We start from the raw sequence: 57671 nt of genomic DNA, 5'->3' as shown, positions 1-57671 counted from the left end.
GATTGTTACATTTAATCCTTCATCTTGCAGGATTGTGATTCCGTTCATAGTTTTATCAAAGGTTCCTTCTCCATTAGGGAAAAGGCGGTGAGTATCGTGCAGTTCCTTAGGCCCGTCAAGTGAAACGCTAGGAACTATCATAAGTCTTTTCATTTCCTGAGCAATTGCGGGAGTAATTAGAGAACCATTTGTCACAATATAGAATCTAATACGGTCTTGTCCAAAGTGTCGGTCCCAGAACCCTGATACAGCTTCAGATAACTCTTCCCAATTAAGTAGAGGTTCTCCACTTCCTACGAAATTAACCTTTATTGTTTTAGAAAAATTATATTTCTTATGATATTTAAAAGCACGTTCAATTATCAGTTCGATTTCTTTTGCATTAAGAGGGTTTTTCGATGAAACACGATTTTCACTATCGAAGAAGTAACAATATTCGCATGCGTAATTGCATTGTGTGTTAACAGAAATACATATTCGCTCAACCTGATCCATGACTGAGTCTATCCCGAGTCTCATTTACCTAAATAACCCTTAATCATTTTTAAGATTTCTGAATGCTGTTTCTCTTGCGCGTGTTCTTCTGCAGTTTTTCCATCTCTATCACGTATAAGTATATCTATGCCCTGTTGCTTTAGGATGTATGCTGCAATTTCGTTATGCCCTTTTATTGCAGCTTTCATCAAAGGTGTAAATCCGTTTCCATCGGCTTGATTAATGCTTATTTGGAGACTATTTTTCTCTATCAAGTATTTAACGATTTCGAATCTCCCATCCCATACTGCGATGAGCAATGCACTATTCCCTTTATTCTTTCCACGCGATAAAAGATGTGGGTTAGCTCCTTTCTCTAGGATATATTGCATTCCTTTCAGCCACCCCCTCTGAGCAGCATGCATGTATGGTGTCATAGGGAACTTTCCAGAATCATATCTATTAAGATCGCAGCCCGGTATGGATGTCCAGAAGCTCATTTTATCGAAGTTCCTCATTCTAATGAAATGTATGAGGGGGGTTAGATTATCCTCTCCGATGAAATTGGGATTAATTTGGTGCGTTTGAAGGAACACTTCAGCAGTTTTGAATTGTTCTTTCTTCACTAGAGTGAACAAGTGTTTATCGTCCTCAGTTGGAACATCCATTGAATGCATCATTTCTTTTTGAAATGACGCAAGATTAATGCACAGTATGCCGGAGGATCTGGCAAGCACTTGCAAACCCTCATCATCTGATACTATGATTAATTTACTTGCAAAAGATGACTCTTTTACTTCACTGATGATTTTCATGTCATTATTGGACTTATTTGAGCCTTTGACAATGTCAAGAACTAGGATGCGATGCTCGTTAATGTGCTTGATTGAAAGCTGGGCGTTTTCTTGATGCTCTGCAAATCTTTTTCGATAGTCTAATTCGTTAAGAACTGTCGGTGATATTACAACATTAGAATAGTAATCTCTCAATAACGCAGGGTTCTTTAGAAGAACATTGGTGTCAAACAGATATTTTTGTTCCATGTCACTTCTCTTTCAAAATACTCTATGTTATATAATAATATCTCTACAAATAGGAAAGCTTCCCTTTTTACAATTTCCTGTCTCATTTTCTTCTGCAGCTTTTAGGTCGCCGGGTGACAAGTACCTGCACCTATAACTCCGATCTGCATCTGCATCTGCATGTGCGCGCCCCTGTGTCCTTACATATATTCGCTTTGTATCCTTAATATCTCTGTACTGTCCTTTGCTGTGGAATATTCTTCGAGAGGCTCGTGGTTAAGTTCCAGGAAAGTATGTCCCCAGTTGAATTTATTCATTATCGTATGTGCCTGCTCTTTGTGGCCCAGTATGTAGAGGGCGGCAGCGAAGGCCTCTGCTGATGTGAGTTTGAATGGCCTGCCAAAGTTCACCGGATTGCCTGCGACCAGGTAAGGCAGCGCACGATGCTGAAGCTTGAGCCTGACAAGCTGTGGAAATACCTCTTCAACATGCTCCCAAGAACAATCAAGGACAGTGATGCCTTTCCTGTCGGTGTCTTCCGGTGAGAGTGCTCTCTCTGCCATTGGATCCAGAAGAATGGACTCACGAGGTATCATGTTAACCTTATCGAAAAGGCGGGCAAGCTCAAAGCGCGCCATTTTTTTCCCTGTACATTTTTTGGGGTCACATTGGCTTGCATGGTAAATGAATAGTTTTACGTTCTTCTCATTCTTTTCTTTCATAATCTTTCCTGTTGATATTATACTATTTAGTGCTTGGTTTGGGAAGTGATTTATTCATGTTATAGATATCTTTTTATATTTATAATGCAGTATTTTAATAAATATATTTTAATTATAATACGTGGCTGATCAGGCCAGGATATAGGATATAACTAAATTGTCTTTATAAGGGGTGCTCGATGACTGCAAAGATATATACAACTATTTCCGGAAAAGGTGGTACCGGTTCAACCACTGTTTCGATAAACATTGGAGCTGCAATTGCAGGTTTTGCTAAGAATACACTTCTCATTGATGCAGATATAGGGATGCCCACTATAGGATTGATGTTGGGTATCGAAACCACAAAAGCCACTCTGCATGACGTCCTCGCAGGTAATGCCGATATCAAAGAGGCGATCTATGACGGCCCGAACAACCTGAAAGTAATGCCCGGAAGCATTTCCTTGCAGAGTTTTCTAAACACGAACACTGATAATTTGTCTGAGATCATTGAAAGCCTCAGGGAGAGTTATGAATTTATTATTATAGATTCTTCCACAGGTATCACAAAAAACTCCATCTCTGCAATTTCTCTGGCTGATGAAGTGATACAGGTAGTGAATCCTGATATTGCCTCTCTTGCAGGTGCAATGAAAATAAAGGCCATCGCTGCATCCATGAACAAACAATTCCTTGGTTTGTTCTTGAACCGTACAGGAGTGACCTCCAATGAACTCAATGCCGACAGGATAGAGAATACCCTTGGTATTAAAGTGCTTGAGAACCTGCCGGAAGATGTCAATGTAAAGAATTCCATGTCTTTTAAATCTCCTGTTGTGGTCAAATATCCCGGCTCCCCGGTTTCGGTTGGGTTTAATCGTCTTTCTGCATATGTAGCAGGAATAAAGATCCCTGCTGTTGAAACTTTCGTAGAAGATAAGAAAGGGGCAAAGAAGGGCAAGAAACTCTCTTTCTCTAAAAACAAGAGCGAATGATCTATTTACAGGAGCTGGTAAAAATGGATCATCACTCAGATAAAAATAAAAGTGATAAAGAGACTGCTCTGGCATTTCTTGACAATGAGCCGGATGCCGGGAGCTTGCAATCCGTTCCGGATACTGAGGAGCGTACACCGCGATCTACAAAAACATCTATAAGTTCCAGATTATCAGCTTTAAGATCTGACACTAATGGAGCCCACTACAAGGATAGAATGGAAGGCCATAAAATATGTGAAGATCTGGCTGATGATAATACAAATGACTTCCTTCCTCGTATTAATGAAGACTCTTTTGTGGATGAGCTTGCAAACCTTATACTGCCCACTGATGAAAATGTAAGCATTGAAGAGTTGAAGGGCAAGATCAATGTGTCCTTTGAAGATGTATGCTATATAGAAGATATTTCCGAAGAAAGAGAAACTCATTGGAGTCTAATCCTAAAAGAAATATTTGAAATGCCTGTTATCGAAGAGGATCTTTTAGAAGAGGATGAAGTTCAGGAAAGCCTTAAAGATCGTGTGAACAAACTTTTCGCAAGGAAGAAAATCAATACTGACCCATATGACATGATCGCACACGGGCCCATAGTCGATTTCACGATTTCCCCAGAAAGCCCATTTAAGGAAGTGGAACTGTATGGTGTAAATGCACCTTATGCGTACATAAGAATAGCATATAACCCGGAATCACATGAATTCCAATATCAGGCTCTGGAACCAAAACTTTCCCAGAAGGAACAGGAGCTGCTGGATGCCATTAAAACGAAATTCATCGAGACCCTTGATATTAATTTAACGGAAGTGTCCCGGAAGAATGCCGAATTCTTTTTGCGGGATAAAGTAATGGCATATCTTCAGGAGTACCAGATAGACATATCTCCAAAGAAACGTGAAAAGATAATGTACTATATTGTCCGTAACTTCGTAGGTTACGGTGAAATTGATCCCTTTATGAGAGACCCGGATCTTGAGGACATATCATGCGATGGCCCTAATACTCCTATCTATGTTTACCATAAAGTTTATAATTCCATTCCTACCAGTGTAGAATTCGCAGGTGACGAAGAAGTCGATTCTTTCGCTATCAAGATTGCTCAGATATGCGGAAGGCATGTTTCCATAGCAAACCCACTGCTGGATGCAACAATGCCGGATGGTTCCCGTATTCAACTAACCCTTGGGCGCGAGATTACAACCCGTGGCAGCACATTCACTATCAGAAGGTTCAAGGATAATCCCATAACCCCGGCAAACCTGATAGATTACCATACATTTTCTACAGCCATGCTGGCTTATCTGTGGCTGGCAGTGGATTCCAACAAGAGCCTTGTTTTTGCAGGTGGTACTGCTTCAGGGAAAACTACAGCAATGAACGCTGTATCGCTTTTCATCCAGCCGGAAATGAAAATTGTATCCATAGAAGATACAAGGGAACTAAATCTTTCTCATCCTAACTGGATCCCTGGTGTCACAAGGCAATCTTTCGGGAGCGGAGACAAGGGTTCTATTGAAATGTATGAACTTCTCAGGGCATCCCTGAGGCAGAGGCCTGAATATATAATTGTGGGTGAAGTGCGTGGAGTAGAGGCACTGACACTCTTCCAGGCAATGTCCACGGGTCACACTACTTTCTCTACGATGCACGCAGATTCGGTTGCTTCTGCAATCCACAGGTTGGAAAATCCTCCTATAAATGTCCCTAGAATAATGATTCAGGCGTTAGATATTATAGCTATTCAAGTTCAGGTCAAGGTTAATGATAAGCGTGTCAGGAGATGTAAGACTCTTACAGAGGTAGTGGGTGTTGATCCAAGAACAGGTGAACTGCTGACAAATGATGTGTTCTCCTGGGATGCGGCAAGAGATATGTTCCAGTATTCAGGTAGGTCCTACGTAATTGAGAGTGTGATGGAGAACAGAGGGTGGACTGAGGAAAGGGTACGCGATGAGCTAAAACGCCGTCAGGAAATACTTGAGTGGACCAAAGAGAAGAAAGTATCTCATTTCAGGGACTTTGCCAAGATAGTGGTTGCATACAACCGTGAGCCGGAAACAGTAATGAAAATGGTGAGGCAGGATACGTATGTCTAACCTATATTTCACTTTTGCATTCAATATATTTGGTAAGTACTATGCAAAAAAAAGGACGGATTATTTTGGTCTTCGATACAGTCTGATGAAGAATAGAATGGATCTGGCCTATGATACATATCTTTCAGGTGCGCTGTTAAGTTCTATTATCTGCTCTGTTGTTGCCCTTATCGGTTTTAGTGTAATCGTTATGATCTTAGGAGTTCCTGAGATAAGGGCTACAAGGTTAATGCTACCAGCCTGGACAGCTCCTTATCTGGTATATAAGTCTATTGTAGTTGCTCTGTTTGCCAGTATATTTATAGTGGGCTTAGTTTTTCTTGCAGTTTACAAGACATTTCTGCTATACCCTGTAATAATGGCTGGTGACCGAAAGCGCAACATTGATACTCTGTTGCCATATGCTGTGAACTACATGTCCGCAATGTCAGGTGCAGGTGTTCTTCCTGTCGATCTTTTCAGATCTCTTGCTAATAATAGCATATATGGACAGGTGTCTGTAGAGTTCAGATATCTTGTGCGCGATCTTGAGATTCTTGGTAGTGATCTTGTCACGGCTATGAAAAATCTCTCCGCAACTACTCCTTCGTTAATGCTGCAGGACTTTCTGCAAGGGGCAATAACCGTTGTAACTTCCGGTGGCCAGGTTGAGACATATTTCCAGGTAAAAGCGGATCAGTATCTCCAGGAAAACAGGCAGAACCAGAAAGAGTTTCTGGAAACCCTGGGACTCCTGGGTGAAACTTATGTAACTGCTTTTGTGGCAGGTCCCCTTTTCCTGATAGTTGTGATGTCTATCATGTCTATCATGGGAAGTGCGCAGATGATATTCCTTTATCTTATTATCTATGCGCTGATTCCTATAGGAAGTATCATGTATGTGATTTTAATAAGCAGTTTGACCCCGGAGACATAATATGACTATTAAGGATTTAATCAGAAAAGGTATGATTACGAAAGATCTGCCCTCCGGCATGTCTCTGAGTGATGAGGAACTTTACAGACTTGAAGACAGCCTGATCAACTCCCGGATGGAAAATGCAAAAAAGAATGTAGCTATAAAAGATTTTTTCAAAAATCCGGGTGAGACATTTTATGCACATCCTGAATACACGCTCGCTATCAGTTTACCACTGGCCTTGCTTGTCTTTGCGCTGGGTATGAGAATAACATGGGGTACTCCACTAATAGATGATGTCCTGATTTTTACAGTCTTAGTGATTATTACTCCTCCAGCTATTGCATTTCATAAAAGGTTTACGAATATAGACAAAGTTGAGGAATATCTGCCAACTTTCCTCAGGGATCTATCAGAATTGAGCAGAGCAGGTCTCACTCTTTCAAAAGCTGTAAGCACAGTCGCAAAAGGTGAGTATGGTGCACTCACAAAAGAGGTTCAGCAGATGGATAAGTCTATGTCATGGGGAATATCTTTTGAGCAGACGCTTATTAACTTTTCAATAAGGGTGCCTACCCCTGTCATAGTAAGGTCTGTCTCGCTAATCAACCAGGCAAGCAGAGCAGGAGGGCGTGTGTCCTCTGTGCTGGAAGCAGCTGCTCGTGATGCCCGGGAAGTAAAGTTGCTTGAGCGCGAAAGGCGCGGAAATATGATGGTATATGTAGTAATCAGCTACATGTCTTTCTTTGTTTTCATTTTCGTTATTGCTATGCTTACCTCAACATTCGTTCCAACCATGGCAGAAGCAGGCAAAGCAGCCCAGGCCTCTGGAGCCGGTTCCGGTTTCATTGGTGCATTCGATCCGGCCCAGTATGCGAGAATAATGATGCATGCAGCAGTTATCCAGGGTTTTATGAGCGGGCTTGTTGCGGGGCAGATGGGCGAAGGAGCTGTTACTCAGGGACTGAAACATTCAGTTATCATGACCATGATCGCTTGGGTGATATTCACTTTCCTTATATAAGTCTGGAAAATATGTTCCTGGCTTTTTCATCTATTTTTGCAAAAAGATCATTGCCCTTCGCATCTATGCCTACAATGAGCGGTCCAAAGTTCTTTACCTTCAGCACCCACACAGCCTCGGGCATTCCCAGGTCCGACCAATATACGGTCTCTACTTTTTGAATATTCTCTGCAGCAAGGGCGGCGCATCCTCCGGTGAATGCAAGGTAGACGCATTTTCCTTTAAGCGGGCCGGCAACATTGTTCATGCCCCCTTTCCCTATAAGTGCGGTTACATTGTATCTTTCAAGAAGGCGGGGCGTCATTTTTGACATGCGTGCGCTTGTTGTCGGGCCAGCTGCAACGACCTCCCATTTATTATCTTTTTGTTCCATAAGGGGGCCACAATGATAGATGGCGGCTCCCTCAAGGTCAAACGGAAGCTCTTCTCCTCTTTCTGTAAATTCAAGTATGCGGGCATGAGCTTCATCACGGGCTGTCAGGACCGTGCCTGTGAGGTAAACAATGTCACCTGTTGAAAGCTGGTCGAGGTCTGATTTACTGAGAGGGGTGCTAAGGTGGAATTCCGTCATTTGACGCCTCCCAGTGTCACAGATGCATGCCTGTTGGCCCAGCATTGTATATTTACAGCTACAGGAAGGGATGCTGTGTGGCAGCAAGCCTTTTTCACATGCACTGCAAGAGCTGTGGTATCTCCCCCCAGTCCCATGGGGCCTATACCAAGGGAATTTATATCCTTCAGTATGCTTACTTCAAACCCATCCATCTTATTCGTATCTTCCAGTAATGCAAGCTTGGAAAGCCTTGCTGCTTTATCAAAAGAGCCTCCAATGCCAATTCCCACGATAATTGGCGGGCAGGGCTTGCCACCTGCCTTAAGCACCGTCTCAAGTACGAATTCGCGGATGCGGTCTGCTTCTGTTGGATTGAACATCTTAAGTGCGCTCATGTTCTCGGAACCTGCACCTTTCGGAGCTGCTGTGATTCTTATCTGGTCGCCTTCTACGAATTCGTATTTTATATCCGGTATTCCTTCGCCTGTATTTGTTCCGGTGTTATGGCGCGTGAGGGGGTCTACTGCATTCGGACGCAGGGGGATGCACTCAGTGGCAACCCTTGCTCCCTCAATAATAGCAGCCTCTATGTCAAAATCAAGCTTTACTGCTCTGCCGATCTCTACAAAAAAAATCAGGATACCTGTGTCCTGACACAACGGAATTTTTTTCCTGCCTGCAATATCGATATTCCTCAGAATAGCTTCAAGCTGCTCCCTTGCAATTGACGAGGATTCTTGTGCCTGTGCTTTTCGGAGCGCATCAATTACATCCTGCGGCAGTCCGGTCTGGGCCTTCTTTAGTATCTCAACAACGGAATTCACAATAATGCCGTAAGAAATATCTTCTGTCAAAAAAGATCACCTGTATGGTGCGGGAGAAGGGATTCGAACCCCCGAACGCCTTCGCGAGAAGATCTTGAGTCTCCCACCTTTGGCCGCTTGGTTACTCCCGCAATATGAGATTTACGACAATTCTACATCGGTATTAATTATAAATCTATCTGTTCCTTCCCTGCTGCTGGATATACCCGGATAGGTATGGATGTTTCTTTTATGCGAAACAGTTTTTTGTTCTGAATGGTATTTGCAAAGAATATTCCAAAACGATTAGGTTAAATATTTGCATCTCAATATTCTTTTATCAACCCGTGGAGTACTCAACCGGGACATTACTGTATAAAAGAAGCTGGGGGGCATTCTTATCAGAAGAAGTAGATTGGACATTACGCTTGCGATCTTGAAGATTGCTATGAATGGCGCCAAGAAAACGCAAATCGTATATGGGGCCAACCTTAATTCAACGATAGCGAACAAATATCTGGAACGACTTGAAGACAAACAGCTGATCGAGCAAAAGGGTAACCTGTTCGTTACAACGGACAAAGGTCGCGTGTATAAAGATCTTGCAAGTGAGCTTGATGTTCGCTAGTCTGGGCCATGACCTAATATTTTTCAAAACGTCCTATTCTTTATATTGGCAGGCAGTTGGGACCATCTTTCATTCCTCTGTTTATATGCTATTAGCTGATGCTTTTCTATGTAAGCGGCAATAAACGGTTCTTTCTGCAGGACAATACTTTTTATCCTCAAGTACATAGTACGGAGATAAAACAAATTGTCAGCAGAGGTTGTGAATGGGTGAGATAGTTGTAAGCGACTCCATGAAAGCTTATTTTGAAGGTCTGGAATCAAATCTAAAGCATGAGATCGAAATTGCTAACAGGGCACGCTCAAAAGGTAAGGATCCAAAACCCTGGGTGGAAATCCCTCTTGCAAAAGATATGGCTGACAGGGTCGAGAACCTCATAGGTGTTAAAGGCGTAGCTGAGCAGATACGCATATTTGAGGAGACCATGTCCCGTGAGGAAGGTGCTCTTGCAATCGGTAAAGCAGTCGCGGAAGGTATTGTAGGTGAATTCCCATCCAGGGCTGCAGCAATAGAGGCTGCTATTCGTGTTTCTGTTGCAATGCTTACAGAGGGTGTTGTTGCCGCTCCAATTGAAGGTATCGATCGTGTGGATATAGGCAAGAATGATGATGGTTCGGAGTACATCAGTATCTTTTATGCTGGCCCGATACGCAGCGCAGGAGGCACAGCCCAGGCATTGTCCGTGCTTGTGGGGGACTATGTAAGGCGTGCTGTGGGAATTGACAGGTACAAACCGCGCAAGGAAGAAGTTGAAAGGTATATTGAGGAGATCCTCCTGTACAGGCGCGTGGCTACATTGCAGTACACTCCCTCGGAAGATGAGATCAGGCTCATCGTTGAGAACTGTCCTATATGTATTGACGGGGAACCCACTGAAGCCGAAGAGGTGGAAGGTCACCGTAATCTGGAAAGGATCGAGACCAACAGGGTACGTGGGGGCATGGCCCTTGTACTTGCAGAAGGACTGGCACTGAAGGCTCCTAAGGTGCTAAAGCATGTCAACAAACTTGAACTGGATGGCTGGGACTGGCTCAACAAACTGATATCCGGTATAAAGAGTGATGAAAGTAAAGATGATTCAAAAGGTGTCAAGCCCAAAGAGAAATATCTAACCGACCTGATAGCAGGCAGGCCGGTATTCTCGCATCCCATGCGGCCTGGAGGTTTCAGGTTACGATACGGCAGGTCGAGGAACACATCGTTCGCAGCAGCAGGAATAAGCCCTGCAAGCATGGTCATACTGGATAGTTTTGTTGTCGCAGGCACGCAGCTCAAGGTTGAACGCCCCGGAAAAGCGGCAGGTATGGCTCCGGTTGATTCTCTGGAGGGACCCACTGTAAGATTAAAATCGGGGGATGTTCTCAGGATAGATGATGAAAAGATAGCTTATGAACTGCATCCTGAAGTGGAATGTATTATAGATATCGGCGAGATCCTCATAAATTATGGCGATTTCCTGGAGAATAATCATCCTTTAATTCCTGCTTCCTATTGTTTTGAATGGTGGATACAGGAATATGAGAAACTCACGGATGGCAGGGGGCCCGATATGCCTGACCTGAAAGACCCTTCTCAGGAGCTAGCACTTGAACTATGTAGTATTTATGATGTTCCGCTGCATCCCAAGTTCACCTATCTATGGCATGATGTAACTTTGGAGGAGTTTGTCACACTGTCTTCTTTTGTATCCTCCCACGGATCGTTCATTGGGGAGGATAATTGCCTCGAACTGCCTTTCGAACTATCCATTGAGGACGGTATCAAGATGATTCTTGAAAAGTTGCTGGTGCCTCATAGGATAAGGGACGAAAAGATAAGTATAGAAGCCCCAAAACCTTTCATCAGGTGCCTTGGTCTTGATGAGGGTCTAAGGAAGCAATGGGACTCTCTTCCCACCGGAGACACGCTCGATGCGATCAACAAGGTGAGTGGCCTCAAAGTGCGCGCACGTGCTCTTATGAGGATAGGAGCAAGAATGGGAAGGCCTGAGAAGTCCAACAAAAGGAAGATGACTCCTGCTCCTCATGTATTGTTCCCTATAGGTGATACCGGTGGCAATACCAGGAAACTGGAGACTGCTGCCAGTTATAAGGCGTCCATGAACGAGAAGGTGGGACTTATCCGTGTTGAGATAGGCAACAGGGTATGTCCCTCATGCGGTGCCCCTAGTTATGAATATCGTTGCGGTTGCGGAGATTTCACTGTTCCGAAGCTGTCCTGCCCAAGGTGTGGCATATCCGTGCAGAAGGCAGAATGTCCGAAATGCGGCACAAAGACAACTTGTGTGAAGATGCAAGCCATTGATTTCAAGAGTATTTACCAGGGTGCATTCGATAGGCTTGGAGAACGTGAAAGCAATATCGAGCAGCTCAAAGGTGTTAAGCGGATGATGTCAAAGGACATGACGCCCGAACCTCTGGAAAAGGGCATACTGAGAGCAAAGCATGATATATTCACTTTCAAAGACGGGACCGTAAGGTACGATATGTCGGATATCCCCCTGACACATATCCGGGCTGATGAACTGGGCATCACTGTTGACATGCTGCATGAGCTCGGATATACTGAGGATATTTATGGAAAAGATATTGAGAGCGAAGACCAGGTTGTATGCCTGAAGGTGCAGGATATCGTCGTTTCCTATGACTGTGCGGAGTACCTGATGCGCACGACCAAATATATCGATGATCTGCTTGTGAAATACTATAAAGAGGAGCCTTTCTACAATGCTGAGGTTATCGAGGACCTGGTTGGTGTGCTTGTTATGGGTCTTGCTCCCCACACATCCGCGGGTGTGCTTGGCAGGCTGGTAGGTTTCACAAAAGCTTCGGTAGGTTATGCCCATCCGTTCTTCCATGCGGCAAAGAGGCGCAACTGTGACGGTGATGAGGACTGTGTCATGTTGCTTATGGATGGGTTGCTGAACTTCTCGCGCGACTATCTTCCGGACAAGAGAGGCGGGAAGATGGATGCTCCTCTTGTGCTGACCACCAGGATAGATCCGAGCGAAGTTGATAAGGAAGCTCACAATATTGACGTATGTGACCACTACCCGCTTGAATTCTACGAGGCGACCCTTCTGTACCCCAACCCCAAGGATTTCGAGAAGATCATAGACCTTGTGAGCCGCAGACTCAATACGCCTCTGCAGTATGATAATTTCATGTTCACTCATGATACTGCCGATATTGCTGCAGGGCCTCTGCATTGCGCCTATAAGACACTTGGAAGTATGGTGGATAAAATGGACGCGCAACTCGCCCTGGCCGACAAGATACGCGCAGTTGACGCGGCAGATGTTGCTGAAAGGGTGCTCATGTCCCACTTCCTGCCTGATATGTTCGGTAACCTCAGGGCTTTTTCAAGGCAGGGTACAAGATGTGTGAAGTGCGCTGCTAAGTTCAGGCGCCCACCACTGACCGGAACCTGTCCCAAGTGTGGGGGGAACGTGATACTTACGGTCCACGAAGGTGCGGTCAAGAAGTACCTTGAAGTTTCCAAAAGGGTTGCGGAAAAGTACAATGTCTCAAGTTATACGAAACAGAGGATAGACCTTCTGGGACTGGACATGAAGTCCCTGTTCGAGAATGATAAGTCCAGGCAAGTGGGTCTCTCTGAGTTCATGTAGGCATCATTTCTTAAGCGGAAGTCCGATAGCGTTTATTTCCTGTATGAGCTCTGTGAATTGCTTAATCTCAAACTCCAGGACTTCTTTTTTTGTCATCCCGATCGACATTTCGCCATCATAGCTCAACATATCCGGTCCCCTGCGCACGAACCTGTCGGTACCGTCCCTTGAAAGCATTTTCTTTGCTTCCGGGTCATGTACGAAAGCCCTTCCGGGAATTATCACTGTCTCTTTGATACCATTAAGGTCAAGCGCTTCCAGATCTTCTATGGTAATAAGGCAGCCTATGTCCTTACCTACTGCAACTACATTTACGATGCTGCCCAGTTTTCTGAAAATCTCAGCAAGCCTTTCTACCGCGGCCCTGCTTGTAAGCAGTGTGGCCTCTTTTGTGATTCTTGGGAGCTGTGCAAGTGCATTTTCATCATTTCGCAGGGCAAAGGGTGAACCTATAAGGGGGTCTTCAAGCGGGGTGCCTGTGATCCGCAGATTATGTTTCTGGGCAGCCTGTCGTACAATACTGGTGAACTCTTCTATGCTGTGACTCTCTATCCCCTCCATTACAGGAGCGTTATTGAGTATGAGGCCTTCATCGAGCCTGTTGGCAAAGCGCATTAGTATGGCCCCTTTTGCTCCCATGGTCTCAAGATCGCCAAGCGTCTTCTCAAGCACTTCTCCGTCGTTTATTCCGGGTATGACCACAATGGCTGCATAAACATCACAGCTGCTGCAGAAGTCCCTGAGGACCTGCAATGATGCTTCCGGGTGCATGTCGTGCATATATTTCCCACGTATTTCGGGGTCTGTTGCAAAAACGGTAAATGAAACCTCGGTAACTCCGTAATTTATGAAGAACTCAGCTTCGTTCCCTTCACTAAACCCTTTGCCACTGGTGTATCCCAGGTGGATGGGCAGTCCAAATTGTGAGAGATTGGCTACCAGGGGCATCAGTTCGGGATAGCAGCTTACGTCTCCTCCCCCGCTGATAGTTATCTTCTCGATGTTCTCCTGATTGAAACGCATCTTCTGGTATGTTTCCTGGAACACGTACTGCGCAGGTTTGAATCCTGAGTATGATTCCCGTACCCCTCTGGTGCAATAGTCGCAACCTTTCAGGAACGGAAAACAATACTTGCATCCAAAGGGCTGTACTTCCTTCACTTTTTTGAAATAACAATATGTGCAAAATCCCTTGCAATCAGTTCCGGGATTACCTCCCACATCTGCGATGATTTCCATAGTGTTTTTTAGACACTATTTGTACTACTTAAAGTTTTGCGATACATTATTATCTATCTTTTTGAACCTTCATCTAAAGTCCGGTTAAATAAATATTGAATGGAAAATGGGTCATTTTAAGGATGAAAAAGAAATCAATCTCAAAAATATTTTATACCTCTGTCTGATGATTGCGGGATTGGGAGCGGTATGATGCAAAAGGTTTAAACACCATCATTACTTAATAGTTCCGAGAATTCCCGATGGAAATTTTTCGTACAGGAAGTATATGTGGTACAGAGTAATTGTTCGTCAGTGACTCGAACTGTACATTTCCGGTTGGGTGATTTCTGAATAAGAACATAGGAGGAAAATACACGTGTCTGATAAAATAGACATCTACGACGATAGAGGTAAATTGCTGGAAAGCGGTGTCGATCTTATGGATATTGCGCCAACAAGAAACGCAGCAATTCAAAATATCATTAAGGATACCAAGAGAACCGTTGCAGTCAACCTTGCCGGTATCGAGAAAGCTCTCGAGAGCGGAAAGATGGGCGGCCTCGGACGCAAGATCCTTGGAAGAGAACTCAACTACGATATTGTTGCCAACGCAGGCGCAATCCAGGATGCAGTCGCAGGCTTCATCAGGGCAAAAGAAGGCGATGACACTAACGTAAAGATGCTCGCAGGTGGAAAGCAGCTTATTGTACAGGTACCAAGCGTAAGGGCACTTGTAGGCGCTGACTATGTATCTGCAAGTACTGTTACCGGTGCAGCAGTCGTTCAGGCAATCATCGACATGTACAAGACTGATATGTTCGACGCACCAATCGTCAAGTCCGCTGTATGGGGAAGCTACCCGCAGACCATGGACATGATGGGTGGAAACATTGCATCGATCCTCAGTATCCCACAGAACAACGAAGGTCTTGGTTTCTCACTCAGGAACATCACTACAAACCACGTCGCAGCAATTGCCGGCAAGAAGGCAATGAATGCAGCAGCACTCTCATCAATATTTGAGCAGGTCGGTATGTACGAGATGGGTAACGCTGTAGGTCCTTTCGAGAGGCACCAGTTACTTGGTCTTGCATTCCAGGGTCTTAACGCAAACAACATCGTTTACGACCTCGTAAAGGAGAATGGTAAGGCCGGTACTATCGGTACTGTAGTCCAGTCCGTAGTTGACAAGGCTCTTGAAGCAGGTATCATATCTGTTGACAAGACAGCACCATCCGGATACAACTTCTACAAGGCGAATGACGTCTCTATGTGGAATGCATGTGCAGCAGCAGGCCAGCTTGCAGCTACCATGGTAAACTGTGGTGCAGGAAGAGCAGCTCAGAATGTTTCATCAACTCTTCTGTACTTCAACGACATTCTCGAGAAGGAAACAGGTCTTCCAGGCTGTGACATGGGCAGATCCCAGGGTACAGCGGTCGGTTTCTCCTTCTTCAGTCACTCCATTTACGGTGGCGGCGGACCAGGTATCTTCAACGGTAACCACGTTGTGACCAGGCACTCCAGAGGTTTCGCAATTCCATGTGTCTGTGCAGCAGTTTCACTCGATGCAGGTACACAGATGTTCACAGTCGAGAAGACATCAGCACTTGTGGGCAACGTGTTTGGATCAATACCAGAGTTCAAGGAGCCTATCAAGGCAGTAGCAGGAGCTCTCTAAGGCACAAAACCCAGTTAGAATACCGAAGGTTAAACAAATATGTCCGATGCTTCTACAAATGCAGATTACCTGCAACTTGAGATATTTCCCAGCAGGCTATTAAGTCCATCCAGAGCTGAGACTTTGCTCAATGAGATAGCCTTGTTGGAAGGCGTTGTCAGGTTCTTCGTTCACGGACCCAGGGTTCCGCAAACAGTACCTTATGGTCCTGCTACCGGTGAAACCGTCGATCACCCTGCAAACAAGGTGATAATGGTCGCCGGCCAGGAGGTAGACCTTGAAGTGAGCGTAGGTGGCATTCGCTTGGAAGTTACCGATGCCGATGTAAAAGAAGACATCAGGGAGATCTGTGACAGATTGCTCCCGTTCTCGTATGAGTTCAGGGAAGGTCTTTTCATACCAACCAAACAGACCGTTACCGATTACGCAAAACGCGGCTCGGATGCGGACCCGATGTTGATTGGAATGGCCGATCCAAAGGGCAAACTGAGAAATAAACCCATATGTATCCTGAATAAGAAAAGCGAGTGATACTATGTTCGACCGGGAAACACAGGTTGTTGACTGCAGGCATGGCATGGGCCTTGGCAGAGGAGGAGGGCTCGCACAGCGGGGAACCATCTCTGAAACCGGGAGGGCCGATGTAATTGCTGTTGCAATGAGTCCCGGGAGAAGACATATCACAAAGCCCGTATGTGAACTCACATATGGTATGCGCCGTGAAGAGATACAGGTAAGTGTAATGGTCCTGAACACAGGTTCAGGGGTTCCGGACACGAATCTGGGTTCCGGTTCTTTCGGGATAAGCCCGGAAGAGGTCGCACAGATAAACAGGCACAAGGTCGCTGTGATCCACACAGGTAACATAAGGGACCATGTGATACGGAAAGTAAAGGCAATTCTGGAAGAAGCAAGCGTTCCTGCAGTAGTTGTCTGTCAGACCCTCGTGGATTTCGAGGATTTTGCAGAGGCAGGAGTGAAGACAAGACTTGTGAAACCTAAAGATAACGATATTCTGACAAAAGGAAGGGTTATGGAAATTGTGACAGGAGTAACACGAGGAGAATCATGTTCAAGGGAAAAGCTGAACGAACTCGTGAAAGCTGTAAAGATCACAATGAGATCATTAGAGAATTAGGAGTGAATGATTATGGTATATAAACCACAGTTTTATCCAGGAGCAACATCCGTTGCAGAAAACAGAAGGAAGCACATGTCCGGTAATGTGGAGAAGCTCAGAGACATCTCCGACGATGACCTGACTCTTATACTGGGACACCGTGCACCAGGCAGTGACTACCCAAGCACCCACCCACCACTTGCAGAAATGGGTGAGCCAGACTGCTCCGTGAGGCAGCTCGTAGAAGCAACACCAGGCGCAAAGGCCGGTGACAGAGTAAGGTACGTACAGTTCGTTGACTCAATGTACAACGCACCTGCAACCCCATACTTCAGATCATACGCAGCAGCTATCAACTTCAGAGGTGTCGACCCAGGAACACTCTCCGGCCGTCAGGTCGTTGAGGCTCGTGAGAGAGACATGGAACAGCTTGCAAAGTTCCAGATAGAGACAGAGATGACCGACCCGGCACTTGCAAGCCTGAGGGGCGCAACAGTCCACGGTCACTCACTGAGACTTCCGGAAGATGGCTTGATGTTCGACATGCTCGACAGGTGCAGGAAAGAAGGCAACATCGTCATAATGCACAAGGACCAGGTAGGAAGGCCAATCGATAAGAAGGTCAACCTCGGAAAGCCAATGTCAGAGGAAGAAGCCGCAAAGAGGACAACCATTTACCGTGTTGACAATGTCGCATTCAGAGATGACAAGGAAGTCATTGAATGGGTCCACAGAGTATTCGACCAGAGAACCATCTACGGCTTCAAGCCTGAATAAATGAGGTGATGATAATGGCAAATGACAGAAAGAAGATGTTTGCAAAACACATGGAAATCAAGTTCACACAGGAACATGGAAACAACAAGATGCAGGGTGGTGAGATCACTGATATGGTCGGTAAGTATTACAGACTCGGTGTCGAACAGAATCCCCGCAAAGTGGAAATGAAAAAGGCAGGTCAGGAAATCTCAAAGAAGAGAGGACTTGTCGGTTACAATCCAATGATGCACTGCGGTGGTATCCCACTCGGTCAGAGAGCACTTACCCCCTCCTTCATCTCCGGTACGGACATGATGGTCGAGATCGATGATCTTCACTACGTCAACAACGCTGCAATGCAGCAGATGTGGGACGACATCAGAAGGACTGTGGTCGTTGGTATGGACATGGCACACGAGACACTCGAGAAAAGACTCGGTATCGAAGTCACACCAGAAACTATCAACCACTACCTTGAGACCCTCAACCACGCACTCCCAGGCGGAGCAGTAGTTCAGGAGCACATGGTCGAAACTCACCCTGCGCTTGTAGATGACTGTTACGTCAAGGTGTTCACAGGTGACGATGAACTTGCAGATGAGATTGACAAGCAGTTCCTTATCGACATCAACAAGCAGTTCCCTGCAGAACAGGCAGAGACAATCAAGGCAGCTATTGGAAAGACAAGCTGGCAGGCAGCCCACATTCCAACCATTGTCAGCAGAACAACAGATGGTGCACAGACAAGCAGATGGATGGCCATGCAAGTCGGTATGTCCTTCATCTCCGCATACAGCATGTGTGCCGGTGAAGCAGCAGTAGCTGACCTTTCATATGCAGCAAAGCACGCAGGTGTGCTCTCAATGGGTGAGATGCTCCCTGCAAGACGTGCACGTGGTCCAAACGAGCCTGGTGGAATATCCTTCGGTCACTTCGCAGATATCATCCAGACCAGCCGTGTAACACCTGAAGACCCTGCAAAGGTCGCTCTTGAGGTAGTAGGCGGAGGCTGTATGCTCTATGACCAGATCTGGCTTGGATCATACATGTCTGGTGGAGTAGGTTTCACACAATACGCAACAGCTGCATACACCAACAACATCCTTGATGACAACCTCTACTACGATGTAGACTACATCAATGACAAGTACGATGGTGCAGCAACCACCGGTAAGGACAACAAGGTCAAGGCAACCCTCGAAGTTGTTAAGGACATTGCAACAGAGTCCACCATCTACGGTATTGAGAACTACGAGAAGTACCCGACAACACTCGAAGACCACTTCGGTGGATCACAGAGAGCAACAAGCCTTTCCGCAGCAGCAGGTTGCGCAACATCAATTGCAACAGGCAATGGAAATGCTGGTCTTTCTGCATGGTACCTCTCTATGTACCTGCACAAGGAAGCACTCGGAAGACTCGGTTTCTTCGGTTACGACCTGCAGGACCAGTGTGGTGCAACCAATGTGTTGTCCTACCAGTCCGACGAAGGTCTGGCTCTTGAGCTCCGTGGACCAAACTACCCCAACTACGCAATGAACGTAGGACACCAGGGTGGATACGCAGGTATCACATCCGCTGCACACGCAGGCCGTGGAGACGCATTTGCAGTCAACCCACTGATCAAGGTCTGTTTCGCAGATGCACTCCTGCCCTTTGACTTCACTGCACCAAGGAAGGAATTCGGTAGGGGAGCTCTCAGAGAGTTCGAACCAGCTGGTGAGAGATCACTCATCATCCCTGCAAAGTAAACAACAGTAGAACAAGAGTAGGCTTTTTGCCTGCTCCTCTTTTCTTTTTTGTACTCATTTTCTGGCAGTCTTCGGATAACACTATCCATGAATATAGATTTCATCGGTGTGAATCTGCGTTAATCCGCGTCTGAAGTAAACAACTCATGAACACAGATTTCTGATACCTTCTTTCTTATTCATTGTTATTGGTAATGCTTAAATATTGCAAAACCCTTGTTTTTGATATACTTTCTGAATGTAACCTACTATGCCTATTTTTCAAGGAGTGCGTAACATGCAATACAGTCTGGGAATCGATGCAGGTGGAACGTTTACGGACGCTGTTATAGTTCGTGACTCGGATGGGATAATAGTGGAATCTGCCAAGGTACTTACTACATATCCTGATCCTATAAACGGTATTAAAAAAGTGATTGATGAACTGACGCCTGATTATGTGAAAAATGTTAAGCTGGTCTCTGTTTCAACGACCCTGTCCACAAATACCATACTTGAGGATACCGGCTTCCCTGTGGGTGTGATACTGGTAGGGGATTATGTGATCCCGAAGGAAGGTTTTCCCGCAAAGTACTACGTGCAGCTTAACGGAGGACATACCAGTAATGGAGAGGAAGCTACGCCACTGGATGAGGAAGGGGTTAAAAGGTTCGCAATGGAAATAAAAGATTATGTTGCAGCGTTTGCAGTATCTTCTTTTTTCAGCAACAGGAATTCGGATCATGAGCTCAGGGTGAAGAAGATCATCAGGGATCTTACAGGGTTGCCGGTAGTATGCGGGCACGAACTTTCACAGGAAGTGGGAGCATATGACCGTTCCATAACTGCTTACCTGAACGCTCAGCTACTCCCCATTACGCATAAGTTCATCCAGTCCATTATGCAGGATATCAGTTCAAGGGGCATTGATGCTAACCTTCTCATGCTCAAATGTGACGGCTCGGTCGTTGGTATGGAAGAGGCACTTGAGAGACCCATTGAATCTATTTTTTCAGGACCTGCTGCCAGTCTTGTAGGCGCAGCGTACCTCACAGGATATGACACATGTGCAATGGTGGATGTAGGAGGTACAAGCACCGATGTCGCACTTATCAGAAACGGTATCCCAGAGCTCAGCGACCAGGGAGCTGTTGTCGGGGGCTGGAAGACCATGGTGAAAGCCATAAAAATGGAAACCTCTGCAACAGGTGGTGACAGCCATGTATGGGTTCATGATGAGCGGATGTTCATAGGACCCCGGAGAGTTATCCCGCTCTGCCGTGCCGCAGTCGAGTATCCGGGCTTTATGACCAAACTCCAGGAGTGCAAGGCACCTTCCAGAAAGCTGTTCTGCGAGAACGTACAGCCTACTAAGTTCTTTGTGAGGACAGCTACAAAACCACTGGAACTGAACAGGTTCGAGGAAGAAGTATATGATGCCATACAGAGCGTGCCGATATCATATCATGAACTCTTCCTCCGGCTTAAGAAGCAGCCCGGGGTCAGATCACTGGACAGCCTTATCCAGAAACGTCTTGTTCAGGCAATCGCATTCACACCTACCGACGCATTGCATGTGCTTGGTGAATTCCGGCTATGGGATGCAGAAGCATCGATCATAGGCGCTGAGAGGCTTTCAAAGTTTGTAAAAATGACGAAAGAGGAGTTCTGCTCCGAGGTGAGGCGGAAGGTAGCAAAGAATATGGCTCACGACCTTATCTCGTATCTGGTGGAAGGCATCCCCGAATCTGTTGTTGACCGGATTCTCTCCGGTGAGAACTTCACTCGCTTTAAAATAGAAACTCCTGTCGTACTGCTGGGCGGTCCTGTAGGTGCCTTTAAGGAAGAGATGGAAAAGCTCATAGATGCTCAGATAGTGGTTCCCGAATATTCCAGTGTTGGTAATGCAGTAGGTGCCCTTGTAGGTAAAGGCATCAAGCGTGTGGAAATACTTGTTAAGAGGGATTTTGCCCCTATAACCGGTGAGGATGTAACTCTGGAAGAACTGAAGAATGCAAAGGAGGTTCTGAAATACTTTGTGTTCGCCCCTGATGGCAGGTACATATTCCCCGAACATCTGGAAGCCATTGAATACGCAATCATCACAGCAAAGAAACTTGTAATGGACTATATGCAGGCAGCTGGATATTCTCCCCGCGAGGTGGAAATAGAAGTCACAAGGAAAGAACTTTCCATCAGGGAAGGAGAAGAGCCTGTTGAGACCAAGGTCATTGTGGTGGGTATAGGCACATCACGGGCAGTGGTCGAAAAGGATGTGGTTCCTGATTACATGAGAAAGAAGGCCATCAGCTCCCGCAGAGCTTCAGAGTTCTCGTATTCCGGGAAGTGAATGGAGGGTAATTCCCTTCACTTTTTATTTTTCTAATTATCTTTCGGACCTCCGGATACTTTCAGGTCTGCTCCGATGGATCTCATATCTTCAAAGAACTCCGGGTAGGATATATCAATAGACTCGACCGTATCGACCGTAGTGTTCCCTGCCACCATGCCGGCAATTGTAAGTGACATCACTATCCTGTGATCATGCCAGCCGTGTACCTCGGCACCGTGCAGTTCCCCTCCGGTTATTGTGAGGCTGTCCTTTTCTTCTTTGATATTGATTCCCATTTTTGTGAGCTCCACTGCCATCGCATGTAGCCTGTCTGTCTCCTTGTAGCGGACATGCTCGGCATTTCCTATCACAGTGACACCCTCTGCGCATGCTGCCAGCACTGCAATAGTGGGCACCAGGTCAGGGGTGGCTCCGACATCGAATGTGGTGCCTTTGAGTTTCCTGTTCCCTGCCACGCTCACGATGCCTTCTTCCATGTTCCATGATATGTCAGCTCCCATGCGCCTAAGCACATCGATGATCTCAACGTCGCCCTGTTTTGAGGGGAAGAGGTTCTTGACCACGACAGAGGACCTTGTGATGGCCGCTGCCGCGAGCAGATAGGAAGCTGATGAGAAATCGCCTGGAACCGTATACTCTTTGAGATTATACTTCTGGCCTGCAGGGATGATGAAAGTAATATTACCATTCTCTTTTACGATTATTTTCACACCCGCCTGTCTTAGAAGTTCGATTGTGACATCCACGTATGGTCTGGACTTAAGATTGCCTTTTATGGAGATTACCGTATCGTTGGCTGTGAGAGGACAGGCTATGAGCAAAGCAGATATGAACTGGGAGCTGATGGACCCATCTATCATAGCAGTGCCACCATTAAGTCCACCTTTTACCACAATTGGCGCACATCCGTTGTCACGGGTGGAAAATGCCTCTACTTCCAGGTCATTCAGTACTTCAAGGAGGGGTTTGTTGGGGCGCGTCCTGATGGAGCTGTCACCTGTCAGTACCGTCGTGCCTTTTACTACAGCTGAAATGGCTGTCATGAATCTCAAAGTAGTACCGGAATTCGCAACATCGATAACATTATCAGGTAAATTTGGCTTTCCCCTGAATCCGTGGACTGCAAGTCTATCCCCCTGCATGTCAACACGCGCACCAAAGGCCTCACAGGCCCTTACAGTTGCCAGTGTATCGGCCGACAGGAGTGGCCTATGAATAACGCACTCTTCTGAGAGTGACGCGATAGCAATGGCTCTATGAGTATAGCTTTTTGAAGACGGTGCAAATACTTCACCATTAATCTTAGAGATGCCGGCAGATACTTTCATTTTATCCTCTTTTTCCTAAAACGACATCACTATTTGCATTGGAGTGCATTTTCACAAGCATCAATGCTTATATCATTGTTGCATTCTGGCATATAGCGATGGTGTGCACATACGTATATTTGCACTGGATTGCACCTAATCCTATAAAATAAGTACCTTTAAAGATTATGCATTAGAACCTCAGCTAGCAAAAATAGTTATTATAGCAGAGTAATTAATGATAGTAAGGTTTTCGTATGGTGGCGACTTATATATCCCAATCAATATATATGCATACTAATATACTATAATTTGATTATATGTTCATCTGAATATAAACTTATAGTGGATATAGACGAGGTAGTAAAATGGACGGGCAAGCCAGAGCCGAAAAAAATATAACGATGATTCAAAGAGTTACTGTTTTGTATCTTCTTCTGGCTAGTGCTTGGATCATATTGTCTGACACTTTTCTGGGATTGTTCGCCTTCGATATGGCCCTCTACTCCAAACTTCAGACCTATAAAGGGTGGACTTTTGTACTCATCACCGGGTCGCTATTGTATCTATACCTGAAACCGCGGACCGAATCACTCAGAAAGTCGCAGAACGCTCTTTTCGAAGTAAAGGAAGAACTTCGTGAAAGTGAGGAGAAATACAGGACAGTGGTCAATGGGATGATTGACACGGTATGGGTTATTGACTTTGATAGTCGCATCATAGATGTAAATGATGCTGTCACCGATGCTCTGGGTTATTCCAGAGATGAACTGCTTTCTATGGGACCCGAAGACATTGATGGCACATTAAGCCCGGAAGAGGTAAAAAGTCTGGTTGGTCGAATGAAGACAGACCAGAATCCGATATTTGAAACGACGCATGTTGCTAAAGATGGAAGGATTATCTATGTGGAGATAAAATCAAGTCTGGTGACCTATAAGGGGAAACAAGTTATCCTGAGCATTGCAAGAGACATTACTGAACGTAAGCTTGCAGAAGAAACAAATCAGTATCTACTGGATCTGCTTAAACGTACAGGGGAAATGGCCAAAGTTGGGGGGTGGAAATATGATGCACAAACTTTGGAGGGTACCTGGACTGCTGAAGTTGCCCGTATCCACGATATGGACCCTCTTGATCCAACTAACGTGGAGAGAGGTCTCAGTTTTTACACAGAGGTATCGAAGCAGAAAATCACCGATGCTACAAATGAGGCTATCATAAATGCAATTCCTTATGACCTTGAACTGGAAATGCTAACTGCAAAAGGTAACACTAAATGGGTCAGGACAATAGGAAAACCTGTTATTGAGAATGGTAAGGTCAAAATGATCATCGGTTCATTCCAGGATATCACAAAACACAAGCTGGCTGAGAAACGTGAATGCCATCTGAAAGAAGTGCTTCTGGGAATTAGAAATGTGAACCAGCTCATTACTAAGGAAAATGATCCCGAACAACTTATATTAAAAGCTTGCCAGAATCTGACCGAGACCCTGGGATATTATAATGCATGGATTGCGGCACTTGATGCGAAAGGGGCTGTAATATCAACAACCTCTTCGGGTTATGGTGATAGTTTCCAGGCATTCAGCAAACAACTGGACCAGGGTATATTCCCTGCATGTATGAGAACTGTTCTTGGAACCAGACAGATCACAATCATAAGCAAACCTGCTGAGACTTGTTCAGGTTGTCTTTTAGCGCATGAATGTCCCGAAAGTGCTGTTATGTGCTGTTCTCTGCAATACAATAATAGTTTATATGGCGTTCTGACAGTTTCTGTTTCACCTGAATATGCTTATCTTGAAGAAGAACAACATCTTTTCAATGAAGTGGCAGATGATCTGGGATTTGCATTCTATAAGTTCGAGATCGAGGATAAACGAAGGAAAGCTGAAGATGATCTTAAAAGAAGACTTAATTATGAGCTCGCAACCGTAGAATGTATGCGCTTCCTGCTTGAGCCGGAAGACCTGGATGTAATATTGCCGGGGGTACTGGGACGACTCCATCGTACTGCAGATGATAGTAGGTCTTATATATTCCAGAATGAGGAGGATTCCAAGCTTGGCCTTTGCATGTCCCAGATATACGAGATTGTTGGTGATGGCGTCACTGAACAAATAGATAATCCTGTTCTCAAGCATCTACCATACAGTGAGGGATCTACTACACTCCTTGCAACATTGCAGTCAGGACAGCACTATGCACATGTAGTAGAGGAACTTGATGAACCGGACAGGACCATCCTTGCAGAACAAGGCATACTTTCGGTCTTGATTCTGCCAATATTCTCGGGGCCGGACTTTTGGGGTTTCGTCGGGTTCGATGATTGTGTTAGTGTCCGGCAATGGCATGAGGACGATATCAAGCTTCTTCGGGTTGTGGCTGACGGTATCGGTGAAGCTGTCCATCGCAAGAATTCGGAAAAGGCACTTAAAGAAAGTGAAGAGCGATTCAAGGCACTCCACAATGCATCATTTGGGGGTATCGCCATCCATTATAAGGGACTTATACTGGATTGCAACCAGGGCCTTTCCGAACTATCGGGTTACACTCTTGAAGAACTCGTCGGGATGGATGGATTGCTTCTGATAGCTGAAGTTTCCCGCGAGAAAGTGATGAGTAACATACTCTCTGGTTTCGAGGAACCTTATGAAGCTGTAGGTCTTCGCAAGGACAGCACAGAGTATCCGATCAGGCTGGAAGCAAGAAATATTCCATACAAGGGAAAACAGGTTCGTGCCGTAGAGTTCAGGGACATTACCGAACAGAAACAATCAGAGGCAGCAGTACGGGAAAGCGAAGCCAAACTTAGTGCCATGATTTCAAATATCGCCGATGTTATCGCAATCATTGACAAGGATGGTATTAACAGGTTCAAAAGCCCCAATATTGAGAGATGGTTCGGCTGGAAACCAGAAGATGTTGTTGGGAGCTCTACATGGGAGAACATCCATCCGGATGATCTTTCTCATATACGGGAGGTCTTTGCAAGTCTACTCGATGACCCTGGCTCTACAGTATCTGCGGAATCCCGGTATCGCTGTAAGGATGGAAGTTACAAATGGATGGAATTCACTGCCACTAATCTCCTGCACGATCCTGCTATAAGAGGAGTTCTTCTGAACTATCATGACATCACCGGTCGCAAAGAGTCAGAAGACGCGCTGCGTGAAAGTGAACGGAAGTTCAGAAACTATATTGAAAGTGCACCATCCGGTATCTTCATACTTGATGAAAAGGGTCATTTTCTTGAGGTCAACAAAGCTGCCAGCGTACTTACAGGTTATTCGGAAAGTGAATTGATCGGAATTCTTTTTAGCGATATACTATCCACTGAGTTCCAGATGAAAAATTATCAAAAGTTCCTGGGCCTCGAAAGCAATGGATATGCTTCAGATGATCAATCCATTGTGCGTAAAGACGGAGCTGTAATCTGGATGAGGATTGACGCTATCAAGCTTTCAGAGACTCGCTATCTTGTTTTTGCAAGTGATATTACTGAAAAGAAGAAGGCTGAGTATTCCCTGGTCGAAGCCAAAATGATGGCTGAAGAGAACAGCCGCATCAAGTCCGAGTTTCTGGCGAACATGAGCCATGAACTACGCACACCTCTTACAGCTGTGATTGGTTTTTCAGATATTCTGAGTATGCAGAGTGTTGGTGAACTGAATGATAAGCAAATCGAATATGTTGACCATATTCTGAGAAGCGGCAAACACCTACTTGAAGTTATCAACGATGTCCTGGACCTATCAAAAATCGAAGCAGGTAAAATGGAACTCGATTGTGAGGACATCTCTGTTTCGGAGTTGCTTGCCGAGGTTCAAAGATCACTGTATCCGCTGTCAGTAAGGAAAGGTATCGATGTTGATATAATGGATGATATCCAGGACCCGTATATATTTGCTGACAAACTAAAATTCAAGCAGATCATATACAATCTGTTGAGCAATGCTATCAAGTTCACTCCGGATAATGGCAAGGTCAAAGTCATCGCCATAAGGTCCAATAACATCATCGAAATATCAGTTTCAGATACTGGCATAGGGATTCCTGCACATAGGTCTGAAGAGATATTCGATCCTTTCATGCAGGTCGACGCATCAAACAAAAGAAGATATGGGGGTACAGGTCTGGGACTTGCGCTTGTCAGGCGATTTATTGAGATGCATGGTGGCAAGATCCAGGTGGAAAGTGAGGAGGGGAAAGGAAGCACATTTACATTTTCTATTATGGATCAGAAACATGATATGTAAATGATGAAAAAGAATATATTGTATGCCTTTAATGCCAATAATATTTGTCATGGATGTTGCCTGGTGTCACCGTGGTGCCCTCCTTTCGATGTATTCAATTAGATTAAATACTATTATCTTACGATGGTGCGAAAAACTCAATGTTACAGCATAGGATATGGCAACAGGTCCTTTGATGATTTTGTGCAGATGCTTGCTCAGAACAGGATAACCAACCTTGTCGATATCCGGAGGTATCCTCAGTCAACATTTGATGATTATAATAGGGAATCGCTGGAAAGGTCTCTTCCCCTGAATGATATTATCTATACGCACTGTGAAGGAGTTGGAGGAATGCGTGACTCCACATATATAGAATACATGGGGACCGATGAGTTCAGGAACAGTTTTGCAAAACTTTTAGCCTACATAATTAATGTTCATAAAGAAGGTGGAAGGGTAGTGCTCATGTGCGCAGAAAAAAGCCCAAAAGGATGTCACAGACATTATCTTTCCATAAAACTGGAAGAAAATGAAGTAGAGGTAATTCACCTGATCGAGCCCGGTCAGGTGAGCCTCTTCAGTTTCTGATTGGATATTTACATCGCACGAAGGCGCTTAATGCGCTCTTCGGTGACCGGGTGTGTCCTGAACAGGTTCATGAGGGTGCTTCCCTTCAAGGGGTTCACTATGAACATGTGTGCAGTGCTTTGGGATGCCTGTACGTCCCCTTTTCTTTCTCTGTAGTGGGTAGACCCGTATTCAAGTTTCTCCAGTGCATTTGCAAGAGCCCATGGTTTCTGCGATATGCGTGCACCCTCTGCGTCGGCAGCAAATTCCCTGGACCTTGAGATGGCTAGCTGGATTATTGTTGCAGCAATGGGTGCTACTATTGCGAGCGCGATAAACCCTATGATATTTCCGCTTCCTTCACTATCCCTTCCTCCGATGCCGCCGAAAATGGCTGCCCACTGGGCCCATGTGGCTAGCATTGTGATAACACCAGCTATTGTTGCTGCAATGGCGCTGATCAGAGTGTCACGATTCCTGACGTGTGCAAGTTCGTGTGCAAGGACACCCTCAAGCTCTTCTGCATTCAGCAAGTCAAGTATGCCTGTAGTTGCAGCAACTGCAGCATGCTGTGGATCCCTTCCGGTTGCAAATGCATTGGGCATCGATGTGTGAACTATATACACTTTGGGCATGGGAAGGTTTGCACGAAGTACAAGTTTCTGCACAATTCCGTATAAGTCCGGATAGTCTGCAGCTGTCACTTCCTGTGCGCGGTACATTTTCAGGACTATCTTATCGCTGTACCAGTAAGTACCAAAGTTCATGATAACGGCAAATATGAAGGCAATTATCATTCCAGAAGTCCCGCCAACCATCTGGCCTACGATGACCAGAAGACCTGTCAGTGTGGCCAGCAGTAACGTTGTCTTAAGCATATTCCCCATTTTTTACCTCGTAGAGATGTTCTCATATGTTCTCATAATCGATATATAATTGTTTGCTCATCTATATAAAGGTTCCCAATGACAAGTTCTACAAGTAACTATATTTCTAAAACATGTACTAATTATGTGCAGCAGTGCTTATGAAAAAAGATATGAGCAGGTTGTGCTCATATTTCCTCTACTACGATATTCTCCGCATCCATCTCGCCTATAAGTGCTTCAAGCTCTGCCATCTCAGCTTCAAGCTGCACGATCTCTGGGTCAGTGACACCGATGCTCTCTTCGCTTAACAATGCGTCTACTTCGGATAAATCCGCATCACTTGTATTTTCAGCTATGATGTCATCTCCCTGTGTTTCATTGTCGGCGCAGCCTGATACGATCAGGCCGAGCACTACAATACCCATTATTAGAATATGCTTATTTTTTAGCATTAATTTTTCATCCCCCTTTTTGCCATCAGATAACGGTCAGGTTATCGGAAACGGAAGAATTCCCTTCTGAAGTATTATTTCCAAATTCGTTTCCTGAGTCGTCATCATCTTCATTTTCGCCTGACTCTTCGGAGCTCTCATCAGATTCATTCTCTTCATCATCTTGCTTTGCCCACTCTTTACTGACACCGTTGAGTTCATAGGAGCCCTCGCCCGAGAGAACTGCTGTTCCTTCCCCTTCAACAGAGAGTGAGATATCTTCTGCGCGGAGCATCACTGTAAGGCGGCTGCCTTCAATTGTAATTGTTCCAGTGAGATTGTCAAAGACAAATGCCCTGTTATTGCTCTCGCTGTTACCAGCGTTGATGTTAGATGACCCGTAAGATGCATCGCTGGTGTTAATGATGGCATCTCCTGCCAGATCCTTAACAATGAGCTTTGCATCATTTGTGCTGAATGTCATCTTGAGGTTCCCGGAGAGTACTGCCGTCCCATTTCCTTCGGCTGTGAGAGTTTCATTTCCGTTGAGTACTACAAGTCCCTCACGGTGTTGCTTGAGTTGCTGGAGCATATTTTTCAGGACTGCGTTTGCTTCTCTTAGGCTCTGTCCTGCTTCACTCATGTTTTGGGCGATTTGACTATATTCCTCACCGCGTGTATATGCATTTCTAGCCTGTTCCTGGTGTCCTTTTGCTTCAGCTATGAGTGCATTGTATTCATTAAGCATCTCTTCAAGCTCAGTCACATCTTCGCCTTCCTCTTCCAGACGTGCGATCTCATTCCCAAAGCGGAGGGCTATAGTCTCAGAAGCCTTTATAGTTGCAGTGAACTTGTTATCGATAGATGTTACAGATGAGGTTACCCTGTCCTTGCGTGCATCCTTCCAGATATCTCTTATGTCCTTTGCACTTTCAGCAAGTTCCTTCCTGGTAGATGCTGCAGCGACATTTTCTTTCTCCAGTTCCAGTTTTGTGATATGTTCTTCACTGTCAAGGGAGTCGATCATGTAGTCAATAGTGTTGTTCAGGTATTCTTTTGTAGCTTCAATGGCTTCTTCGGAAGCAAGGTTCCTGTCAGTGGCCTTAAGCTTCACGAAGTTATCCCTGGCATCAAGATAACCGGCTTTTACGTTCTTATTCTCTTTGGCCCTGTTCACAAGAGTTGTTTTATTCAGGCCTTCTGCCTGCTCGCGCAGGGCACTCTCATTGGCGTTGACCATGTCGCGATCCCTGTCCTTGACCTGGATGCCTGACTTCTGTGCGTTATCAGATGCAGCAAGGGCTCCTGTTGAAAGGATGCTTGCCACCATAAGTACCATTGCAAAATATGCAAAAAACTTAAGTGATGTTTTCATGACTCTACCTCTTTCTCATTTCCTCTTTTTATTATTAGATTGTGTTTTGTGCCCGGGCCTTGGTCCTGATCCGGGCCTTAATGCAATTTCCGTATTCTCTGGGGAACATATATGCTTACTTTACTTCAGGCCATCCTTTACAGGGAATTCTTACTGTTACAAGGATTATAATGGCTCTATTTGCTTGATAATACTTCATCTCTCTTCAGATTGTCTATTAGAAAGCATTAAATCCAAGTACTATGTAATTATATAATCTGTGATAATCAAAAACGTTCTTTCCACTTTGTTTTTATTACTTTTTATTAGTAGTATCCCTTTTGCCCATGCATCTGATATGGCGACTGTACATGGCGTTATTTATGAATGGGGCACATTCGAACCTCTTGAGAATGTCATCGTAGAGGTTAATTCCACTCCTCCCCAGTCCATGCTTGCAAGGTATGGACTGTATTCATTCAACCTGGCGCCGGGAAACTACGTTATATCTGCTAGTTATTATCGTAATAGCACACTTGTTTATGATGCTCAGGAAGAGATCACGATAATCGGTTCAGGGGATTATGTAATAGATATCATTTTTCTCCCTACTTACTATGAGTCTGATCTGATTGAGACAGAGTTTAATGAACTCGACGAACTTGCCGACCTTGCTGAAAGCAATTCCGAACAGGATAGTGGACCACTCTCGTCCAGGGTAATTGCCCTGTTGGTGATGGTGACAGTGGTATTGGCAGCCGGGGCGTATTTACTATCAAAGGATCGCAAAGGCGATGTTGATACGGGAACTATGGATACTTCATTTAATGGAGTATCCTTTGGTGCAAGTGATAAGTATGCTGAATTACCGGATGATCTCCGGGAAACGGTTGGCATTATCTCAAGACATGGTGGCCGTATTTCCCAGAAAGAACTGAGGGGCTCCCTGAAGCACTCGGAGGCCAAGGTCAGCCTTATGATATCTGATCTTGAGAATCGTGGCATAGTGAAGAAGTTCAAAAAGGGTCGCGGTAATGTTATAATACTTGCAGTTACCGGTGAAGGCGAACCTAAAGTGATCATGGATGAAGGGCCAAACCAAAATATATAACTGTATTTGATGCCTATGGATACAGAAATCATTTAGAGTATTTTATCGACTCTTACGAGGTATAAATGCGAGTTTCTATGGACCTTGAACTGAAAGACATCCCGGGGCAGTTAGTCCTTGCACTGAAGCCTGTTTCTGAATTTAAGGGCAATCTGATATCCGTTGTACATCACCATGAAAAGAAAACACCCCGCGGCAAGATCCCGGTGCATCTGGTATTTGAGATCAAGCCCGATCATCTCGATAATATCATATCCCTTCTTGAAGAAAGTGGGATCAGTGTGGTGAGCGTAGATGAGAAGAGATATCTTGAACATGGCGCTGTGATACTTATTGGCCATATAGTCCACACTGACATAAAAGATACCATTGATAAGGTCGACAACACGGGATATGCTGAAATTGTCGACCTTAACCTGTCAATGCCCCGGGTTAACAGGCCCTCGTCCGCTTCCCTAAAAATCGATGCTGTAAGTAAACAGCATATGAGTGCCGCGATAGAACTGCTTAAATCTATTGCTAAAGAGAAAGACCTGTTGGTCATAGAACCGATAGGTATTAACTGAGGATGATTTAATGAAAACGATACGCGCATCAATTATCGGGTTCGGAGCAGTGGGCCGGGGTGTGGCACAGGTTCTTCTTGACAAGAATGACTATTTGCAAAGCATCGGCATAGATATGAGAATAGTTGCCATAGCAGACTCAAAGACCGCACTGGTCGATCATCAAGGTGTGGACCTTGAATCTGCACTCTCCAGAAAGAAGGAAACAGGTACTGTTGGGAGCGAGATCATGTCAGGCACTGAGATAATCAGGACCCTGGACCATGAGCTGGTAATAGAGACAACTCCCACAGACATCGATACTGGAGGAGTAGGTCTTATCAACATGATGGCGGCCTTTGAGAGATGTATGGATGTGGTTACCTCCAATAAAGGCCCTCTTGCACTCAAATACGGTGAAGTGATCGCAGCCGCGAAAAAATCCGGCTCCCATTGCAGGTTCGAAGCTACTGTAGGTGGCGCGATGCCTGTTATTAACCTTGCATGTGATGTCCTCGCAGGTAACAGGATGATCAGCATGGAAGGGATCTTTAACGGAACCTGCAATTATATACTCAGCCGGATGATGGAAGAGCAGGCGCCTTATGAACAGATGCTTGCAGAGGCTCAGGAGCTTGGGATAGCGGAAAAAGATCCTACTTATGATGTAGAGGGAATCGACACAGCATCCAAGCTTGTGATAGTCGCCAATTCCATTTTCGGCATGAATGCTTCTTATAGGGATGTGACAGTGACAGGTATCACAAGGATAACGCCTGAAGCGCTCTCACTTGCAAATGCTGACGGTTTCGCCATCAAACTGATAGGTGAAGTGAATGACAGCAGGATCAACGTTGCACCCAAACTGGTGCCACTGAGCCATCCTCTTGCAGTAGGTGGCACACTGAATGTTTTCTCGGTACAGACCGATCTCGCAGGACCCATCACTATTACCGGAAAAGGTGCTGGCTCAATAGAAACAGCAAGTGCTATCCTGAGTGATATTATAAACATCTACAAGAACTAGCTTTCATAGATTATATTTTACGACAACAACATATTTTACGGTAGACATGACAAGTTTCAGGGAATTTTCACAGGCCTGCAAAATTATAGAGGCGACTCCGGGCTCTTTGGAGATGACCTCCCAGGTTGCAGAGCTGCTAAAAAGAGTAAGTCCTGAGGAACTCCCCATTGTCACTCATTTTGTCATGGGTGAAGTGTTCCCTGCATGGAGCTCCCGGGAAGTGGGCGTGGGCGCAGGTATCCTCTATGCCGCTCTTGCCAGGTCATCCGGGCTCTCTGTGAGTGACATTGAAGGCCTTATACGGGACACGGGCGATATAGGTGAGACCGCTGTAAAAGCACTTGCCAAAAAGTCAAAGGGCCAGGCTACATTCTCATCATTCCTTGAGGAAGCACCCGATATATCTGTACATGAAGTGTTTGAACGTTTCCAGGCTATATCAAGGTCATCGGGCAAGGGTTCCCAGACCTCCAAGATAAAGAACCTGCAATATCTTTTTAACTGCGCGACCCCGGAGGAGGTCGGTTATATGGCCAGACTCGCCGTGGAAGATCTGAGGATAGGTGTCGGTGAGGGAATAGTACGGGACGCCATCGCATTAGCATTCACTGTTCCTGTAGCTACTGTAGAGAGAGCCTTCATGCTGACCAACGACATGGGACTTGTGGCAAGCACGGCAAGGGAAGGTGGGCCTGAGGCGGTCGAAGGGCTTGGTCTGCAATTGAACCGCCCCATCAGGATGATGCTTGCACAGATAGCTCCCACTATCGAATCTGCAATTGCGGGCATAGGTGAGGCAGCGATCGAGTGGAAATTCGACGGTGCAAGGTTGCAGATACACAAGGATGGCGACAGGGTGACATTATATTCCCGCAAGCTTGAGGATATAAGCAGTTCCCTGCCTGAAATTGCTGCCTCTATTGGCAAATATGTTCATGCGGACTCGGCCATACTTGACGGAGAAGCTGTCGCAATGGATGAGAATGGCCGCCCGAGGGCATTTCAGGATCTCCTGAGACGTCTGAGGCGAAAATACGATGTCGATTCGACCGCAAAGGAAGTCCCACTGTCAATTAATATTTTTGACATAATGTATCTAAACGGAGAGGGACTCATAGACGTCCCCCTGGTAAAAAGAAGATCACTGCTTGAAAGCTGTGTGGAAAATGGCGACTCCATTCAAGTGGACAGGCAGGTAATTACCAGTGATGCCGAGGAAATCAACGGAATTTATACTGAAGCTCTCAGGGCAGGTCATGAGGGCATCATGATCAAGAATCCCCAGTCTCCTTATTCACCTGGAAAACGCGGGAAGAACTGGCTCAAAAAGAAACCTGTCATGGAAACACTCGATCTGGTTGTGATAGGTGCCGAATGGGGCTATGGCAGACGTACCAATTTCATGGGTTCGTATGCCCTTGCATGTCACGATCCCAAGACAGGGCGTTTCCTGCCTGTCGGAAAAGTGGCTACAGGTTTTTCCGACGAGCAGCTTTCTGAACTGACAGCAACTTTTACGGACCTGATAGTCGTGCAATCCGGTACAAAAATAGAGCTTAAACCCCAGGTTATCTTTGAGGTTGCATTCGAAGAAATACAGAGGAGCACCAATTATGAGTCCGGCTATGCTCTCAGGTTCCCCCGGCTTGTGAACGTAAGGGATGATAAATCGCTTGAGGATGTTGAGACCATTGACAGGCTTGAAGAAATGTATCGTCTGCAGAGGGAAAGGGGAATTAATCCAAGTACTTCATAAGTAGGTGTCAAATGAATACAAAATTGATCACATTTATCCTGCTATCGGGTTTTTTGATTCTCGCAGGCTGCCTGGAAAATGTAAATGACCGGAATACTTCCGTAAGCGATATTGAGTCTGGTGTAACAGTAGTTTACATTGATAATTTCTCTTTCGATCCTGATGCAGTCACAATAAAAGAGGGTGATACTGTAAGGTGGATAAGCAATGACACTGCAGCATTAGTTATAAGTGGTAGCTCATTCCAATCGCCTGCCCTGAGGAGGGGAGATACATATAGTTTCACTTTCAATGCCCGTGGAACCTACAACTATTACCTGCTCTCACATCCCTGGACCGGGAGTGGGATGGTCATTGTGGAATAATGTTCTTCCTCACTTAGTGCCTGCCTCAGGCACAACAACTATTTTAGTATGGTACTAGTAAATATTATATTTAGAGGACACCCATAAGGAGTAGATATAATGACAGCTATTGCCCTGATGACTGTAATGGCTCCTGTCGTAGTCCTGTTGAGTATCATAGCTTATTACACGCTAGTGCCAAAAGAATACAGGCTGCACAAAGGCAGGTTATATGCTTACGGGAACCATATAGGATTAACTTCTGAAGTACTCCCTTATGTTTTGGTGGTAACTATTGTTTATATACTTGCCAAGTCCCAGGAAACTATCACGGCTGCTCTGAACATAACTCCTACATCCCGGATCGCAGACATTATATTCCTGCTGGAAGGGAACACTGTCAGCGCATTCCAGACAATAGCAAGTCCTTCACTGACATATTTCAGTGCTTTCATCTACCTGTTCGGTTTTTCATTCCTGCTCATATTCACTTTTATAGCTCTCATATGTGCCGGCAGGATATCCGCACTTCAGGAATATTCCATTGCAATCACGGTGGCATATCTTGCTGCTTTCCCTTTCCAGGTGCTGGCTCCTGTGAAGATCACGGGTTATACGCTTCCCAACGTAGTTCCCTTACTCTACCAGCTAAGTCCCTTAATACTGGAAGGTCTGAGGAGCGTTGATCCTTATTTCGATAACTGCTTCCCGAGCCTTCATGCAGCGCTTTCCATTATTGCAATGTTGCTCGTTGTTTTCAGGACCGATCTGAAAAAGTATAAGGTAGTGGTCGTACTTCTTACGATTTCCATACAGTTCACTATATTTTATCTGGGTATACACTGGATAACAGACTTTTTCGGGGGATTAGTGCTTGCAATAATAAGTTATGCCATTGCCATCCGTTACAGGGACAGGATAGTAAAGTTGGTAAGAACGGTCAGGGAAACCACGCAGCCTGCTTCAGAGTAAGGTTAACTACAGGATATTTAGAATGGAAACTCTCTGAAGATGACTGGAAAAATGAACTCTCCATCTGCAGAGGGTCTTGATCCACAACTTTACATTCTTTCCCTTTCCAAATTATTCAAGGACATAGGTACGGGAATGCTTGCCTTCCTGATCCCGCTTTACATAGTTGGCCTGCAAAGCTCATTTTTTACATCCACTCCGATAGTAGTGAAGGCAGGCATTGTAGCAACAGCATTTGGCATTTCCAATACAATCTCTCAGCCTATTATGGGCAAACTGTCTGACAGGATGGATCGCAGAAAACCCTTCATCCTCGCAGGAATGGCGGGTTTCACTATTCTTTCTTTTATATATGCAAATACCAGGCAATTCGAATATGTGGTCCTTTTCCGTTTTGTCCAGGGAATAACCGTAGGTGTGGCAGTCCCTGCTATTGTGGCGATGGTGACACATTTTTCCACAAGCAGAACACGGGGGAAAGCCATCGGGATCTATTCATCACTGAGGGGGCTGGGTTTTGGCAGTGGTCCTATCGTCGGAGGTGCTGTTGTAAATTACTATGGATATGAGGCAGCTTTCTATGTATGTGCCCTTCTGGGCATTATGAGCACCTCGCTCGTATTTTTCTTTGTGAAAGAAAAGAGTGATAACATAAAGGAAAGAACATCAATTAGTGCCTCATATGCTAAAGACCCACAATTCATTGTGCTTGCTGTTGCAATGTTCATGATGATGGTTGGGATTATGATAATCTTTGCCTTCCTTCCGGAATACAGGATATTGCTCAATGCAAGCGAACTATCGCTCAGTATGGCGGTCTCTGCCTATGTGCTGGTAAGGGTGCTTTTCCAGACACCTATGGGTGTGATCTCGGACAGGATCGGGAGGAAAAATATGGTTGCATACGGCCTGTTGCTTAACGTTCCCATAGTCATAGGGCTTGGTTATGCAGGCAGTATCACAGAACTTATCATCCTGCGTGCCCTGCAGGGCATTTCCATGGCTGCGGTCGAGACTCCTGTCATGGCACTTGCAGTAGAACTAACAGGTGGTAATGCAGTAAGTTCAAAGGTCAGTATTATAACTGCTGCGCAGGCCGGAGGTATGGCGCTGGGCCCAATAATGGGAGGATTGCTTGCAGGTTATGTCTCATTCAGGACACCTTTCTATCTGTGCGGTGCACTTATCCTTATGTCCGTTTTCCTGGTACTTGCGAGGGTGAAAGAGCCCGGGATAATCAGTGATTGATCTTCTGGCTGAGCTCACTGTTCAGCATGTAGTTTAAAAAAGATTTCTCCAGATTCCTTCTTTCTGTTATATCACAAAAGACAATGATGGCTCCAATTGTTTCATTGTTGCTGTTCTTTATAGGTGAGCCGATAACATCGATAGGTATATGGTTGTTCTCTCTGGAAACAAGCACGGCACCTTCACAAAGACCGTAAAAGGTTCCTTCTTTGAGGACTTTCTCAGTGGGATTTAATACCGTTTTGCCTGTAGTCTCGCATATTACCCTGAAAATGCGATCTATTGTTTCCCCGAATGCCTCTTCATGTCTGTACCCTGTCAATGCCTGCGCCAGCAGGTTTATGTGTTTGACCCTTCCGGAAGCATCCGTGGAAATGATGGCATCTCCTACATTATCAAGCAACGATGTTATCCAACTGTCGTTCTGGAAATGTTTTTCCTTCTCCTGTTCTTTTTTATGCAAGGCGATCTCTATGTTAGTTCGAAGTTGTCTGTTGTCAAAAGGCTTCAGTATATGCCCGAAGGGCTCTGTCATCTTTGCTCTCTGTAGCGTCCTTTCATCGGAGTATGCAGTAAGGTAGACCACTGGGATCTTATGATTGGTGTGTATGACCGAAGCAGCTTCAATGCCGTCAATGTCCCCTCTGAGCACAATGTCCATCAACACAAGATCCGGGTTGTGTTTTCTGGCCATCTTTATTGCATCTTCTCCGGTCGATGCCATGCAGGGTACTATATAACCGAAACTTTCCAGGCTATGCTTAATGTCCAGGGCAACTATCTTCTCGTCCTCGACTACCAGTATTTTTTCATTCACCATCGACAGTCCCTTCTTACATAGGAGAGTTCCTTGAAAGTTATTCTGAATTCTGTGCCTTTACTCCTATCGAGCTCGATCTTTCCATCTATCTGCTCCACAAGTGAGTTCACCAGTTGCATGCCAAGCGAATCCGTGTTCCTGAAATCTACATTTTCAGGAAACCCCGTTCCATCATCGCTGATATTCATGATGAAATCATCTCCCTCCGGGTATATCTCTATGGATATTTTTCCGGGACCTTTATGGAAAGCGTGTTTCAGGGAATTTGATACTATTTCATTGATTATCAGGCCAAGGGGAATAGAGGTGTCTATTCCAAATATTACGTTTTTAATATTTAAATTGATTTGGACTTCATCCCGGGAAAAGCCATAAGAACTGACAAGATATTCTGCAAGGCTCATTATGTAATCCCCCATGTGGACTTTCTCTATATCTTGTGACCTGCATAGCTTTTCATGGGCCATAGCCATAGATCTTGCGCGATGCTGGCTTTCTTTGAATGCTTCAATGACTTCCTTATCCCTGAACTTTCCGGACTGGAGGCTAAGGAGACTTGAGATGACCTGTAGATTGTTCTTTACCCTGTGGTGTATCTCTCTTAGGAGTATATCTTTTTTGTACGCTTCTTCTGCCTTTTTTATATCTGTGATGTCTTTTACCACGGACATAACTTCGTCCTCTCCGCTCACAACTATGCGCGCCTCAAAATCCCTACTCTCTCCTTTTACAGGTACCTGGTACTGCATGGTCTGCATTTTTCCTGTCCTTATCACTTCTTCGATGATATTGATCTCTTTTATAGCGATATCTTTCGGCAATACATCCTCAATACTTATATCCGGGAGTCCGTCAGGGGATTCGTAAAGACACTCTCCGGTGGAGAGTTTATAACTGCATATTGTTCCATCTCTCCTGATCTGGAATACCATATCCGGCATGGCCTGGATTATTGCTTTTATGGTTGCATCTTTTTTCAGGACAAGCTGCCTGGACTCTTCAAGTGATTCAAGCAACAGGTTAATGGAGTTGCTGAGATTGGAGATCTCGTCATTTCCTTTTTCATAGATACGTCTGGAAAGGTCCCGGCTTTCTCCTATATTCTTTATGTCCGTGCTCAGATCGTTCAGGCGTGAAAAGAATGAATTATCAAGCAGGTACAGTGTGACAGATCCGAAAACGCCTGCTACAAACAGCAGAATCATTAAAAAGTATATCACGGTGGCTTTGCCCTGAAGGTGTATGGTGCGAGGGCTGCTTACATCCAGCGTGAGAGCAGGCTGTCCATATATATCATTTAGTAAGATGCTCCCGGTGATCATGCTTCTGTTCAGCAGACTTAAATATATTTCCTCTCCTGAACTAAGCTTGATTCCTGTATTCTCTCTTAACTCCCCCGTTTCCTGTGCGAATAGCACTTCAAGTGAAAGGTTTGTCTTGTCAGAAAGCAAATCCTGTTCTGCCTGGTCCAGGAACCGTCCCATCAGGATAACTCCACCGATGGGTGTTTCCTCATTGCTTAAGATTATAGGCTGGGAAGTGAGAATGACCGGCACATCTGCCAGATATAGTATTCCTGTTTTTCTACTGTATCTAGTATCATGTTCCAGTAAATATCTGCTATCTTCAAGGTGATCGATAAGGATTAGTGGTGGTGACGCCTGTGTCATATTCGATAGGTCCACGCCTTTTGAATATACCAGTGTACCTGACTCGTTATAGAATAATACAAAGCTTATTCTCTGGTTGATAAATGTCTCATCTACAAGATAAGTGTTGATGTAGTTGCTGTTATTATCACGAACGAAGTAGTAAGTCTCATCCCATACGGACCAGTCTGCCGTTTTCCTCTCGAGGTCCTCCATATCCCAGTACAAGGAGTTCCTTGCATTCTGCATATCTTCCTTCAGCTCTTCTTTCTCAAGATGATCGAAACTATTGATCAGGATCACCTGGGAACCCAGGAAGAGTAAAATGACCAACCCGGTAAGTGTGGCACCAAGCATTGCAATGGTTTTTCTGCGTAAGGTGGTCATATGGTTGCACGGTCCTTGTTCTTATTTGCAGGGAATGGCTACAAATAATAGAATCACATTAGTCCAATTCATAAAATTATAGAACAGTTGAATACATCTCTATATAAATCTATTGCTTTGTCCAGCTGCCAGTAGTCGGACTGTGAAGGATAGTATGATGATTTCCGAAAAATATGTATTGATTTCTAAGATTACGCCGGCAATATTGTAACTGTATGCGAGTGCACATTAAAAAAAATCAGATAACTCGGGAATTATTCCTGTAAAAATGCGGCATACTGAAAATGCAGATTGGAATACTGCAAAGCACCTTGCTTTAAGGGCTGTTATCAATCAGCTCATTGCGTTCTGCTCAGGTAACTGGAACTTGGAAGCGAAAGCCCACGGTTTAGGCCGTGGGTAATTGACTTAATCATCATCCCACAACGCTCATTCCGGGAATTCTTATCGAAGGAGTGACGATTCCTCCCACCTTGCGTATATCCGTACCAGCTCCATTGACTTTTGTGAGCATCTCGAATATATTTCCGGATATCATCAGGGATTTCACCGGTCTGTCGATCTGCCCGTCCTTTATAGTAAAGGCGTTCCTTGCCTCCACGGAAAAGTCTCCTGATATTGAATTGGCAGTGTGGGCGCCAATTACCGTATTTACGTAGATGCCTTTATCAGTGTCGGCTATTACATCGAGGGCCGGATGATCAATGATAAAATTCCTGGGACCAACAGAAGGTGTTGAGAAATATGAACCCCTTGAAGCATTTCCAGTACTTTTGACATTGTCCTTGCCTGCTGTATACGTATCATACAGGTAGGATCTGAAAATGCCATTTTCGACTACTTTTGTCCTTTGCGAGGGAACTCCCTCATCATCGGACCTGCCAGTCTCGATACCTCCTTCGAGTAGTCCATCATCGGTGATGGATAACTTTTCAGTGGCTATCTGTTCTCCTATCTTTCCCTTGAGGTTGGAGCGTTCTTTCTGGACATTGTCAGCATCTATGGAAGGTATGAATGCACTTCCCAGTAGGTCCGCAAATGCGAACGGGTGCATGATCACATCTGTCTTGTGGGGCTCGATGGATATTCCCTGTTGTGACCTGCGGGCAAGTTCTGCTGCATTCCTGCCAATCGCAGTAAAATCGAGATCGTTCTTCCGGGATATTGCAAAATCATAGGCTGTAGATACATCTCCTTCTGTTGTGATGACATCTGCAAAGCCAGAGATACCTGTGGATTTTTCCTCCACTTCGATGCCGTTGGTGTTCATGATCAGATGTTTTCCAAAACTGCGGGAGAAGCTGCCTGAGGTCACAATGATTCCGGAAACAGCCCCTGCACCCTCGATCATCTTTACTGCCTGTAGGATGCATGCATCGAGTTCCATTTGCTCAATGTTTGGGTCCATTGTGCCGGACACTTTGGGATATTCACTTGCATAAGGCAATGATATCCAGTCAGGGTCTCTATCGCGAACCCTGGCTGACCTGACAGCGCTCCTGGCCGCATCCTCTATGTGGCTCATGATGTTAGTGCTTGCAAAACCAACAGCACCGTTGACAATGGCACGGATGCCCAGTCCCTGGGAGATATTCTCCTTTGCGCCTTCGATTTCGCCCTTGCGAATATCCACGGAAGTCTTATGATCTTCAATAAGCAGTATCTCAGCTTCATCGGCTCCTGCATCAAGTGCAGCTTTGAGCCCTTTGCCTGCAAGCTCATACATCATCAGGCACCACCCACCAGGGCCTCGGAGACCATGAGGTGAGGTGAGCCGTCTGTCACAGGCACCAGCTGTCCGCCCTTACCACACCTGCCGGAGGTGAGGGTAAGGTCATTACCGACCATCCTTACATTATTCAGTATCTCAAGGGTTTTTCCTGAGAGTGAAACATCCCTTATCAGGGTTGTAAGTTGTCCGTTCTCAATAATGTAACCCTTTTCAGCGTTAAACTGGAACACACCTTCGCCAGTGTTAACCTGTCCGCCCCTGGAACCTATGAGATATACTCCGTTCTTGATCTCTTCAAGCATTTCATCAAAGTTGGATTTGCCATTGTCTATGTAGGTATTACTCATCCTGACAATGGGTTTTGCGTGGCCCTGAGCCCTGCAGTGACCGGGCTCTCCTCCAAGCTTTGCAGCTGTCTCCCTGGAGTGCAGGTAGGAATTGAATACTCCATCCTTGATGAGGACGGTCTTCCCGGACTGTGTTCCCTCATCGTCAAATGGGAAAAAACCATACTCATGCAATGTAGGATCGTCTATAATATTGATCAGGGGGGAAGCTATCTGCTGTCCCAGCCTGTTCTCAAGTATGGAGCTACCCTCAAGCACAAGATCGGCTTCGGAAGCATGACCAACAGCCTCATGCGCGAATACGCCTGCAAGCTCCGGGTCCAGTATGACGGGTAGATTTCCTCCTTTTGCAGGCTTTGCATCAAGCAGCTGCAGTGCTGTGTTTGCTGCTGCCTCTGCAAGTGCGAAAGCATCATGCTTTTCAAAAATCTCATATCCGGTAACACCGAACCTGCTCTCTCTCCCTGCCTGGTACATGCCCTCTCTGGATGCGACAGCACTGATGGCAAAGCCGGTTCTGATAAGTTCATATTCTCCCTCGATTCCTGTGGAATCAGTGTATAGTACTTTGTAAGATGATTCACTGTATACAGCACTAGTGCTGGAGATGCCCTCAATTTTTGCCCTTGCACCAATTTCCTTCAGAAGCCCGACCTTCTCTTCGAGGGAAACGTCTCTCGGGTCAAGACTTACCTTTGGCATATTCCTGGCAACAGGCTTTGAGATATCGAACATCTCTACCTTTTCCTGGTGTGACCTCTCATCCATTCCGACAGCGAGCTCTGAAGCCGCACCAATCGCTTTGCTAAGGTCAAAGTCCCCGTCTACTGAAGTATATCCCCATGAACCTCCACTCAGGGCACGCACACCGGCTCCCTTTGTATAATTCTCGGATACTTCTTTTATGGCACCGTTATCGAGGACTATCGACGTTGTTGTCCCCTCAATGATCTTTGCATCGAAAAAGTCGACTCTGTACATTGTATACTCCCAAAATAGTAAGGTCCCTGTTCATGCAGGGACCACATCTGGCATATCCAGATTCAATCTAAAGTTAGTTATGTTCTGAAGCTTTTCCATGATACGGTTCTTCTCAGGTCCTACCAGGCTGTGCTCAATTACTTCTATAATGTTCGTTACAGCCACTATCTGTATCTTATCCCTATATGCTTCCTCTATCAGCACATCATCTTCATTGGCTTTGGGGATAATAACCTTCTTTATTCCTGCCTGTGCAGCTGCTTCGATCTTATAGGTCACGCCACCTATCGGCAAGACATCCCCGCGCACGGAAAGCGAGCCAGTCATCGCAACAGACTGATCGATAGGTATACCTTCAATTGCAGATATGACGGCAGTTGCTATTGATATTGAAGCACTGTCACCTTCTACACCTTCATAGGTCCCTATAAATTGTATGTGGATGTCATGGTTGATGATGCTTTTCCCGGTGATGTTCTTGATGACCGCGGATACGTTCTGGACTGCTTCCTTTGCAATGTCCTTGAGCATCCCCGTTGCAATGACACGACCTTCGGAACTGGACTGGGAAGGCGTCACTTCAGCTATTATGGGTAATACTATACCTGAATCGCCTCCAAGGACAGCAAGCCCGTTAACCCGTCCGATAGCTCCTCCTTTCTTCTTGAAGAGCTGATAGTCCTTCTTGCGCTCAAGGTAACTGTCTGCAAGCTGCTGCTCTATGGACCTAGCCATCTTCTTAGCTGCAAGCACATGCTTTGAAGTAACAATGGCCACATTTTCGGAGTGTGCAATATCCCCGGCAACCCTTACAAGTCCTCCGAGATCACGCAACTTAAGTGTGAGGTGACCTTTTCTTCCTGCCCTCCTCTGGGCTTCGCGTATCACTTCGTCAACCGCGCTTTTATCAAAGGGTGGTATATGGCCGTCTCTCATGACTTCCTGTGCAACGAATCTCACAAGGTTCTTGCGGTTTTCCGGATTATCCTCCATGGATTCGCGCATGAACAATTCGTAGCCGTAGCCTTTAATACGGGAACGCAGAGCAGGATGCATCTTTTCCATAGCATCCAGGTTACCTGCTGCGACCATAATGAAGTCACAGGGAACCGGTTCTGTCTTAACGAGTGCTCCTGAACTCCTCTCTGACTGACCGGTAATGGGGTACTCTTTTTCCTGAAGTGCTGTCAGCAGGCTCTGCTGGGATTCAATGCTCAGAGTGTTGATCTCATCAATGAAGAGCACACCCTTATGGGCTTTGTGGATATCTCCGCTCTCTACCCTGTCATGGGCTGGGGTCTCAAGACCTCCCGACTGGAAAGGATCATGCCTGACATCGCCAAGCAGAGCGCCTGCGTGGGTTCCTGTCGCATCCATGAAAGAAGCATGCTCTTTTTGATAATTTGATACTATCATTTTTGGTATCATCATATCGTCTTTTGGGAGGAGTTGACGCGTAAGCAACAATATCAGTATGGCAGCAATGATGCCCCATAGTAACTGGCCGACATAGAATGAGTATATGACGATACCAAAGACCAGTATCATCATTAACATGTTCCTGGACTGCACTTTCTTCTGCGCTTCCATTTTGTGGGCCATGACAATTTCCCTGCCTTTTCCGGCGGGAACTAGTCTTATCTTGGGGTTATTATTGTCCTCAGGGTTCGGATATGCAAGTATATCCTGAAGCTCCTCTTTTGGCAAAAGCTCTGCCATGGCCTTGGCCAGCAGGGACTTACCAGTACCAGGGCTTCCGATCATCATTACATGTCTTCTCTGGCTGGCTGCTTTTTTAACAACCTCTACTGCGTGTTCCTGCCCTATGATCTGGTCGATCAGGAGCTTGGGGACATCAATGGAGTCTGTAGTATCAAAAGTATCACCATAGAGCCCTCTCTCATCGCCAGAAATAGTTATTTCATTCTCCATAGTTTACTCACAAGTTTCTAGTTTGTTCACTGAAGTACGTACAAAATATATACTTGACGGTTTTTAAGTAATTTGTAAATCACATTATATCAAAGTACCTCAAACTAAAACCAACATTTATTAATGCTGACTCCGTATAAGAATCTGCTTATTGAAAAAGATATGTCAGGTAGATTATGAAACAAGCGCTGTTGTTCTTACTTATATTGATAGTTGCAATTCTTTCTTTATCCGTGACCGGATATGCCCTTAATGACGAAGGACAGTATATACATCTCACGCAGATGGACATAAGGTTTGAAGGCGCTGATGCACAAGTAACCTTTTTTTATGAACTTGACATGTTCTCGAGGGTTTATGTATTCCTTCTTGGCAGTTATACTCTCCAGCCAACGATCGAGAATGTCCTTTTCGATTTTGAGAATATAGAGGTTCGGGAGATCGGCAGGAATCATGCAGTTGTTCACGTCAGCAATATCTCCCGTCAGAACTCTGAGTATTATCTACACGATTCACGTGCACTTGGAGCAAAAGTGGACATGCTGACAATGATATATCCTGACGGTTCTTCAAGGAGTGTGCCGGGTGCCACAGCAACTCCTTATACATTCTATGGCGGATGAGCCGCCCGCCGTACTTCTCTGGTGTATGCCATTTCGGTTGAATTATGTCATCTATCGGGAAATCAAACAATTCGAACCTCTGGGAATCACATCCAACAGGTGAGTTATTAATCTTTGTTTGTACTTTAAAGCCCATATTATGCATGAAAACAGTTTTAAGTCCATTTAAGGGTTAAATTTGCAAATATATCTGTTTATATCGTCTTTAGCATAGTGCACCATTAATGTATAGGTTAATATCAGGCATATCAACCCAAAACCTTTATCAACAATAATGCATTATGAGGGATGCTGTTAGGCGCCTGATGCTTGCGGTAATATGCAATGCATCAACCGAAATCATAAGGAATGCTTGTACGGCAAAACAAAAACAGCATGGGCTCGTGGTCTAGCCGGTCATGACGTCGCCTTGACATGGCGGAGGTCCTGAGTTCGAATCTCAGCGGGCCCACCAGAATTCTCTAGCAGGATTCGAAAAATATAAATGCAAAAACATCTATTAGGTGCAAGAACACTCAAGCCCAGGTAGCTCAGTTCGGGAGAGCGCTGCCCTGAAGAGGCAGTTGTCCCCGGTTCAAATCCGGGTCTGGGCACCTATAAGTAAGTAGTCACTGAACATCAGTAGTGTAGCGGTCATCACCTGGCGTTGCCAACGCTAGAACCCGGGTTCGAATCCCGGCTGATGTACTTCCTTTTTTTACTTTGAATCAAAATATCTTTTTGTTTCTTTATTCTTTTTGTTAACTGATAGTTTATTCGGTTCCAATTTATCATTCCCGGTTTCATTGTCAGGTATATGATGTGGCCCACGCATGCACCTGATAAAGTATAAGTAAAATAAAATCCCCTTTTTAAGAAGGAACGCTTTTATGGTATAATTTATGCCAGGATTCGTTCTTAGTGAGGGAGGGGATAGAAGTGAAGCAATCTTTTATTGAAAAGTATTACATGCAGAAGGAAGTTGAGATCGATATCCTGGGAGAGGACAACTACCGGGGCATAGTTGCGGAATGTAATGATGGAGTCCTTAGTCTGAAGTGGGATATAAATAAGGAAGGTTATACTCATATAGAGATAGATGCTATCAAAGCAATCTGGCTGCAGCTATAATAAGCGATTTTGCTTTCGGCATTTCCCTGTCATTGGGCTACTTTAATGACTCTAACAGTGGTTTTTCCGAGTTACCGATCGCATATAGTAAGGTAAAGAGGCACCGGAAATCCAAAATCATTTTTAGTTTTTCATCCTGTTTTTCCAAGAGAATTACAGATATTCAGGATATGTGTTATCTAATTATAGTGCAATATTGTCGATAGGAATCGTCTATATATTTTTCAACTCTATATGTTGTTTATATCGGTTTTATTTATATCAGAGGGGACCATAGAAGACACGGGGTTGGTACAAAAGAACAGTACTGGTAGTCTTTTACAGACTGCCTGTTAAAGTTGCATCTTGTAGGGAGTGTGATGCAGCTATTCATTAAAAGCCAACTCGATCAACAGGAGTGGAGGTGCGAACAAGTGGAAGTTTTGATAAACTGTCCCAGATGTGGCATGCGATTATTTGCTGCGGAAAGAGGCGTTCAGCACTGCAAAGAATGCGGATATTGGACTAAGAAAGTATGGCTTTACGCTTAATTGAGGCTGTAAGGTGTTTCTCCTTCTTCTTTTTCTAGAAGAAGTAGCAGCCCTTCTTAAGACCTGGTGTGATGTCGTCTCCTACAACCCGAAAAAACACAACGTATACCCTTATATTTTTTCACTTTGTCCATCAGGTGAATGTATCATAAGCGTGAGAAGTGTCGTGAAACTACTGAACCGGTTAAGTTCATATTACTTAAATGTAAAAATGATACATATGAAGTATGAACGGGAGCTCATAGTTTCCTTTTTGGTGGTAGTGGCAGGAATAATACTTTTTTTCTTGTTCCAGGAAAGAGATACAGCGATCAGGATGACAGTAAGGGCAGCAGGCCTTCTGGGGTATTTCTTCATCTTCCTTGCAATACTGTCATCTGAATACATGATCCAGATGAAAAAGGTCTTTGGCAGACCATTTATGAATATCCATCATCATTTTGCAAGGATAGGAGTTATTCTGATACTGGCCCATCCGATATTTATTGCCTATCAGTTCGGCTTAAGTGTGTTTTTACCTGTCTTCTATCCAGTCATGGAGTTCCTGATGCTTGCAGGAAGACTGGCTCTCTATCTTTTCATAATCGCAGTTCTGGCAGGTGTCTACAGAAAAAGGATACCTAAAAAATGGAAGGACATCCACGCATTGAATTACCTGGGATTCGTGCTCGTTTTCTTCCATGCATGGCTTATCGGTACAGATCTTCAATATGGATTGATGCAGATCATCTGGCTAGCTATGGCCCTAATTGTTGTTGCTGTCTTTGTTCACAAACATATCATGCCAACCCCTGTCAGGAAGAAGAATGCAGGAAAGGGCAAACAGGAAAAAAAGCAGGAATGAAAGCAATACACTAGTACCTGCTAATTATCTAATAGCAATACTCATGTAGTATTGTTCCTATTTACCTTTTAGGCTTCGCTCTGCCGCTGCCCTGTTCCACGGGGGGATATTCTACATGATACAGGATTTCAAAGAAACATTCAGGGAAGTAGTCCAGGCTGTATTGCCCTTGACAGCAGCTGTGCTCCTGATCATGCTGGTCATTGGCCTCAATTCCGCTATGTTCCTCTCCTTCTTTACAGGAGCTATAATGGTTATAGCAGGCATGGTCTTTTTCCTCATGGGTGTCAAGCTGGGAATGTTGCCTATCGGAGAATCCATCGGCTCCGAACTTCCAAAGCACAATTCTTTGATCTTCATTGTAGGGGTCGCCTTTCTACTCTCTTTCATGGCGACACTTGCAGAACCTGATGTAAGGGTGCTGAGCACAATGATAGATTCGGTTTCCGAGAATGGTATTTCCCGTAATGTATTGATTCTGTCCATTGCTCTGGGGGTAGGTTTCTTTGTATCAGTTTCCATGCTCAGGATAGTCTATGGCGTCCCGATAAAGTACTTGATGACAGCGGGTTATCTGATAGTTATTATGCTATCCTTTTTCACGAAACCCGAATATCTTGCAATAGCTTTTGATGCCGGAGGTGTGACCACAGGTCCTATGACCGTGCCTGTGATCCTGGCACTGGGTATAGGTGTAGTGTCAGTGCTGGGAGAAAAATCCGAGCTGTCTGAAGGCTTCGGCCTGATAGGCCTTGCTTCAATCGGTCCAATACTAAGCGTAATGCTGATGGGGGTGCTCGCTTGAGTCATAGCCAAAGCTTGCTATCTATATCTGTTGAGGTTCTGCAGGCTTTGCTGCCCCTGATTGTATTTTTCATAATATTCCAGTTACTCTACCTTAAGTTTCCCTCTTCCCAGCTTGCAAAGCTCTTTTTGGGCATATCGATGACAGCTCTTGGAATGATATTGTTCCTTTATGGTGTTTACAATGGTTTCTTTCCGGTAGGAACAGAGATAGGCAGCTTTTTCGGGAAAATGGAGCATCAATGGCTCATGATACCTGTTGGCTTCTTCCTTGGCTTCCTTGCCACCTTTGCAGAGCCGGCTGTAAGGGTACTATGCTATCAGATAGAGAAATCATCCAGTGGTTACATAAGGTCAAAACTGATGCTTTACACACTGTCAATAAGTGTAGCGGTTTTTGTTTCCATAGGAATGGCCAAACTGGTTTATGGAATTCCTTTCCTTTACATTATTGTACCTGGCTATCTTCTTGCTATAGCGCTGATGTGGCTTTCGGATAAGGATTTCATAGCAATTGCTTTTGACGCTGGAGGAGTGGCTACAGGTCCAATGGCCGTCACTTTCCTCATGTCGATGGCCGTTGGTGTGGCATCAGCCCAGGAGGGCAGAGATCCCATAATTGATGGTTTCGGCATGATAGCACTAATAGCGCTTGCACCCATCATCTTTGTAATGCTTTTAGGCGTATATATACGATATATAGGAGGTAAGGATAATGTCTAATGAAAATGATCTGGTCCTGATAGTGACAATAGTAAAAAAAGGGTGGGGTGACAAGGTTGTAAAAGCATCCCGTAAAGCAGGAGCCAGAGGAGGAACAATTATCTTTGGACGTGGCACGGGTGTGCATGAGAACAAAAGTCTTCTTGGTATGCTGATAGAACCGGAAAAAGAGATTGTTCTCACTTTAACGGAATCTGCAAATGCTGACAGCATAATTGAATTCATCAGTAAGGATGTAGGTCTAGACAAACCCGGGTACGGTCTGGGATTCGTAGTCCCCCTTGAAAGAGTGTTCGGAACTGCTCATATCTTATGTGATTTGCATCAGCAGTGTGATCTCCATCCACCTTTAGCAGAAGAGGGGTTCGGTAAAGATCAGGATAAAATGTAAAAAGCGATTCTCTTTTGATTTCTGGTTGAGGTAGGAGGTGCATGTACTTATTAAACTATTTTAGTAAATACTGTCCGAGTAGATAAGTGTTTTTAAAACAACAAAAATAAAAAAAGAGAAATCCACATAACTAAGATACTATCGGTGAGGCGTTTGTATCGAAGGGGTTTGTCCTCATTGCAAGGGAGAACAAATATGGATAGTTGTTCTTTAGATATCGCATGTAATATAACCATTCAAGTGTTATCTTCACATACACTCGCTTTATATCACCCTCAAGGTGCCTCATATCTGTATTCGGAAGACATGAGAGTTCATTTCTGCAAGTGAACTCTTCGGTCATGTGGAAAACTGCTCTTAGAAGTTCTGTGAATGTTTCATGCTCAAGCAGGTTCGGGTTTTCCAGAAGGCGAAGGAGAAAATCTCTTTTACTCACCATGAATCCGGCCAGCTCCTGCAGATCTATCTTTTCGATATCGATCATGTAGTCGTAATTTTTCATAGACTTAACAACAGATCTGAACTCGGCCTCATTCCAGTTGTTATCCACGATGAACTCCTTTCTGATGGTATCAAGCTTGGGATCTGCATCGGATATGACTGTGAGTAATTTTGTTCCCACCTCGCTGAAAAAGGTCCCGATGACCATATTCATTTTTTCCATCTTTTTCTTCTTTTCCATTTCGGTCAGCAGGTGATGGATAACCAGTGATACCATCAGTACTTCAATGGGAACAAATGCTATGTCTCCTATAAGGAATATGAGGAGATGGTGCAAATCCTGAAATATCATATAATGGATATAGTAGAATATAATTGACAGAACCAGCAGGATTATCCCCAGGATCGCATAATTGTAGCGCTGTTTCATGTTTCATCCTCAATCTATTTTTTGTAGCTTAGTATTCGTTTTCTATTTCTGTCACTAACAGTTCTACTTTCCGGTATTCTATCAATATTATTCTTATCATCTGTTGAGAACGCTCTTCTTGGATTTTGTTTATCAAAGAGAGCACGTTCCATTACCGGATTTCAAAGATACTTTCAATAAGGCACGCAATAATTTCCGTTTTTCATTTCCACCCAAAATAGAATACTCCCATTACCCCCCAAAACAGTGTCAGGATAGCTGCCAGAATAAGCACAGGGACCGGGCCAAGGTAGAATATAAGGGGTACAGAAGCTGCTGTAAATACTCCGCCGCCGACAATTGGCTCAAATAAGAGTTGCTTATAGCCAAATCCTTCAACGGCAGAGGATTTGTTTTCCAGATCTGCTATTCTCATTGGCAGGAGACCACTGGCAGTCATTCCCATGGACTGTCCGAAATTACCTATGCTCCTCTCAAACTTGCATGTGCGACTTAAACACTCATGCCCTTTTATATTTTTACCGCCCTCTGATATGGAAAAGTCAGAGGGTCACAACAGCAAGTTATTTATCTTTGGGGCCATCTCTTTGTTATATGGCAGAAGAGCAGTGGTGCAGTATCCCTTCGGAAGATGCTTTTACGGTGTTCAACAGTCATCCTGAAGGCTTAAGTCAGGAAGAGGCTGAGATCAGACTTGCACGGGATGGATATAATGAAGTATCATCGAAACAGGAGCATGGTCCTGTTTATCGTTTCTCCAAACAGTTTGCAAGCCCCCTGATATATCTGCTCATCATAGCTGCTGTCATCACTTTTTTTCTGGAACTTTATATTGACGCTATTGTCATCCTGCTTGTTGTCCTGGCAAATGCAATAATTGGCTTTGTACAGGAAGGCAAAGCTCAGAATGCTCTTGAGGCCCTTTCAAAGTTACTAATCCCTGAAGCAAGGGTCCTTAGAGGTGGTATGAGCACTGTGCTTCCAAGCCGGGAACTTGTAGTCGGAGACGTGGTATTGCTGGAAGCAGGGGACAGAGTGCCTGCTGATATGCGCCTCTTTTATGTCAAGAACCTGAGGGCAGATGAGTCCATATTGACCGGAGAATCTGTTCCGGTGGAAAAAAGCACTGATGCTATTGATACTGGATGTGCCTCCTTTGGGGATCAGAAAAATATTTCCTTTGCAGGCACCCTGATCAACCAGGGCCAGGGCCGGGGTATCGTGGTAGCCACAGGCAATACGACCCAGATAGGTAAGATATCGGAGTTCATCAGGGAGAGCAAGGAGATATCCACTCCACTACTGCGAAAAATATCGCGCATGAGTGTGGTCCTATCTGTCGTGATCGTGTCCATAGCGGCGCTCACTTTTGCAATAGGCTTGTTGAGAGGTATTGAAAATATCGAGACGTTATTCATGGCTTCTGTAAGCCTTGCCGTTGCGGCAATTCCTGAAGGTTTGCCTGCGGTCATTACTATATCCATGGCTATAGGCGTAAACCGGATGGCTGCAAAGAATACTATCATCCGGACAGTTCCAGCGGTCGAGACACTTGGCAGCGCCACTGTCATCTGTACCGATAAGACTGGTACTCTCACAAGGAATCAGATGACTGTGACCCAGGTGTATTCGGCAGGTAAACTGTATGAGGTTACAGGCACTGGATACATACCTGAAGGTGAGTTCCTGCTGAACGGTTCCAGAACTGACCCGGAAACTGATAAAGCTCTCATGGAAACGCTCAAAGCGGGTGCTCTGTGTAATGACGCCTCTTTTCGGGGTGTGGATAATATCGATGGCGATCCCACCGAAGGTGCGCTGCTCATATCCGGCCTGAAAGCCGGGAAATTCTATCTTCCGCGGGAAGATATTGTGCCGTTTGAGCCGGAAGAGAGATTCATGGCTACATTGCATAAGAAAGATGACGGTTCAAAGGTAATTTACGTGAAAGGTTCCCCTGAAAAAATTCTCAGTCTGTGTGTTTCTCAGTTTGACGGAGAGCGCACAGGTCCTGTAGATACACAAGGTGTCGTTCAGGCATCCGAAAAGATGGCCTCGGATGCACTGAGGGTGCTGGGCATGGCATACCGTGATGTTCCTGCAGATGTGGAAAGAATAGAAGTTGGGGATATCAGGGAACTTGTATTTGTTGGTCTGCAGGGCATGATGGATCCTCCAAGGGACGGAGTAACGGAGGCTATAGGGAACTGTAAACTGGCAGGTATCAGAGTTATAATGATCACAGGGGATCACCTGAGCACAGCCTATGCAATCGCCACTAAGATAGGCATCGAAACGGAGGGTGCTCTTTCTGGAAAAGATATAGAGGAAATGTCCGATGAGCATCTGGGCCAACGCTTAAGTTCAGTCTCTGTGTTTGCACGGACTTCTCCAGGGGATAAATTAAGGATAGTTAAGATTCTCAAGGAGATGGGAGAGGTGGTCGCAGTCACCGGCGATGGTATCAATGATGCCCCGGCTCTCAAAACAGCCGACATTGGTATCGCTATGGGGCTCACAGGCACTGAGGTTGCAAAAGAAGCTTCCGATATGGTATTGGCCGATGACAATTTCTCCTCTATAGTGTCGGCTGTCGAGGAAGGCAGGGATGTCTATAACAAAATACAGAAAATACTGCTATGGACACTACCCACAAACGGCGGGCAAGGTCTCTCAATAGTGCTAGCGGTACTTCTGGGACTCACTTTGCCCCTGGTGCCACTGCAGATATTATGGCTCAACACAGTCACAGCAATAGGCCTTGGTGTTCCCATAACCATGGAGCCAAAGGAAAGGGGTATACTGAAAAGGCCTCCAAGGCCCTCTCGTGAGCCTATACTCATCCCACTGATCAAGAGAAGGGTCATATTTGTATCTCTGCTTATCGTTGCAGGTGCATACCTGACCTTTTTCATGAAGCTGGAGAATGGCGGGAGCCTGGATGCAGCACGTACTGTTGCACTGAACACCATAGTGTTCTTCCAGATATTCTATCTCTTTAACTCCAAGTCCCTGCATGAGTATGTGTTCAGGGACCTGTTGTCAAATAAGACCATGCTGCTGGGTATTGTAATTGTGCTGTTACTGCAGATGTTGATCACATACCAGCCTGCCATTAACATCATATTTTCCACGGCACCTATTCTGGCAGGCGACTGGTTGATGATAGTACTTGTGTCCAGCACAGTGTTCTTCCTGATAGAGTTTGAGAAATATCTCTATAAAAAAGGATATCTCTCTTAAGCAAAAGGTCCTTCAACAAGAAATGAGATGAGCCATTCCAGTGGGAATTGGCTTATTTCCTGCGCAGGAAACTCTCATCGATTGGATAATATTCTGTTGCAGAGTTGATAAGCTCTGAAGCCGTGTTCCTTTCGAAGGAGTACACTTCAACACGCACACCGGAAGCTTTCAGATGGTTCACAAGGGCCGTAAAGTCACCATCTCCACTTACGAGTGCCACAGTATCTATTTTATGGGAAATGGATATTGCATCGATTGCAATTCCCATATCCCAATCACCTTTAGTAGAGCCGTCAGGGCGTATCTTCAATTGCTTTGTCCTGACTTCCCAGCCTATGCTTTTTAGCAAATACTTGAATCCGGACTGATCCACCTCTTCGGTCTCGACAAGGTAAGCTATTGCCCTTACAAGCGGCCTGCCCTTGAGTACGGCAGCCAGTAGTTTTTCATAGTCCAGCCTGCTGTCGTAATAGTTATTCCTGGCAGAATAGAACATGTTCTGTACGTCTGCAAATACAGCCATTCTTTGGTTCTTAAATGGAGCACCTCCGTTTTGAGAAACATACATAATTTAACTCCGATATTATCTAGATAATATATCTTATTATTAGTCTCTGTAATATATAAGAACATTCTATTCAGATTTGCTGGAGTATCGAAAATAGTATTTACACCCCCTTATTTCCACTGGAAAATACATATATTTCCTTAATTTTATTATAAACTTAAAATTATATTTAATAATGTTTGATTTTGCAGCGATTATTTCCTGGAATTATCTGGCAGGTTTATCGGCATCAATATCTGTATCTATATATTTTATCATACAGTACTTATTTAAATGTATATTGTATTACATCGCCCATCGATATGGAACTTAAAAACGGCCGCCATTCTTACATTGAACTGATCATCGCGTGTACTATATTCGGTTCAAGCGGCGTCTTCCTGAAACATATTCAGGGGATGGAAGTAAGTTCCATTATCTTTTACAGACTCCTGTTCGGTTTCTCATTACTGTTGGTGTATCTGCTCGTAACGAAAAGGTATGATGTTTTCCGGCTGGATAAAAAGAAGCGGTATATGTTTCTTATAGGTGTGTTCAATGTAATCACAGCGTACTCATATTTCAGATCGATTGGTTATGTCGGGCTTTCCACTGCTGTTCTTCTGCTCTATACCGCTCCTGTCTATGTGACACTCCTGTCCCCTGTTTTCCTGCGGGAGAAGATCACCAGACGCGGATTGATGTCACTTTTCCTGTCACTTATAGGCATTATGCTGGTAGTGATGCCAGTGGATGGATTTTTTGGAAGTGGCAATCATCTTCTGATGGGATTGCTATTCGGGTTTATATCTGGTCTTTCCTACAGTGGAACCATAATGACAGTCAGCTATCTTAAAACGGATTATTCCGGTACATCACAGCTATTCTGGTCAGCGCTTATCAGCTTGCTGATATTGCTGCCATTTGGCAGCAAGGTGCCGGGAGAGATCCTTGAAGTGAATCTTCTTTCTCTGATCATATTCGGTATTGTGACAACGGCGTTTGCATCCCTTCTCTATCTTAACAGCGCTGCAAAGATACCGGCTCAGACCGTAAGCGTGCTGGCTTTACTTGAGCCGGTCAGCGGTATAATCTTTGGTTCTCTCTTCCTGCATGAGCCAATTATTATGAAAACGGTCCAGGGATGTCTGCTCATACTTATAGGGGCTTCCATTATGGTTCTGGATATCAGGTCAATGCCAATGCAATTGTATGGAATGAGACACCCTTTTATGTCACTTCATGCTGCAATGCGAGTAAGGGTACTGGATATTCCCCGTATTATTTTTATGTGGCTCTTCGGTAAATAGAACTCCTGCGATACCTGAGATTAACAGTACATTCATATCCTTGAAGTTAAAAAATATCTATAAGGATAGAGATAAGGGACAAGGTTGATTTCAGTGAAGCATTGGATTGCAAAAGGCAAGGCGGAAAGCTGTAAGAAAGGTTTTACAAATGTCGTTTTAAAGCTAACCGGAATGAGGCACAGTTTTAGTCCTCTCATTCTTCGGGAACCTAACTCTTTTTACCGGGAATGTTTACAACAGGAAATTAACCATATGGATTTTAAAACCAGGCTCGAATCCTTGATGGCTGGACTAAATCCGCGACTCAGAAAACGGGCGGAGAATTACGATATCAGTAACAGATGCATTGATGCCCTGCTGACCGATATCCAGGAAGATCTGCTGTACCAGTTTGAGCGGTGGACAAACAATGAGTATCTTTCTTTTGTTGAAATGAAATATAAATGTCTGCTCAGTGAGGTTGATCCGGATCACCGGGAAAGCTTGCTAAAGTTTGAGAAAACGATCTCTGCTATGGAAAGTATTGACAGCACCCACATGGGAGGATTGATCTTAAGTGTCTTGGGGAATAATTGCAGCAGTGAAGAACAGAAACTACTAAAAGGACTTCATCAGTTTGAGTCCTGCATGGAACTCTCCCCTAACCGTTATAGCAACAAGGGCTCCTTTGACGGCCTATATCTTAATTCTGCCAAAAGCATAAAGGTGTTTCTGATGGCCGGTAATCCATGGGAAGATATCTACACCATCCTTCAACATCAATTCACGATGAATTAAGGAAGGATGCCTGTAACTTCAGTTGCAGGAGGAATTCCGTTAACTACAACGATCTAGCCTTTCTTTTAGATCTGAACCAGAATACTTTCAGTCTACTTACTGTACTTTAAAGTCATATGTATCCATATATTTTATGTGATAGCATGCTCCTAACAATAAAAAGTAAATTAGTAACCACTCAGGAACAACATGACCAGTTACTGAGAACAATGGAATCCTTCAATGAAGCATGCAATTACATTTCAGATTTCGCATACCACAAGCAAATATTCAGTAAATACCAATTGCAGAAACATCTCTACTATGAGATCAGAGAAAAATTCTCGTTATCCTCTCAGTTAGCTGTCAGGGCACTTGCAAAAGTAGCTGAAAGCTACAAAGTTGACAAAAAAGTACCCCATCAATTCCAATCACGTGGAGCTGTTGTTTACGATCAGAGGATACTGTCCATAAACAATGATATGGCTTCAATCCTTACATTGGACGGCAGGATCAAAACCGGAATAAAGTACAGGAAAGGTCAGACCGTCGACAGAATAAATGGCCAGACCGATCTCATATACAAAAACAAGAAATTCTATCT

At 44.8% G+C, this 57671-nt stretch carries 48 protein-coding genes, 4 tRNA genes and 1 pseudogene (1 of these 53 running past the window's edge); 34 read left to right on the top strand and 19 right to left on the bottom strand.

Going from position 1 to position 57671, the window contains the following annotated elements; all coding sequences use genetic code 11:
• From QZZ22_RS11985 to QZZ22_RS11975, 3 genes are all read right to left on the bottom strand, one after another.
• Positions 1–519 carry the beginning of a radical SAM protein gene (locus QZZ22_RS11985; protein ID WP_292465184.1) on the bottom strand. The gene continues 546 nt to the left of window position 1, outside the view, so 519 of the gene's 1065 nt are visible here — the first part of the coding sequence; its start codon is at positions 517–519; the stop codon falls past the left edge of the window.
• Complete coding sequence (locus QZZ22_RS11980) at positions 516–1517, bottom strand: ankyrin repeat domain-containing protein (protein ID WP_292465182.1); 1002 nt, start codon at positions 1515–1517, stop codon at positions 516–518. The genes QZZ22_RS11985 and QZZ22_RS11980 overlap by 4 nt, the downstream gene beginning before the upstream one ends.
• Positions 1518–1696: 179 nt before the next feature.
• Positions 1697–2218, bottom strand: a complete 522-nt coding sequence (locus QZZ22_RS11975; RefSeq protein WP_292465180.1) for a DUF367 family protein — start codon at positions 2216–2218, stop codon at positions 1697–1699.
• Between the two features lie 179 nt (positions 2219–2397).
• Between QZZ22_RS11975 and minD the strand changes: the two genes are divergently transcribed.
• The 4 genes from minD to QZZ22_RS11955 are packed head-to-tail and all read left to right on the top strand — an operon-like array spanning position 2398 to position 7213.
• On the top strand, positions 2398–3195 hold the full coding sequence (gene minD, locus QZZ22_RS11970; protein ID WP_292465178.1) for a cell division ATPase MinD: 798 nt from the start codon (positions 2398–2400) through the stop codon (positions 3193–3195).
• A 23-nt stretch (positions 3196–3218) separates the two neighbouring features.
• The gene (locus QZZ22_RS11965) at positions 3219–5291 is read left to right on the top strand and encodes a type II/IV secretion system ATPase subunit (RefSeq protein ID WP_292465177.1); all 2073 of its coding nucleotides are present in this window, start codon (positions 3219–3221) and stop codon (positions 5289–5291) included.
• Positions 5284–6207, top strand: coding sequence for a type II secretion system F family protein (locus QZZ22_RS11960; RefSeq protein WP_292465175.1), 924 nt, complete (start codon positions 5284–5286; stop codon positions 6205–6207). Before QZZ22_RS11965 ends, QZZ22_RS11960 begins: the two co-directional genes overlap by 8 nt.
• 31 nt (positions 6208–6238) lie before the next feature.
• Positions 6239–7213, top strand: coding sequence for a type II secretion system F family protein (locus tag QZZ22_RS11955; RefSeq protein WP_292465172.1), 975 nt, complete (start codon positions 6239–6241; stop codon positions 7211–7213).
• Here QZZ22_RS11955 and QZZ22_RS11950 read toward each other — a convergent pair.
• From QZZ22_RS11950 to QZZ22_RS11940, 3 genes are all read right to left on the bottom strand, one after another.
• Positions 7206–7784 (bottom strand): FumA C-terminus/TtdB family hydratase beta subunit, encoded by a 579-nt coding sequence (locus tag QZZ22_RS11950; protein WP_292465169.1) that lies wholly within the window; start codon positions 7782–7784, stop codon positions 7206–7208. The genes QZZ22_RS11955 and QZZ22_RS11950 overlap by 8 nt on opposite strands.
• A complete protein-coding gene (locus tag QZZ22_RS11945) occupies positions 7781–8620 on the bottom strand; it encodes a fumarate hydratase (RefSeq protein ID WP_292465167.1) in 840 nt (279 codons plus the stop codon). The genes QZZ22_RS11950 and QZZ22_RS11945 overlap by 4 nt, the downstream gene beginning before the upstream one ends.
• Positions 8621–8635: 15 nt before the next feature.
• Positions 8636–8721, bottom strand: a tRNA-Leu gene (locus tag QZZ22_RS11940).
• A gap of 263 nt (positions 8722–8984) precedes the next feature.
• On the opposite strand from QZZ22_RS11940, the gene QZZ22_RS11935 reads away from it, so the two are divergent.
• Positions 8985–9197: a winged helix-turn-helix domain-containing protein gene (locus tag QZZ22_RS11935; protein ID WP_256622032.1), complete on the top strand. Its 213-nt coding sequence runs from the start codon at positions 8985–8987 to the stop codon at positions 9195–9197.
• A gap of 205 nt (positions 9198–9402) precedes the next feature.
• Positions 9403–12825, top strand: a complete 3423-nt coding sequence (locus QZZ22_RS11930; protein WP_292465164.1) for a DNA polymerase II large subunit — start codon at positions 9403–9405, stop codon at positions 12823–12825.
• Between the two features lie 3 nt (positions 12826–12828).
• On the opposite strand, the gene mmp10 is transcribed toward QZZ22_RS11930, so the two are convergent.
• The gene (gene mmp10 / locus QZZ22_RS11925; RefSeq protein WP_292465162.1) at positions 12829–14064 is read right to left on the bottom strand and encodes a methyl coenzyme M reductase-arginine methyltransferase Mmp10; all 1236 of its coding nucleotides are present in this window, start codon (positions 14062–14064) and stop codon (positions 12829–12831) included.
• 358 nt (positions 14065–14422) lie between these two features.
• Between mmp10 and mcrB the strand changes: the two genes are divergently transcribed.
• The 6 genes from mcrB (at position 14423) to QZZ22_RS11895 (ending at position 21686) form a co-directional block, all read left to right on the top strand.
• Positions 14423–15727, top strand: a complete 1305-nt coding sequence (gene mcrB, locus QZZ22_RS11920; RefSeq protein ID WP_292465160.1) for a coenzyme-B sulfoethylthiotransferase subunit beta — start codon at positions 14423–14425, stop codon at positions 15725–15727.
• Between the two features lie 39 nt (positions 15728–15766).
• Complete coding sequence (gene mcrD, locus QZZ22_RS11915) at positions 15767–16258, top strand: methyl-coenzyme M reductase operon protein D (RefSeq protein WP_292465158.1); 492 nt, start codon at positions 15767–15769, stop codon at positions 16256–16258.
• Positions 16259–16262: 4 nt separating this feature from the next.
• On the top strand, positions 16263–16865 hold the full coding sequence (gene mcrC, locus QZZ22_RS11910) for a methyl-coenzyme M reductase I operon protein C (RefSeq protein WP_292465155.1): 603 nt from the start codon (positions 16263–16265) through the stop codon (positions 16863–16865).
• Positions 16866–16877: 12 nt separating this feature from the next.
• Positions 16878–17624, top strand: a complete 747-nt coding sequence (gene mcrG, locus QZZ22_RS11905) for a coenzyme-B sulfoethylthiotransferase subunit gamma (protein WP_292465153.1) — start codon at positions 16878–16880, stop codon at positions 17622–17624.
• 14 nt (positions 17625–17638) lie between these two features.
• Positions 17639–19357, top strand: a complete 1719-nt coding sequence (gene mcrA, locus QZZ22_RS11900; RefSeq protein ID WP_292465150.1) for a coenzyme-B sulfoethylthiotransferase subunit alpha — start codon at positions 17639–17641, stop codon at positions 19355–19357.
• Between the two features lie 277 nt (positions 19358–19634).
• Positions 19635–21686, top strand: a complete 2052-nt coding sequence (locus QZZ22_RS11895; protein ID WP_292465148.1) for a hydantoinase/oxoprolinase family protein — start codon at positions 19635–19637, stop codon at positions 21684–21686.
• Positions 21687–21718: 32 nt separating this feature from the next.
• On the opposite strand, the gene aroA is transcribed toward QZZ22_RS11895, so the two are convergent.
• Positions 21719–23017 (bottom strand): 3-phosphoshikimate 1-carboxyvinyltransferase, encoded by a 1299-nt coding sequence (gene aroA, locus QZZ22_RS11890; protein WP_292465146.1) that lies wholly within the window; start codon positions 23015–23017, stop codon positions 21719–21721.
• Between the two features lie 404 nt (positions 23018–23421).
• Here aroA and QZZ22_RS11885 point away from each other — a divergent pair, with 404 nt between their 5' ends.
• Positions 23422–27261 carry a PAS domain S-box protein gene (locus tag QZZ22_RS11885; RefSeq protein ID WP_292465144.1) on the top strand — a complete coding sequence of 1280 codons (3840 nt, stop codon included), beginning with the start codon at positions 23422–23424 and terminating at the stop codon, positions 27259–27261.
• A 123-nt stretch (positions 27262–27384) separates the two neighbouring features.
• Positions 27385–27831 carry a DUF488 domain-containing protein gene (locus QZZ22_RS11880; RefSeq protein ID WP_292465142.1) on the top strand — a complete coding sequence of 149 codons (447 nt, stop codon included), beginning with the start codon at positions 27385–27387 and terminating at the stop codon, positions 27829–27831.
• 8 nt (positions 27832–27839) lie between these two features.
• Here QZZ22_RS11880 and htpX read toward each other — a convergent pair whose 3' ends face one another.
• From htpX to QZZ22_RS11865, 3 genes are all read right to left on the bottom strand, one after another.
• Positions 27840–28697 carry a zinc metalloprotease HtpX gene (htpX, locus tag QZZ22_RS11875; RefSeq protein ID WP_292465140.1) on the bottom strand — a complete coding sequence of 286 codons (858 nt, stop codon included), beginning with the start codon at positions 28695–28697 and terminating at the stop codon, positions 27840–27842.
• A gap of 167 nt (positions 28698–28864) precedes the next feature.
• Positions 28865–29131, bottom strand: a complete 267-nt coding sequence (locus QZZ22_RS11870) for a hypothetical protein (RefSeq protein ID WP_292465138.1) — start codon at positions 29129–29131, stop codon at positions 28865–28867.
• 25 nt (positions 29132–29156) lie between these two features.
• On the bottom strand, positions 29157–30485 hold the full coding sequence (locus tag QZZ22_RS11865; protein WP_292465135.1) for a hypothetical protein: 1329 nt from the start codon (positions 30483–30485) through the stop codon (positions 29157–29159).
• Positions 30486–30822: 337 nt separating this feature from the next.
• Here QZZ22_RS11865 and QZZ22_RS11860 point away from each other — a divergent pair, with 337 nt between their 5' ends.
• The 7 genes from QZZ22_RS11860 (at position 30823) to QZZ22_RS11830 (ending at position 37467) form a co-directional block, all read left to right on the top strand.
• Positions 30823–31575: a hypothetical protein gene (locus QZZ22_RS11860; RefSeq protein WP_292465133.1), complete on the top strand. Its 753-nt coding sequence runs from the start codon at positions 30823–30825 to the stop codon at positions 31573–31575.
• 65 nt (positions 31576–31640) lie between these two features.
• Positions 31641–32141, top strand: a complete 501-nt coding sequence (locus tag QZZ22_RS11855) for an amino acid-binding protein (RefSeq protein WP_292465131.1) — start codon at positions 31641–31643, stop codon at positions 32139–32141.
• Between the two features lie 10 nt (positions 32142–32151).
• Entirely contained in the window at positions 32152–33147 is a 996-nt protein-coding gene (locus tag QZZ22_RS11850; RefSeq protein WP_292465129.1) for a homoserine dehydrogenase, read from the top strand.
• Between the two features lie 46 nt (positions 33148–33193).
• Positions 33194–34903, top strand: coding sequence for an ATP-dependent DNA ligase (locus tag QZZ22_RS11845; RefSeq protein ID WP_292465128.1), 1710 nt, complete (start codon positions 33194–33196; stop codon positions 34901–34903).
• An 11-nt stretch (positions 34904–34914) separates the two neighbouring features.
• Positions 34915–35268: a hypothetical protein gene (locus QZZ22_RS11840; protein WP_292465126.1), complete on the top strand. Its 354-nt coding sequence runs from the start codon at positions 34915–34917 to the stop codon at positions 35266–35268.
• A gap of 99 nt (positions 35269–35367) precedes the next feature.
• Positions 35368–36219 (top strand): phosphatase PAP2 family protein, encoded by an 852-nt coding sequence (locus tag QZZ22_RS11835; RefSeq protein WP_292465125.1) that lies wholly within the window; start codon positions 35368–35370, stop codon positions 36217–36219.
• A gap of 39 nt (positions 36220–36258) precedes the next feature.
• On the top strand, positions 36259–37467 hold the full coding sequence (locus QZZ22_RS11830; protein ID WP_292465124.1) for an MFS transporter: 1209 nt from the start codon (positions 36259–36261) through the stop codon (positions 37465–37467).
• Here the strand turns inward: QZZ22_RS11830 and QZZ22_RS11825 are convergent.
• The 5 genes from QZZ22_RS11825 to lonB form a co-directional block, all read right to left on the bottom strand.
• Complete coding sequence (locus QZZ22_RS11825; protein WP_292465121.1) at positions 37457–38287, bottom strand: response regulator; 831 nt, start codon at positions 38285–38287, stop codon at positions 37457–37459. The two genes, QZZ22_RS11830 and QZZ22_RS11825, sit on opposite strands and share 11 nt — an antisense overlap.
• Positions 38281–40323, bottom strand: a complete 2043-nt coding sequence (locus QZZ22_RS11820; protein ID WP_292465119.1) for a CHASE4 domain-containing protein — start codon at positions 40321–40323, stop codon at positions 38281–38283. The genes QZZ22_RS11825 and QZZ22_RS11820 overlap by 7 nt, the downstream gene beginning before the upstream one ends.
• Before the next feature lie 415 nt (positions 40324–40738).
• Positions 40739–42049, bottom strand: a complete 1311-nt coding sequence (locus QZZ22_RS11815; protein ID WP_292465566.1) for a TldD/PmbA family protein — start codon at positions 42047–42049, stop codon at positions 40739–40741.
• Between the two features lie 2 nt (positions 42050–42051).
• Positions 42052–43383: a TldD/PmbA family protein gene (locus QZZ22_RS11810; RefSeq protein WP_292465117.1), complete on the bottom strand. Its 1332-nt coding sequence runs from the start codon at positions 43381–43383 to the stop codon at positions 42052–42054.
• Between the two features lie 30 nt (positions 43384–43413).
• Positions 43414–45315 (bottom strand): ATP-dependent protease LonB, encoded by a 1902-nt coding sequence (lonB, locus tag QZZ22_RS11805; protein ID WP_292465115.1) that lies wholly within the window; start codon positions 45313–45315, stop codon positions 43414–43416.
• 176 nt (positions 45316–45491) lie between these two features.
• Between lonB and QZZ22_RS11800 the strand changes: the two genes are divergently transcribed.
• The 9 genes from QZZ22_RS11800 (at position 45492) to QZZ22_RS11760 (ending at position 50340) form a co-directional block, all read left to right on the top strand.
• Complete coding sequence (locus QZZ22_RS11800) at positions 45492–45938, top strand: hypothetical protein (protein ID WP_292465112.1); 447 nt, start codon at positions 45492–45494, stop codon at positions 45936–45938.
• Between the two features lie 377 nt (positions 45939–46315).
• Positions 46316–46392: transfer RNA gene (locus tag QZZ22_RS11795), tRNA-Val, on the top strand.
• A gap of 65 nt (positions 46393–46457) precedes the next feature.
• Positions 46458–46531 (top strand) — tRNA-Phe (locus QZZ22_RS11790).
• A 22-nt stretch (positions 46532–46553) separates the two neighbouring features.
• Positions 46554–46625, top strand: a tRNA-Gly gene (locus QZZ22_RS11785).
• A gap of 231 nt (positions 46626–46856) precedes the next feature.
• Positions 46857–47048 carry an MM0924 family protein gene (locus QZZ22_RS11780; RefSeq protein WP_292465109.1) on the top strand — a complete coding sequence of 64 codons (192 nt, stop codon included), beginning with the start codon at positions 46857–46859 and terminating at the stop codon, positions 47046–47048.
• 750 nt (positions 47049–47798) lie between these two features.
• Positions 47799–48422 (top strand): ferric reductase, encoded by a 624-nt coding sequence (locus QZZ22_RS11775; protein ID WP_292465106.1) that lies wholly within the window; start codon positions 47799–47801, stop codon positions 48420–48422.
• Between the two features lie 115 nt (positions 48423–48537).
• Positions 48538–49227 carry a DUF1538 domain-containing protein gene (locus QZZ22_RS11770; protein WP_292465104.1) on the top strand — a complete coding sequence of 230 codons (690 nt, stop codon included), beginning with the start codon at positions 48538–48540 and terminating at the stop codon, positions 49225–49227.
• 14 nt (positions 49228–49241) lie between these two features.
• On the top strand, positions 49242–49949 hold the full coding sequence (locus QZZ22_RS11765; protein ID WP_292465564.1) for a DUF1538 domain-containing protein: 708 nt from the start codon (positions 49242–49244) through the stop codon (positions 49947–49949).
• Positions 49942–50340 (top strand): P-II family nitrogen regulator, encoded by a 399-nt coding sequence (locus tag QZZ22_RS11760; RefSeq protein ID WP_292465102.1) that lies wholly within the window; start codon positions 49942–49944, stop codon positions 50338–50340. The genes QZZ22_RS11765 and QZZ22_RS11760 overlap by 8 nt, the downstream gene beginning before the upstream one ends.
• A 130-nt stretch (positions 50341–50470) precedes the next feature.
• Here QZZ22_RS11760 and QZZ22_RS11755 read toward each other — a convergent pair whose 3' ends face one another.
• Complete coding sequence (locus tag QZZ22_RS11755) at positions 50471–51211, bottom strand: hypothetical protein (RefSeq protein WP_292465100.1); 741 nt, start codon at positions 51209–51211, stop codon at positions 50471–50473.
• A 202-nt stretch (positions 51212–51413) separates the two neighbouring features.
• Positions 51414–51626, bottom strand: a complete 213-nt coding sequence (locus tag QZZ22_RS11750; protein WP_292465099.1) for a hypothetical protein — start codon at positions 51624–51626, stop codon at positions 51414–51416.
• Positions 51627–51805: 179 nt separating this feature from the next.
• Between QZZ22_RS11750 and QZZ22_RS11745 the strand changes: the two genes are divergently transcribed.
• A complete protein-coding gene (locus QZZ22_RS11745; RefSeq protein WP_292465097.1) occupies positions 51806–54454 on the top strand; it encodes an HAD-IC family P-type ATPase in 2649 nt (882 codons plus the stop codon).
• 52 nt (positions 54455–54506) lie between these two features.
• Here the strand turns inward: QZZ22_RS11745 and QZZ22_RS11740 are convergent, their stop codons facing one another.
• Complete coding sequence (locus QZZ22_RS11740) at positions 54507–55022, bottom strand: NYN domain-containing protein (protein ID WP_292465096.1); 516 nt, start codon at positions 55020–55022, stop codon at positions 54507–54509.
• Positions 55023–55324: 302 nt separating this feature from the next.
• On the opposite strand from QZZ22_RS11740, the gene QZZ22_RS11735 reads away from it, so the two are divergent.
• The 3 genes and pseudogenes from QZZ22_RS11735 to QZZ22_RS11725 form a co-directional block, all read left to right on the top strand.
• Positions 55325–56311, top strand: coding sequence for an EamA family transporter (locus QZZ22_RS11735; RefSeq protein WP_292465094.1), 987 nt, complete (start codon positions 55325–55327; stop codon positions 56309–56311).
• A gap of 282 nt (positions 56312–56593) precedes the next feature.
• On the top strand, positions 56594–57088 hold the full coding sequence (locus QZZ22_RS11730) for a hypothetical protein (protein ID WP_292465091.1): 495 nt from the start codon (positions 56594–56596) through the stop codon (positions 57086–57088).
• 143 nt (positions 57089–57231) lie between these two features.
• Positions 57232–57671 (top strand): annotated as a pseudogene (locus tag QZZ22_RS11725) (RNA-guided endonuclease TnpB family protein); the annotation flags it as partial.

Source organism: Methanolobus sp. (genome assembly GCF_016278365.1).
In the GTDB taxonomy this organism is placed as follows: domain Archaea; phylum Halobacteriota; class Methanosarcinia; order Methanosarcinales; family Methanosarcinaceae; genus Methanolobus.
The sequence above is the reverse complement of the archived record's forward strand: the minus strand, read 5'-3'. Positions and strand labels throughout refer to the sequence as shown.

What these genes read in the sequence shown, in the direction of transcription:
- mcrC (WP_292465155.1), top strand. Translation starts at nt 16,263, where the DNA reads ATGTTCGACCGGGAAACACAGGTTGTTGACTGCAGGCATGGCATGGGC.
- QZZ22_RS11845 (WP_292465128.1), top strand. Translation starts at nt 33,194, where the DNA reads ATGACAAGTTTCAGGGAATTTTCACAGGCCTGCAAAATTATAGAGGCG.
- aroA (WP_292465146.1), bottom strand. Translation starts at nt 23,017, where the DNA reads ATGAAAGTATCTGCCGGCATCTCTAAGATTAATGGTGAAGTATTTGCA.
- QZZ22_RS11800 (WP_292465112.1), top strand. Translation starts at nt 45,492, where the DNA reads ATGAAACAAGCGCTGTTGTTCTTACTTATATTGATAGTTGCAATTCTT.
- QZZ22_RS11820 (WP_292465119.1), bottom strand. Translation starts at nt 40,323, where the DNA reads ATGACCACCTTACGCAGAAAAACCATTGCAATGCTTGGTGCCACACTT.
- QZZ22_RS11955 (WP_292465172.1), top strand. Translation starts at nt 6,239, where the DNA reads ATGATTACGAAAGATCTGCCCTCCGGCATGTCTCTGAGTGATGAGGAA.
- QZZ22_RS11835 (WP_292465125.1), top strand. Translation starts at nt 35,368, where the DNA reads ATGACAGCTATTGCCCTGATGACTGTAATGGCTCCTGTCGTAGTCCTG.
- QZZ22_RS11775 (WP_292465106.1), top strand. Translation starts at nt 47,799, where the DNA reads ATGAAGTATGAACGGGAGCTCATAGTTTCCTTTTTGGTGGTAGTGGCA.
- QZZ22_RS11865 (WP_292465135.1), bottom strand. Translation starts at nt 30,485, where the DNA reads ATGAAAACATCACTTAAGTTTTTTGCATATTTTGCAATGGTACTTATG.
- QZZ22_RS11855 (WP_292465131.1), top strand. Translation starts at nt 31,641, where the DNA reads ATGCGAGTTTCTATGGACCTTGAACTGAAAGACATCCCGGGGCAGTTA.
- QZZ22_RS11755 (WP_292465100.1), bottom strand. Translation starts at nt 51,211, where the DNA reads ATGAAACAGCGCTACAATTATGCGATCCTGGGGATAATCCTGCTGGTT.
- QZZ22_RS11895 (WP_292465148.1), top strand. Translation starts at nt 19,635, where the DNA reads ATGCAATACAGTCTGGGAATCGATGCAGGTGGAACGTTTACGGACGCT.
- QZZ22_RS11810 (WP_292465117.1), bottom strand. Translation starts at nt 43,383, where the DNA reads ATGTACAGAGTCGACTTTTTCGATGCAAAGATCATTGAGGGGACAACA.
- QZZ22_RS11740 (WP_292465096.1), bottom strand. Translation starts at nt 55,022, where the DNA reads ATGTATGTTTCTCAAAACGGAGGTGCTCCATTTAAGAACCAAAGAATG.
- lonB (WP_292465115.1), bottom strand. Translation starts at nt 45,315, where the DNA reads ATGGAGAATGAAATAACTATTTCTGGCGATGAGAGAGGGCTCTATGGT.
- QZZ22_RS11840 (WP_292465126.1), top strand. Translation starts at nt 34,915, where the DNA reads ATGAATACAAAATTGATCACATTTATCCTGCTATCGGGTTTTTTGATT.
- mcrD (WP_292465158.1), top strand. Translation starts at nt 15,767, where the DNA reads ATGTCCGATGCTTCTACAAATGCAGATTACCTGCAACTTGAGATATTT.
- QZZ22_RS11735 (WP_292465094.1), top strand. Translation starts at nt 55,325, where the DNA reads ATGGAACTTAAAAACGGCCGCCATTCTTACATTGAACTGATCATCGCG.
- QZZ22_RS11975 (WP_292465180.1), bottom strand. Translation starts at nt 2,218, where the DNA reads ATGAAAGAAAAGAATGAGAAGAACGTAAAACTATTCATTTACCATGCA.
- QZZ22_RS11825 (WP_292465121.1), bottom strand. Translation starts at nt 38,287, where the DNA reads ATGGTGAATGAAAAAATACTGGTAGTCGAGGACGAGAAGATAGTTGCC.
- QZZ22_RS11770 (WP_292465104.1), top strand. Translation starts at nt 48,538, where the DNA reads ATGATACAGGATTTCAAAGAAACATTCAGGGAAGTAGTCCAGGCTGTA.
- QZZ22_RS11930 (WP_292465164.1), top strand. Translation starts at nt 9,403, where the DNA reads ATGGGTGAGATAGTTGTAAGCGACTCCATGAAAGCTTATTTTGAAGGT.
- QZZ22_RS11815 (WP_292465566.1), bottom strand. Translation starts at nt 42,049, where the DNA reads ATGTATGAGCTTGCAGGCAAAGGGCTCAAAGCTGCACTTGATGCAGGA.
- QZZ22_RS11745 (WP_292465097.1), top strand. Translation starts at nt 51,806, where the DNA reads ATGGCAGAAGAGCAGTGGTGCAGTATCCCTTCGGAAGATGCTTTTACG.
- QZZ22_RS11760 (WP_292465102.1), top strand. Translation starts at nt 49,942, where the DNA reads ATGTCTAATGAAAATGATCTGGTCCTGATAGTGACAATAGTAAAAAAA.
- QZZ22_RS11960 (WP_292465175.1), top strand. Translation starts at nt 5,284, where the DNA reads ATGTCTAACCTATATTTCACTTTTGCATTCAATATATTTGGTAAGTAC.
- QZZ22_RS11880 (WP_292465142.1), top strand. Translation starts at nt 27,385, where the DNA reads ATGGTGCGAAAAACTCAATGTTACAGCATAGGATATGGCAACAGGTCC.
- QZZ22_RS11830 (WP_292465124.1), top strand. Translation starts at nt 36,259, where the DNA reads ATGACTGGAAAAATGAACTCTCCATCTGCAGAGGGTCTTGATCCACAA.
- QZZ22_RS11965 (WP_292465177.1), top strand. Translation starts at nt 3,219, where the DNA reads ATGGATCATCACTCAGATAAAAATAAAAGTGATAAAGAGACTGCTCTG.
- mmp10 (WP_292465162.1), bottom strand. Translation starts at nt 14,064, where the DNA reads ATGGAAATCATCGCAGATGTGGGAGGTAATCCCGGAACTGATTGCAAG.
- QZZ22_RS11730 (WP_292465091.1), top strand. Translation starts at nt 56,594, where the DNA reads ATGGCTGGACTAAATCCGCGACTCAGAAAACGGGCGGAGAATTACGAT.
- QZZ22_RS11870 (WP_292465138.1), bottom strand. Translation starts at nt 29,131, where the DNA reads ATGCTAAAAAATAAGCATATTCTAATAATGGGTATTGTAGTGCTCGGC.
- mcrA (WP_292465150.1), top strand. Translation starts at nt 17,639, where the DNA reads ATGGCAAATGACAGAAAGAAGATGTTTGCAAAACACATGGAAATCAAG.
- QZZ22_RS11980 (WP_292465182.1), bottom strand. Translation starts at nt 1,517, where the DNA reads ATGGAACAAAAATATCTGTTTGACACCAATGTTCTTCTAAAGAACCCT.
- htpX (WP_292465140.1), bottom strand. Translation starts at nt 28,697, where the DNA reads ATGGGGAATATGCTTAAGACAACGTTACTGCTGGCCACACTGACAGGT.
- QZZ22_RS11750 (WP_292465099.1), bottom strand. Translation starts at nt 51,626, where the DNA reads ATGAGAATAGCAGATCTGGAAAACAAATCCTCTGCCGTTGAAGGATTT.
- minD (WP_292465178.1), top strand. Translation starts at nt 2,398, where the DNA reads ATGACTGCAAAGATATATACAACTATTTCCGGAAAAGGTGGTACCGGT.
- QZZ22_RS11860 (WP_292465133.1), top strand. Translation starts at nt 30,823, where the DNA reads ATGGCGACTGTACATGGCGTTATTTATGAATGGGGCACATTCGAACCT.
- QZZ22_RS11950 (WP_292465169.1), bottom strand. Translation starts at nt 7,784, where the DNA reads ATGACGGAATTCCACCTTAGCACCCCTCTCAGTAAATCAGACCTCGAC.
- QZZ22_RS11850 (WP_292465129.1), top strand. Translation starts at nt 32,152, where the DNA reads ATGAAAACGATACGCGCATCAATTATCGGGTTCGGAGCAGTGGGCCGG.
- mcrG (WP_292465153.1), top strand. Translation starts at nt 16,878, where the DNA reads ATGGTATATAAACCACAGTTTTATCCAGGAGCAACATCCGTTGCAGAA.